The 57169-nt window shown below is 69.9% G+C and carries 55 protein-coding genes (1 of these 55 cut by a window edge); 39 read left to right on the top strand and 16 right to left on the bottom strand.

Features of this window, described 5'->3' with window-relative positions; genetic code table 11:
• The 7 genes in view from aroC to ACLJO0_RS14575 are tightly spaced (at most 60 nt apart) and all read left to right on the top strand, a layout consistent with a single transcriptional unit that may run on beyond the window.
• Nucleotides 1-287, top strand: partial view of a chorismate synthase gene (aroC, locus tag ACLJO0_RS14545; protein ID WP_125793765.1) — the 3' portion only. 901 nt of this gene lie to the left of the window's left edge; the window shows 287 of its 1188 coding nt (coding positions 902-1188); its start codon lies beyond the left edge, outside the window; its stop codon occupies nucleotides 285-287.
• Nucleotides 284-808: a shikimate kinase gene (locus ACLJO0_RS14550; RefSeq protein WP_125783615.1), complete on the top strand. Its 525-nt coding sequence runs from the start codon at nucleotides 284-286 to the stop codon at nucleotides 806-808. Before aroC ends, ACLJO0_RS14550 begins: the two co-directional genes overlap by 4 nt.
• Nucleotides 805-1218 carry a hypothetical protein gene (locus ACLJO0_RS14555; protein WP_410579077.1) on the top strand — a complete coding sequence of 138 codons (414 nt, stop codon included), beginning with the start codon at nucleotides 805-807 and terminating at the stop codon, nucleotides 1216-1218. The genes ACLJO0_RS14550 and ACLJO0_RS14555 overlap by 4 nt, the downstream gene beginning before the upstream one ends.
• Before the next feature lie 8 nt (nucleotides 1219-1226).
• On the top strand, nucleotides 1227-2336 hold the full coding sequence (gene aroB / locus ACLJO0_RS14560; protein ID WP_410579078.1) for a 3-dehydroquinate synthase: 1110 nt from the start codon (nucleotides 1227-1229) through the stop codon (nucleotides 2334-2336).
• The gene (gene aroQ / locus ACLJO0_RS14565; protein WP_125793769.1) at nucleotides 2333-2764 is read left to right on the top strand and encodes a type II 3-dehydroquinate dehydratase; all 432 of its coding nucleotides are present in this window, start codon (nucleotides 2333-2335) and stop codon (nucleotides 2762-2764) included. The genes aroB and aroQ overlap by 4 nt, the downstream gene beginning before the upstream one ends.
• On the top strand, nucleotides 2761-3687 hold the full coding sequence (locus tag ACLJO0_RS14570; protein ID WP_410579079.1) for a GNAT family N-acetyltransferase: 927 nt from the start codon (nucleotides 2761-2763) through the stop codon (nucleotides 3685-3687). The genes aroQ and ACLJO0_RS14570 overlap by 4 nt, the downstream gene beginning before the upstream one ends.
• A gap of 60 nt (nucleotides 3688-3747) precedes the next feature.
• Nucleotides 3748-5229: a beta-xylosidase gene (locus tag ACLJO0_RS14575; protein ID WP_410579305.1), complete on the top strand. Its 1482-nt coding sequence runs from the start codon at nucleotides 3748-3750 to the stop codon at nucleotides 5227-5229.
• Here the strand turns inward: ACLJO0_RS14575 and ACLJO0_RS14580 are convergent.
• Nucleotides 5184-5603, bottom strand: a complete 420-nt coding sequence (locus ACLJO0_RS14580; protein WP_410579306.1) for a B-4DMT family transporter — start codon at nucleotides 5601-5603, stop codon at nucleotides 5184-5186. The genes ACLJO0_RS14575 and ACLJO0_RS14580 overlap by 46 nt on opposite strands.
• A 228-nt stretch (nucleotides 5604-5831) precedes the next feature.
• On the opposite strand from ACLJO0_RS14580, the gene ACLJO0_RS14585 reads away from it, so the two are divergent.
• From ACLJO0_RS14585 to nusB, 3 genes are read left to right on the top strand one after another with little or no spacing between them, the layout of a single operon-like run.
• Complete coding sequence (locus ACLJO0_RS14585; protein WP_410579080.1) at nucleotides 5832-6923, top strand: M24 family metallopeptidase; 1092 nt, start codon at nucleotides 5832-5834, stop codon at nucleotides 6921-6923.
• A gap of 38 nt (nucleotides 6924-6961) precedes the next feature.
• Complete coding sequence (gene efp, locus ACLJO0_RS14590; protein ID WP_076163692.1) at nucleotides 6962-7525, top strand: elongation factor P; 564 nt, start codon at nucleotides 6962-6964, stop codon at nucleotides 7523-7525.
• Nucleotides 7525-7989, top strand: a complete 465-nt coding sequence (nusB, locus tag ACLJO0_RS14595; protein WP_125783628.1) for a transcription antitermination factor NusB — start codon at nucleotides 7525-7527, stop codon at nucleotides 7987-7989. The genes efp and nusB overlap by 1 nt, the downstream gene beginning before the upstream one ends.
• 109 nt (nucleotides 7990-8098) lie before the next feature.
• On the opposite strand, the gene ACLJO0_RS14600 is transcribed toward nusB, so the two are convergent.
• Nucleotides 8099-8587 (bottom strand): transcriptional regulator, encoded by a 489-nt coding sequence (locus tag ACLJO0_RS14600; protein ID WP_003096372.1) that lies wholly within the window; start codon nucleotides 8585-8587, stop codon nucleotides 8099-8101.
• Nucleotides 8588-8848: 261 nt separating this feature from the next.
• Here ACLJO0_RS14600 and pyrR point away from each other — a divergent pair, with 261 nt between their 5' ends.
• From pyrR to ACLJO0_RS14665, 13 genes are all read left to right on the top strand, one after another.
• Nucleotides 8849-9445, top strand: coding sequence for a bifunctional pyr operon transcriptional regulator/uracil phosphoribosyltransferase PyrR (gene pyrR / locus ACLJO0_RS14605; protein ID WP_016333099.1), 597 nt, complete (start codon nucleotides 8849-8851; stop codon nucleotides 9443-9445).
• A complete protein-coding gene (locus tag ACLJO0_RS14610) occupies nucleotides 9442-10374 on the top strand; it encodes an aspartate carbamoyltransferase catalytic subunit (RefSeq protein ID WP_410579081.1) in 933 nt (310 codons plus the stop codon). Before pyrR ends, ACLJO0_RS14610 begins: the two co-directional genes overlap by 4 nt.
• Complete coding sequence (locus ACLJO0_RS14615; protein ID WP_410579082.1) at nucleotides 10371-11663, top strand: dihydroorotase; 1293 nt, start codon at nucleotides 10371-10373, stop codon at nucleotides 11661-11663. The genes ACLJO0_RS14610 and ACLJO0_RS14615 overlap by 4 nt, the downstream gene beginning before the upstream one ends.
• Nucleotides 11660-12169, top strand: a complete 510-nt coding sequence (locus ACLJO0_RS14620) for a transporter (RefSeq protein WP_410579083.1) — start codon at nucleotides 11660-11662, stop codon at nucleotides 12167-12169. The genes ACLJO0_RS14615 and ACLJO0_RS14620 overlap by 4 nt, the downstream gene beginning before the upstream one ends.
• A complete protein-coding gene (gene carA, locus ACLJO0_RS14625; RefSeq protein WP_410579084.1) occupies nucleotides 12169-13302 on the top strand; it encodes a glutamine-hydrolyzing carbamoyl-phosphate synthase small subunit in 1134 nt (377 codons plus the stop codon). The genes ACLJO0_RS14620 and carA overlap by 1 nt, the downstream gene beginning before the upstream one ends.
• Nucleotides 13302-16616, top strand: coding sequence for a carbamoyl-phosphate synthase large subunit (carB, locus tag ACLJO0_RS14630; RefSeq protein ID WP_410579085.1), 3315 nt, complete (start codon nucleotides 13302-13304; stop codon nucleotides 16614-16616). Before carA ends, carB begins: the two co-directional genes overlap by 1 nt.
• On the top strand, nucleotides 16613-17452 hold the full coding sequence (gene pyrF / locus ACLJO0_RS14635; RefSeq protein WP_410579086.1) for an orotidine-5'-phosphate decarboxylase: 840 nt from the start codon (nucleotides 16613-16615) through the stop codon (nucleotides 17450-17452). Before carB ends, pyrF begins: the two co-directional genes overlap by 4 nt.
• 107 nt (nucleotides 17453-17559) lie before the next feature.
• The gene (gene mihF, locus ACLJO0_RS14640; protein WP_003096398.1) at nucleotides 17560-17877 is read left to right on the top strand and encodes an integration host factor, actinobacterial type; all 318 of its coding nucleotides are present in this window, start codon (nucleotides 17560-17562) and stop codon (nucleotides 17875-17877) included.
• Nucleotides 17874-18530, top strand: a complete 657-nt coding sequence (gene gmk / locus ACLJO0_RS14645) for a guanylate kinase (protein WP_410579087.1) — start codon at nucleotides 17874-17876, stop codon at nucleotides 18528-18530. The genes mihF and gmk overlap by 4 nt, the downstream gene beginning before the upstream one ends.
• The gene (rpoZ, locus tag ACLJO0_RS14650) at nucleotides 18527-18796 is read left to right on the top strand and encodes a DNA-directed RNA polymerase subunit omega (protein ID WP_005152353.1); all 270 of its coding nucleotides are present in this window, start codon (nucleotides 18527-18529) and stop codon (nucleotides 18794-18796) included. Before gmk ends, rpoZ begins: the two co-directional genes overlap by 4 nt.
• Nucleotides 18789-20009: a bifunctional phosphopantothenoylcysteine decarboxylase/phosphopantothenate--cysteine ligase CoaBC gene (gene coaBC, locus ACLJO0_RS14655; protein WP_410579088.1), complete on the top strand. Its 1221-nt coding sequence runs from the start codon at nucleotides 18789-18791 to the stop codon at nucleotides 20007-20009. Before rpoZ ends, coaBC begins: the two co-directional genes overlap by 8 nt.
• A gap of 84 nt (nucleotides 20010-20093) precedes the next feature.
• A complete protein-coding gene (metK, locus tag ACLJO0_RS14660) occupies nucleotides 20094-21308 on the top strand; it encodes a methionine adenosyltransferase (protein WP_370310842.1) in 1215 nt (404 codons plus the stop codon).
• A gap of 211 nt (nucleotides 21309-21519) precedes the next feature.
• Nucleotides 21520-23613, top strand: coding sequence for a primosomal protein N' (locus ACLJO0_RS14665; protein WP_410579089.1), 2094 nt, complete (start codon nucleotides 21520-21522; stop codon nucleotides 23611-23613).
• A gap of 72 nt (nucleotides 23614-23685) precedes the next feature.
• Here the strand turns inward: ACLJO0_RS14665 and ACLJO0_RS14670 are convergent, their stop codons facing one another.
• Complete coding sequence (locus ACLJO0_RS14670; protein ID WP_410579090.1) at nucleotides 23686-25065, bottom strand: hypothetical protein; 1380 nt, start codon at nucleotides 25063-25065, stop codon at nucleotides 23686-23688.
• Nucleotides 25066-25162: 97 nt separating this feature from the next.
• Here ACLJO0_RS14670 and ggt point away from each other — a divergent pair, with 97 nt between their 5' ends.
• From ggt to ACLJO0_RS14690, 4 genes are all read left to right on the top strand, one after another.
• Entirely contained in the window at nucleotides 25163-26974 is a 1812-nt protein-coding gene (gene ggt, locus ACLJO0_RS14675) for a gamma-glutamyltransferase (RefSeq protein WP_410579307.1), read from the top strand.
• 204 nt (nucleotides 26975-27178) lie between these two features.
• Nucleotides 27179-28105 carry a methionyl-tRNA formyltransferase gene (gene fmt, locus ACLJO0_RS14680; RefSeq protein ID WP_410579091.1) on the top strand — a complete coding sequence of 309 codons (927 nt, stop codon included), beginning with the start codon at nucleotides 27179-27181 and terminating at the stop codon, nucleotides 28103-28105.
• Nucleotides 28102-29538: an RsmB/NOP family class I SAM-dependent RNA methyltransferase gene (locus tag ACLJO0_RS14685; protein ID WP_410579092.1), complete on the top strand. Its 1437-nt coding sequence runs from the start codon at nucleotides 28102-28104 to the stop codon at nucleotides 29536-29538. The genes fmt and ACLJO0_RS14685 overlap by 4 nt, the downstream gene beginning before the upstream one ends.
• The gene (locus ACLJO0_RS14690; protein WP_410579093.1) at nucleotides 29535-30041 is read left to right on the top strand and encodes a flavoprotein; all 507 of its coding nucleotides are present in this window, start codon (nucleotides 29535-29537) and stop codon (nucleotides 30039-30041) included. Before ACLJO0_RS14685 ends, ACLJO0_RS14690 begins: the two co-directional genes overlap by 4 nt.
• Here ACLJO0_RS14690 and ACLJO0_RS14695 read toward each other — a convergent pair.
• From ACLJO0_RS14695 to ACLJO0_RS14705, 3 genes are all read right to left on the bottom strand, one after another.
• Complete coding sequence (locus tag ACLJO0_RS14695) at nucleotides 30038-31162, bottom strand: serine hydrolase domain-containing protein (protein WP_410579094.1); 1125 nt, start codon at nucleotides 31160-31162, stop codon at nucleotides 30038-30040. The two genes, ACLJO0_RS14690 and ACLJO0_RS14695, sit on opposite strands and share 4 nt — an antisense overlap.
• 75 nt (nucleotides 31163-31237) lie before the next feature.
• The gene (locus ACLJO0_RS14700; RefSeq protein ID WP_125793786.1) at nucleotides 31238-31897 is read right to left on the bottom strand and encodes a response regulator transcription factor; all 660 of its coding nucleotides are present in this window, start codon (nucleotides 31895-31897) and stop codon (nucleotides 31238-31240) included.
• A complete protein-coding gene (locus ACLJO0_RS14705; RefSeq protein WP_410579095.1) occupies nucleotides 31894-33129 on the bottom strand; it encodes a sensor histidine kinase in 1236 nt (411 codons plus the stop codon). Before ACLJO0_RS14705 ends, ACLJO0_RS14700 begins: the two co-directional genes overlap by 4 nt.
• A gap of 146 nt (nucleotides 33130-33275) precedes the next feature.
• Between ACLJO0_RS14705 and rpe the strand changes: the two genes are divergently transcribed.
• From rpe to ACLJO0_RS14730, 5 genes are all read left to right on the top strand, one after another.
• Complete coding sequence (gene rpe / locus ACLJO0_RS14710; RefSeq protein WP_125784002.1) at nucleotides 33276-33944, top strand: ribulose-phosphate 3-epimerase; 669 nt, start codon at nucleotides 33276-33278, stop codon at nucleotides 33942-33944.
• Nucleotides 33945-34056: 112 nt separating this feature from the next.
• A complete protein-coding gene (locus ACLJO0_RS14715; protein WP_125783662.1) occupies nucleotides 34057-34680 on the top strand; it encodes a riboflavin synthase in 624 nt (207 codons plus the stop codon).
• A gap of 53 nt (nucleotides 34681-34733) precedes the next feature.
• Nucleotides 34734-36008 (top strand): bifunctional 3,4-dihydroxy-2-butanone-4-phosphate synthase/GTP cyclohydrolase II, encoded by a 1275-nt coding sequence (locus ACLJO0_RS14720; protein WP_199748986.1) that lies wholly within the window; start codon nucleotides 34734-34736, stop codon nucleotides 36006-36008.
• On the top strand, nucleotides 36005-36511 hold the full coding sequence (gene ribH / locus ACLJO0_RS14725; protein WP_396566352.1) for a 6,7-dimethyl-8-ribityllumazine synthase: 507 nt from the start codon (nucleotides 36005-36007) through the stop codon (nucleotides 36509-36511). Before ACLJO0_RS14720 ends, ribH begins: the two co-directional genes overlap by 4 nt.
• 17 nt (nucleotides 36512-36528) lie before the next feature.
• On the top strand, nucleotides 36529-36972 hold the full coding sequence (locus ACLJO0_RS14730; protein ID WP_410579096.1) for a PH domain-containing protein: 444 nt from the start codon (nucleotides 36529-36531) through the stop codon (nucleotides 36970-36972).
• Nucleotides 36973-37133: 161 nt separating this feature from the next.
• Here the strand turns inward: ACLJO0_RS14730 and ACLJO0_RS14735 are convergent, their stop codons facing one another.
• Nucleotides 37134-37913, bottom strand: a complete 780-nt coding sequence (locus ACLJO0_RS14735) for an exodeoxyribonuclease III (protein ID WP_410579097.1) — start codon at nucleotides 37911-37913, stop codon at nucleotides 37134-37136.
• Between the two features lie 95 nt (nucleotides 37914-38008).
• The gene (locus ACLJO0_RS14740) at nucleotides 38009-38746 is read right to left on the bottom strand and encodes a S1 family peptidase (RefSeq protein ID WP_125793791.1); all 738 of its coding nucleotides are present in this window, start codon (nucleotides 38744-38746) and stop codon (nucleotides 38009-38011) included.
• Nucleotides 38747-38984: 238 nt separating this feature from the next.
• Between ACLJO0_RS14740 and uvrC the strand changes: the two genes are divergently transcribed.
• From uvrC to whiA, 4 genes are read left to right on the top strand one after another with little or no spacing between them, the layout of a single operon-like run.
• Complete coding sequence (uvrC, locus tag ACLJO0_RS14745) at nucleotides 38985-40943, top strand: excinuclease ABC subunit UvrC (RefSeq protein WP_410579098.1); 1959 nt, start codon at nucleotides 38985-38987, stop codon at nucleotides 40941-40943.
• Between the two features lie 50 nt (nucleotides 40944-40993).
• A complete protein-coding gene (rapZ, locus tag ACLJO0_RS14750) occupies nucleotides 40994-41851 on the top strand; it encodes an RNase adapter RapZ (RefSeq protein ID WP_034311885.1) in 858 nt (285 codons plus the stop codon).
• Nucleotides 41838-42839 carry a gluconeogenesis factor YvcK family protein gene (locus tag ACLJO0_RS14755; RefSeq protein WP_410579099.1) on the top strand — a complete coding sequence of 334 codons (1002 nt, stop codon included), beginning with the start codon at nucleotides 41838-41840 and terminating at the stop codon, nucleotides 42837-42839. Before rapZ ends, ACLJO0_RS14755 begins: the two co-directional genes overlap by 14 nt.
• On the top strand, nucleotides 42830-43819 hold the full coding sequence (gene whiA / locus ACLJO0_RS14760; protein ID WP_061980674.1) for a DNA-binding protein WhiA: 990 nt from the start codon (nucleotides 42830-42832) through the stop codon (nucleotides 43817-43819). Before ACLJO0_RS14755 ends, whiA begins: the two co-directional genes overlap by 10 nt.
• A 484-nt stretch (nucleotides 43820-44303) precedes the next feature.
• Here the strand turns inward: whiA and ACLJO0_RS14765 are convergent, their stop codons facing one another.
• From ACLJO0_RS14765 to ACLJO0_RS14785, 5 genes are all read right to left on the bottom strand, one after another.
• Nucleotides 44304-45260 carry a prenyltransferase/squalene oxidase repeat-containing protein gene (locus ACLJO0_RS14765; protein WP_410579100.1) on the bottom strand — a complete coding sequence of 319 codons (957 nt, stop codon included), beginning with the start codon at nucleotides 45258-45260 and terminating at the stop codon, nucleotides 44304-44306.
• Nucleotides 45257-45964 (bottom strand): class I SAM-dependent methyltransferase, encoded by a 708-nt coding sequence (locus ACLJO0_RS14770; RefSeq protein ID WP_410579101.1) that lies wholly within the window; start codon nucleotides 45962-45964, stop codon nucleotides 45257-45259. Before ACLJO0_RS14770 ends, ACLJO0_RS14765 begins: the two co-directional genes overlap by 4 nt.
• Entirely contained in the window at nucleotides 45958-47010 is a 1053-nt protein-coding gene (locus ACLJO0_RS14775; protein WP_410579102.1) for a glycosyltransferase family 4 protein, read from the bottom strand. Before ACLJO0_RS14775 ends, ACLJO0_RS14770 begins: the two co-directional genes overlap by 7 nt.
• Entirely contained in the window at nucleotides 47007-47171 is a 165-nt protein-coding gene (locus ACLJO0_RS14780; RefSeq protein ID WP_410579103.1) for a hypothetical protein, read from the bottom strand. The genes ACLJO0_RS14775 and ACLJO0_RS14780 overlap by 4 nt, the downstream gene beginning before the upstream one ends.
• Before the next feature lie 194 nt (nucleotides 47172-47365).
• Nucleotides 47366-50104, bottom strand: a complete 2739-nt coding sequence (locus ACLJO0_RS14785) for an FHA domain-containing protein (RefSeq protein WP_410579104.1) — start codon at nucleotides 50102-50104, stop codon at nucleotides 47366-47368.
• A gap of 50 nt (nucleotides 50105-50154) precedes the next feature.
• Here ACLJO0_RS14785 and ACLJO0_RS14790 point away from each other — a divergent pair, with 50 nt between their 5' ends.
• Both ACLJO0_RS14790 and ACLJO0_RS14795 read left to right on the top strand, forming a co-directional pair.
• Nucleotides 50155-51069 carry a hypothetical protein gene (locus ACLJO0_RS14790; protein WP_410579105.1) on the top strand — a complete coding sequence of 305 codons (915 nt, stop codon included), beginning with the start codon at nucleotides 50155-50157 and terminating at the stop codon, nucleotides 51067-51069.
• 104 nt (nucleotides 51070-51173) lie between these two features.
• Nucleotides 51174-52178, top strand: coding sequence for a glucosyl-3-phosphoglycerate synthase (locus ACLJO0_RS14795; RefSeq protein WP_410579106.1), 1005 nt, complete (start codon nucleotides 51174-51176; stop codon nucleotides 52176-52178).
• Between the two features lie 80 nt (nucleotides 52179-52258).
• On the opposite strand, the gene ACLJO0_RS14800 is transcribed toward ACLJO0_RS14795, so the two are convergent.
• Nucleotides 52259-53134: a sterol desaturase family protein gene (locus ACLJO0_RS14800; RefSeq protein WP_410579107.1), complete on the bottom strand. Its 876-nt coding sequence runs from the start codon at nucleotides 53132-53134 to the stop codon at nucleotides 52259-52261.
• An 84-nt stretch (nucleotides 53135-53218) separates the two neighbouring features.
• On the opposite strand from ACLJO0_RS14800, the gene ACLJO0_RS14805 reads away from it, so the two are divergent.
• Nucleotides 53219-53830, top strand: coding sequence for a TetR/AcrR family transcriptional regulator (locus tag ACLJO0_RS14805; RefSeq protein ID WP_396566372.1), 612 nt, complete (start codon nucleotides 53219-53221; stop codon nucleotides 53828-53830).
• On the opposite strand, the gene ACLJO0_RS14810 is transcribed toward ACLJO0_RS14805, so the two are convergent.
• Together ACLJO0_RS14810 and ACLJO0_RS14815 are read right to left on the bottom strand one after the other, a co-directional pair.
• Nucleotides 53805-54122 (bottom strand): NUDIX domain-containing protein, encoded by a 318-nt coding sequence (locus tag ACLJO0_RS14810; protein ID WP_410579108.1) that lies wholly within the window; start codon nucleotides 54120-54122, stop codon nucleotides 53805-53807. The two genes, ACLJO0_RS14805 and ACLJO0_RS14810, sit on opposite strands and share 26 nt — an antisense overlap.
• Before the next feature lie 72 nt (nucleotides 54123-54194).
• Entirely contained in the window at nucleotides 54195-56708 is a 2514-nt protein-coding gene (locus ACLJO0_RS14815; RefSeq protein ID WP_410579308.1) for a PQQ-dependent sugar dehydrogenase, read from the bottom strand.
• Nucleotides 56709-57169 lie beyond the last annotated feature (461 nt).

The raw sequence follows: 57169 nt of genomic DNA on the forward strand, positions 1-57169 counted from the left end.
AAGGCGGCATCACCAACGGTGAGCCGCTGCGCGTGCGCGTCGCCATGAAGCCGATTTCGACCGTCCCCAAAGCACTGTCCACTGTGGATGTCACCACCGGAGAACCCGCGGTGGCCATCCACCAGCGTTCCGACGTCTGCGCGGTACCCCGCGCCGGGGTCGTGCTGGAGTCGGTGGTCGCGCTGGTGCTCGCGGACGCCGCGCTGGAGAAGTTCGGCGGAGACTCGCTGGTCGAGGGCAAGCGCAACGCCGAGGCCTACCTGAAGGCGCTCGAGGAGCGCTGGTGACTCCTCGCGCGGTGATCATCGGGCCGCCGGGCTCCGGCAAGAGCACGGTGGGCCCGGCGCTCGCCGCCCGGCTCGGCCTCGCCTTCCGCGACACCGACGACGACATCGTCGCGAGCGCGGGCAAGCCCATCACCGACATCTTCACCGAGGAGGGCGAGCCCGCCTTCCGCGCGCTGGAGGAGGAGATGGTCGCGAAGGCGCTGGCCGAACACGACGGCGTCCTCTCGCTGGGCGGGGGAGCGCCGATCACCCCGGGCACGCGCGAGCGGCTCGCCAGGCACACCGTGGTCTTCCTCAACGTCGGGATGGCCGCGGGCGTCCAGCGTGCCGGGCTCTCGACCGCGCGTCCGCTGCTGGCCGGGGTGAACCCCCGGGCCACCTACAAGTCGCTCCTCGACGCGCGCCTGCCGGTGTACCGCGAGGTCGCCACGATCGAAATCGACACCGACCGCCTGACCGCCGACGAGGTCGTCGAGGCCGCCGTCATCGGGCTGCACGAGATCAGCAAGGAACGAGCATGAAGCGCACCACCACCGGCGTCCTCCTCGCCGTCGTGGCCATGACCCTGACGGCGTGCGGCGAGGAGAAGCAGCCCGCCGGCGCGGACGTCGTCCAGACTTCCGCCGCGCAGACCGGTTCCGCCGCTCCGGCGGAGGACGTCGCCGCCGACGTCAAGGTCACCAAATGCGACAGCGGCAGCTACACCCCGAAGATCACCATCGAGGTCACCAACAGCACGGGCGAGGACGCGCGCTACGCCGTCACCATCGCGATCAAGGACGCCGACGGTAAGGCCTCCGGTGAGGCGTTGTTCGCGAAGAACCGGATGTCGCCCGGCCAGAAGGTGACCGAAGAGATCCCGGGGGACACCCCGGTCAAGGGCAAGATCACCTGCGAGGTCGCGAGGGCAAAGCGGCTTCCGCCGAAGTGAGGGGAACGATGACCGAGCCGGTCCGCATCACCGTCAACACCGCCAAGCCGTACGACGTCGTCATCGGCCGCGGCCTGCTCGGCGAGCTCACCGAGCAGCTCTCCGACGCCTCCAAGGTCGCGCTGATCCACCCGCCGACGCTGACGACGACCGCGGAGGCCATCCGCGAGGAACTGGCCGAGGCCGGGATCGACGCGCACCGGGTCGAGATCCCCGACGCCGAGGACGGCAAGGCGCTCACCGTCGCCGGCTTCTGCTGGGAGGTCCTCGGCCGCATGGGCCTCGACCGCCAGGGCGTGGTCGTCGGGCTCGGCGGCGGCGCCGTGACCGACCTTGCCGGGTTCGTCGCCGCGACCTGGATGCGCGGCGTCCGCCTGGTCAACGTGCCCACCACGCTGCTGGGCATGGTCGACGCCTCCCTCGGCGGCAAGACCGGCATCAACACCGAGGCCGGCAAGAACCTGGTCGGCGTCTTCCACGAGCCGAGCGCGGTCTTCGTCGACCTCTCGACGCTGGAAACGTTGCCTCCCAACGAACTCGTCGCGGGAATGGCCGAGGTGGTCAAGGCCGGGTTCATCGCCGACCCGCGCATCGTCGAACTCGTCGAGCAGGATCCCGCCGCGGCGCTGGACACCACCGGCGAGGTCATCGGCGAACTGGTCCGCCGCTCGATCCAGGTCAAGGCCGACGTCGTCGCCACGGATCTGCGCGAGTCGGATCTGCGCGAGATCCTCAACTACGGCCACACACTCGCCCACGCCATCGAACGCCGCGAGCGGTACCGGTGGCGCCACGGTGCGGCGGTCAGCGTCGGCCTCGTGTTCGCCGCCGAACTCGCGCGGCTCGCGGGCCGTCTCGACGACGCCACCGCGGAGCGGCACACGTCGGTCCTCAAGATGCTGGGCCTGCCGACCACGTACGACCCGGACGCGCTCCCGCAGTTGCTGGAGACGATGAAGGGCGACAAGAAGACCCGGTCCGGCGTGCTGCGCTTCGTCGTCCTCGACGGCCTGGCCAAACCCGGCAGGCTGGAAGGCCCGGACCCGTCGCTGCTCGCCGCCGCGTACTCGGTGGTGGCGGGCGACGCCCCCAAGGCGGGCGGGAGCGTGCTGCTGTGAAGGTGCTCGTCCTCAACGGCCCCAATCTCGGCAGGCTCGGCCTGCGCGAACCCGGTATCTACGGTTCGGCCACGCACGCGGATCTCGTCTCCACCTGCGCCGAAGCAGGCAAAGAGCTGGGGATCGACGTCGAGGTCCGGCAGACCGACCACGAGGGCGAGATGGTCGGCTGGCTGCACGAAGCCGCCGACGCGGGCTGGCCGGTGGTGCTCAACGCGGCCGCGTGGACGCACTACTCGATCGCGGTCCGCGACGCCGCCGCCCAGCTCAAGGCACCGCTGATCGAGCTGCACATCTCCAACGTGCACAAACGCGAGCAGTTCCGGCACCACAGCGTGCTGTCGGACATCGCCACCGCGGTCATCGCCGGGCTCGGGGTCGACGGGTACCCGCTGGCCCTGCGCTGGATGGCCGCGAACGCGGCGTGAACAACCCTCCCGAGATCGAGACTCCGCGGCTGCGGCTGCGCGCGCTGACGGAGGCGGACACCGAGGCGATCGTCGCGCTCTTCGCCGACCCGGCGATGAGCGCGCATTTCGCGGACCGGCTGACCGAGCCGGACCTGGTCCGCGAAATGGTCGGCAGGCGGCTGGCGTACCGCGGCCCGGCCGGGATGGGGCACTGGGCGATCGAACGCGACGGCGAGGTGATCGGCCTCGCGCATCTGCGGCCGTCGCAGGAGCTGCCCGGCGACGTACCGGAGGTCGGCTACTACCTGGCGCGTGCGCACGGCGGGCAAGGCCTGGCGACCGAGGCCGCGAAGGCACTGCTGGACCACGGACTCGTCGGGCTAGGCCTGTCGTCGGTGTGGGCGCTGGTCGGCGAGTCCAATGTGGCCAGTCAGAACCTGGTGAAGCGCTTGGGTTTCCTCGACGTCGGCGGCGGCGACCACTACGGCGGCGGGCCGCACCGCGTCTTCGTCGCGCTGCCCTCGGACCACGGCCGCGCGCACCACATCGAACTGTGGGTCCCCGATCTCGCCCGCGCCGAGGAGAGCTGGGGCTGGCTGCTCGGCGAACTCGGCTGGCGTGAATTCCAGCGCTGGCCCGCCGGGGTCAGCTGGAAACACGGCGCGACCTATCTCGTCGTCGAGCGTTCTCCCGCGCTCAGCGGCGAAAAGCACGAGCGCACCGCGCCGGGCCTGAACCATCTCGCCCTGCACGTCGAGTCCCGCGAACGGGTGAACGAACTGGCTTCGAAGGCGCTCGAGCACGGCTGGTCGCCGATGTTCGCGGACAAGTTTCCGAATGCGGGCGGTGATCACCACTACGCCGCCTACCTCGAAAACGCCGACGGCTTCGAAGTCGAATTGGTCGCCCTACCGGGTACTGACGTCACCCGGCCGGGTTAAGCCTCGCTACACTCGGCCATCATGCGCCTTTTTCGTGGGGGTCGGCGACCCGCCCGTGCCGTGGTGGCTGTCCTCGCGGCAGGCGCGGCCCTCGTGGCGTGTAGTGACGGCAAGGTCCAGTCCCAGGCCGATGGCAAGGGCGGCGGGATCGGCGGAGCCCAGCTGCCCACGGAAAAGCCGCGGCCGATGGACGTCGAACTCGCGACGAGCGACCCCCGGGCCAGTGGCGGTGTGGTGGCCGCGGGCGATCAGGACGCGGTCTACAACTACGGCCCGACGGTGATGCGCGACGGCGGCAAGCTCCGGATGTGGTGGTGCAGCCAGTACGGCAGCGCGCAGCCGCCCGGTGACGACATCCTCTACGCGCAGTCGCCCTCGCTCGACGGTCCCTTCACCGGCCCGTCCGGTGGCGGCCCGGCGGCGGTGTTCTCCGGCGCGCCCGGCGGTTTCGACGGTATGCACACCTGCGACCCGTCGGTGATCAAGGTCGGCTCGATCTACTACATGTACTACACCGGCGCGGCGGGCGATCACGCGCTCGGCAACTCGATCGGGCTCGCGACCAGCCCCGACGGCCTCAACTGGACCCGTGCCGCGGGCGGGCAGCCGATCATCGGGCCCTCGCACGACGTGCATCGCGCCAATGTCTACGGCGCAGGCCAGCCCTCGGCGGTGTACCTCGACGGCTGGTTCTACGTGCTCTTCACCGACACCACGGCGAAGGGCGCCGGGTGGAACGGCGCCGGGCAATTCCTGCTCCGCGCCAAGGACGCTGCGTTCACCCGAGGCGTGGAGACGCTGGGGGAGCAGGGCTTCGTCCCCAAGCCGAGCACGATCTCGCCGCGCACCCGCTCACTGGTCGACGGGTTCAGCACGGATCTGATGTGGGTCGGCGCGCTCGACGCCTTCGTGATCGCGCACGAGACCGAAACCGGCACCACGCTCACCTTCTGGACCAGGGACTTCTCCGCGCAGCCGTACCGGACGGCGATCATCCCCGGCGCGTGGAAGGAAGGCCCCGGCCTGGTCCGGCGGCCCGACGGGCACGCGCCGCTCTCCTCGGGTGACGTCTGCGACCGGGTCCCGTTCGACGTCGTCCGGGCCACGATCGTCGGCGGCGCGGGGGCGCCGACCGACCTCAAACATTTCGGCCTGGACGTCCGCGGTTCGCGGGCCTGCGACGGCGACGTCCGCATCCGGACCTCGTTCGAAGGCGTCGCGATGCCGTCACCGCAGCGGACCATCGATCTGGTGGCCGACGGCACCCTGGTGCGGGTCGACCGGCGTTCCGTGGCGGCGACCCTCGCGAGCGAGATCCTGGACCAGCGGCTCAAGGTCGTCGACAAGTTCCCGCAGGCGGCGCGGCTGAGCGCCGGCGCGAGGATGGTGCGCGCCCCCGGTCGCGGGTTCGGCGTGGTGCTCGACGGCAAAATGTTCGCGGTGCCGGACGCCGGGACGGCGGCGCTGAACGACTCGGCCGTCGAGCAGATCAGCGATCAGGCCTGGGACGGTTTCCCCGCCGGTTTCCCGCTCGCGGGCTGATCTTCGTCGTCTTCGGTCCTGGTGATGCGGCCGCCGACGAACAGGCCGAGCCCGGCCGGGATGAGCACCAGCAGGGCCGAGAAGGCGGCGCCGCCGGTGAGCGCGCCGCCGAGCTCCGATACGCCGGTCTGATCGACGAACACCGCGCGGCCGATCACGTACAGCACCCCCGAGACCGGTCCGGCGATCAGCGCCGCGATGAACCAGTCCCTGCCGCGTTCGGGTTTGTCCCGCCAGGCGTCCACGGCGCTCCAGCCCGCCGCCGCGCCGACCAGGACGGCGAGGGCGAGGGAGGTGACGAGCGTCTTGTCTGTGGGGTTGAAGACCTCGTACTTGGCCAGCACGGTGACGGCCGCGCCGTGCAGCAGCGCCATCACGAGTCCACGAGTCAGCCACGGTGCCATTGGGTGAGTTTAACTCGCCAGTAGCGATGGTCACCCCTGCGCGGTCCTGGACCCTCGGTGGGCGAAGGTCCGTGAGGGCCTCCTTCCCTACTTTGAGGGTAGGGAAGGAGGCCCTCACGGACCACCGGGCGCCACAAGCGGCGCAAGAGGGCGGCGCATGCGGGCGAAATGAGCGGTCGGCCCCCTAAACTCCAAGGCGTGCGTGAATACTTCTCTCGCCGCCGCGCGGCGCTGCGTTCCCTGCTGGCCGATTCCGGGGTGGACGCGCTGCTGGTCACGGACCTGCTCAACATCAGGTACCTGACCGGCTTCACCGGGTCCAACGCCGCTCTCCTCGTCCACGGGGGCGGTGACGACAAGACGATCTTCTGCACCGACGGCCGCTACACGGTCCAGTCGGCGACGGAGGTACCCGACCTCGAACGGGTGCTGGACCGCGCGAGCGCGGCGAAGCTGGCCGACCTCGCGGCCGGGAAGAAGCTCGGCAAGACCGGCTTCGAGAGCCAGCACGTCAGTGTCGAGCAGCACGAGGATCTCAAGGTCCGCTTCGACCGCGTCGAGCTGGTCCGGACGCCCGGGCTCGTCGAGCAGCTGCGGCTGGTCAAGGACGAGCAGGAGATCGAGGCGCTGCGCCAGGCGTGCGCCGCGGCCGACAGGGCGCTGGAGGATCTGGTGTCCGCCGGCGGGCTCCGGCCGGGCCGGACCGAGCTGGACGTCGCCCGCGACCTCGAGAATCGCATGCTCGGTCACGGATCGACGGGGCCGTCGTTCGACACGATCGTCGCGGCGGGCGTCAACTCCGCGATCCCGCATCACCGGCCGACCTCGGCCGTGCTCGCGAACGGCGACTTCGTCAAGATCGACTTCGGCGCCACGGTCGACGGTTACCACTCCGACATGACCCGCACGTTCGTCCTCGGCAAGCCGGCGGCGTGGCAGGAGGAGATCTACGAGCTGGTCCAGCGTGCGCAGGCGGCGGGCTGCGACGCCGTCCTGCCCGGCGCCGAAGTGTCCGAAGTGGACAAAGCGGCGCGCGGGGTGATCGTCGACGCGGGGCGCGGCGACGAGTTCGGCCACGGTCTCGGCCACGGGGTCGGACTGCAGGTGCACGAGGCGCCCAGCCTGGCCGCCACCGGCGTCGGTACACTGTCCGCCGGTATGGCCGTCACCGTCGAACCTGGTGTGTATCTGCCCGGACGCGGAGGCGTGCGCATCGAGGACACGCTGGTCGTGCGGGAAGGTACGCCCGAACTCCTCACGCTGAGCACCAAGGAACTCGTGGTCGTCTGACGGCGGCCCGGAAGATCGACACAGGAGACTGCACACTCGTGGCCACCACCAACGACCTGAAGAACGGGCTCGTCCTCAACCTCGACGGCCAGCTCTGGACCGTCACCGCGTTCCAGCACGTCAAGCCGGGCAAGGGCGGCGCGTTCGTCCGCACGACGCTCAAGCACGTGCTGACCGGCAAGGTCGTCGACAAGACCTTCAATGCCGGGACGAAGGTCGACACGGCCACCGTCGACCGTCGCAACATGACCTACCTGTACAAGGACGGCGCGGACTTCGTGTTCATGGACGCGGAGACCTACGACCAGATCACCGTGCTGGCCGAGACCGTCGGCGACAACGCGAACTACCTGCTCGAGAACTTCGAGGTCCAGGTCGCGGTGCACGAGGGTGTCCCGCTGTACATCGAGCTGCCGACCTCGGTCGAGCTGATCGTCCAGCACACCGACCCCGGCCTGCAGGGCGACCGCTCCACCGGTGGCACCAAGCCGGCCACCCTGGAGACCGGCGCCGAGATCCAGGTGCCGCTGTTCCTCACCACCGGCGAGAAGATCAAGGTCGACACCCGTGACGGCCGCTACCTGGGCCGCGTCTCCAACTGATGGCCGGTTCAGACAAATCCGGCAAGTCGCCGAACCGCGGAGGGCCGATCAGCCGCCGCCAGGCACGCAAGCGTGCCGTCGAAGTGCTGTACGAAGCCGCCCAGCGCGGCGCCGACGCGGTGACGTTGCTGGCGGACAGGGTCGGTTCGGTCGAGGTCGATCCGATCGGGGACTACACGATCTCGCTGGTCGAGGGCGTGACCGGACGCAAGACGCAGATCGACGAGCTGCTTTCGGAGCACGCTCAGGGCTGGACGCTGGACCGGATGCCGCCGGTGGATCTCGCGGTGCTGCGGGTCGGCGTCTACGAGCTGCTGTGGGCGACGGACGTGCCGGATCCGGTCGCCATCGACGAGGCCGTCGGGCTGGCGAAGGAGCTGTCGACCGACGACTCGCCGCGTTTCGTGAACGGCGTGCTCGGCCGCATCGGCACCATCGCCGACCGCCTGCGCGCGGTTCTCTAGAAGACGTACTGCGACGGGCCGTGTCCTCTTCCGAGGGCACGGCCCGTTCTCGTGCTCGGTGGTGCCGGTTGGCGTTTCCGGTCCCCCCGGACCGAAAACGTCGCCATCTCTAGTCCTCTTTGGACGGTCGAGCCTCTGGCGGCAGCACACCCCAGTCGATCAGCTGCTCGGTGAGCTCGCCGGGGGTCATGTCGTAGATGATCGCCAGCGAACGCAGGTCTTCGGTGCGGATGGAGAGCACCTTGCCGTTGTAGTCGCCGCGCTGGCTCTGGATGGTGGCGGCGTAGCGGGCGAGCGGCCCGACCTTCTCCGCCGGGAGCTGTTGGAGACGCTCCAGGTTGATGACGATCTTCGTGGCGGGTTCGGCGCCCGACGGCACCCGGCCCTCCGGCAGCAGCTCGACCACCGGCACGCCGTAGAAATCGGCCAGTTCGGCGAGCTTCTGCACGGTGACGGCGCGGTCTCCGCGCTCGTACGAACCGACGACGACGGCCTTCCAGCGGCCTCCGGACTTCTGCTCGACCCCGTGCAGGGACAGGCCCTGCTGCTGGCGGATCCCGCGGAGCTTGGCCCCGAGCGCCTTGGCGTAATCGCCCATCTGGTGGTTCTCCGTTTCCTCACCCCCAACCGGTCGAGGGTGACCGATCCAGGGGACTCCTAGAGTCGAATACTCAGAGTAATGGTTACGCATAGTTGTCACCAGGTCAAGCGGGTGCTTTCGAGAGGCCTTCGTCACCTGGGGCGCGCCACCCGTAAGACTGAGGGCTCCTTCCTGCTAGTGTCGGTTCGATTTCCTCGCCAAGCAGGAAGTCGACGTCCTTTAAGGACCCGTCCAGAGAGGCGGGGAAGGAGGTCCGCCTTGTCGTCACGTCCGCGTGGCGCGGCGGAACCGGCGGGAGAGCGCGAGCTGCTCTCGTCCGGCGATGTCGCGCGCACGATCGCCCGAATGGCCCACCAGGTCATCGAGAAGACCGCTCTCGGTGCGGGTGGCTCGACTCCGCCCGTGTTGCTGGGCATCCCCACCCGGGGTACTCCGCTCGCCCTGCGGCTCGCGGACAAGATCGCCGAATTCTCCGGCATCCGTCCGCCGACCGGCGCGCTGGACATCACGCTCTACCGTGATGATCTCCGCCGCCGCCCGCCCCGCGCGCTCGAACATTCGCAGCTGCCGCCGACCGGTATCGACGACGCGGTGGTGATCCTGGTCGACGACGTGCTGTTCTCCGGCCGCACCATCCGCGCCGCCCTCGACGCCCTGCGCGACCACGGCCGCCCGCGCGCGGTCCAGCTGGCCGTGCTGGTCGACCGCGGCCACCGCGAACTGCCGATCCGCGCCGATTACGTGGGCAAGAACGTGCCCACCTCGCGTGCCGAAGGGATCGAGGTCCTACTGTCCGAAGTGGACGGACGGGACACGGTTCTGCTTCGCGCGCAACCAGAAGGAGATCGATCGTGAAGCACCTGCTCGCCACCGACGGGCTCGACCCGGCGCTCGCGACAGCCGTGCTGGACACCGCCGAAGAGCTCAAGCGCACCCTGCTGGGCCGCGAGGTCCGCAAACTGCCGACGTTGCGCGGCCGCACCGTGATCACGTTGTTCTACGAGAACTCGACCCGCACCCGCGTCTCGTTCGAGATCGCGGGAAAGTGGATGAGCGCCGACGTGATCAACGTCTCCGCCTCCAGTTCCTCGGTCAACAAGGGCGAATCGCTGCGGGACACCGCGCTGACGCTGGCCGCGGCCGGCGCCGACTGCGTGATCATCCGGCACCCCGCCTCCGGGGCGGCGCAGCGGCTTTCGGGCTGGCTCGCCGAAGCCGGGACGGCGGTCGTCAACGCGGGCGACGGGACGCACGAGCATCCGACGCAGGCACTGCTCGACGCGGCGACGCTGCGGGAGCGCCTCGGCTCGCTGGAGGGGCGCCGGATCGCGATCGTCGGCGACGTCCTGCACAGCCGGGTCGCGCGGTCGAACATCCACCTGCTGTCGGCGCTGGGCGCGGAAGTGGTGCTCGTCGCGCCGCCGACGTTGCTGCCGGCCGGGGTGGAGAGCCTGCCGGTCACGGTGTCGCACGAACTCGACGCCGAACTGCCCGCACTCGACGCGGTCATGATGCTGAGGGTCCAGGCGGAGCGGATGCACGGGGGCTTTTTTCCCAGTGCGCGTGAGTACTCGATCTCCTACGGCCTCAACGAACGACGGATGAAGCTCCTGCCGGAGCACGCCGTCGTCCTGCACCCCGGCCCGATGCTGCGCGGGATGGAGATCGCCTCGGCGGTCGCCGACTCCCCGGCCTCGGCCATCACCGAACAGGTCCGCAACGGCGTCCACGTGCGCATGGCGGTCCTGTATCACCTGCTCGCCAGCGAAGGAGCCACCGCGTGACCATCGTCCTGATCAAGGGCGCCCGACCCTACGGCGAGGGCGACCCGGTCGACGTACTCGTCGAGGACGGGGTCATCACCGACATCGGTTCGATCGACACCCCGGACAACGCCGAAGTGATCGAGGCGGGTGGCCAGGTGCTGCTCCCCGGTTTCGTCGATCTGCACACCCACCTGCGCGAACCCGGCCGCGAGGACACCGAGACCATCGCGACCGGTTCGGCCGCGGCCGCGCTCGGCGGCTACACCGCGGTGTTCGCCATGGCCAACACCGATCCGGTGGCCGACAACGCGGTGATCGTCGACCACGTGTGGCGGCGCGGCCAGGAGGCCGGGCTGGTCGACGTGCACCCGGTCGGCGCGGTCACCGTGGGCCTCAAGGGCGAGAAACTCGCCGAACTGGGCACCATGGCGAAGTCCGAGGCCAAGGTGAAGGTCTTCTCCGACGACGGTCTCTGCGTCGCGGACCCGCTGCTCATGCGCCGCGCGCTGGAGTACTCGACGGCGCTCGGCGTGGTCATCGCCCAGCACGCCGAGGAGCCGCGGCTGACCGTCGGCGCCCAGGCGCACGAAGGCGAGCAGGCCGCACGCCTGGGTTACACCGGTTGGCCCGCTTCGGCGGAAGAGTCGATCGTGGCCCGCGACTGCCTGCTGGCGGAGCACGCGAACGCGCGGCTGCATGTCTGCCACGTCTCGACCTCGGGCACGGCCGACATCCTGAAGTGGGCCAAGGAGCGCGGTACCAAGGTCTCGGCCGAGGTCACCCCGCACCACCTGCTGCTGACCGACGAGCGGCTCTCGACCTACGACCCGGTCAACAAGGTCAACCCGCCGCTGCGCACCGAATCCGACGCCGTGAAGCTGCGCGCCGCGCTTGCCGAGGGCGTCATCGACTGCGTCGCCACCGACCACGCGCCGCACGCCGTCCAGGACAAGGACTGCGAGTGGAACTCGGCCCGGCCCGGCATGCTCGGCCTCCAGACCGCGCTGTCGATCGTGGTCGAGACCATGGTTCGCACCGGCCTGCTGGACTGGCGGGGCGTCGCGCGGGTGATGAGCGAGCGGCCCGCCGAGATCGGCGACCTGACCGACCACGGCCGTCCGATCGAGGTCGGCGAACCGGCCAACCTGACGCTGGTGGACCCGGAAACCGAATGGACCGTACGAGGCGCCGAGTTCGCGAGTATCGCGGCGAACACCCCGTACGAAGGAATGCGGCTCCCCGGCGTGGTGACGGCGACGTTGCTGCGCGGGCGGATCACCGCGCGGGAAGGGAAGATCACGCAATGAGCGACCGGATTCTGCTGACCCTGGCGGTCTTCGCCTTCTTCCTGTTCTGCGTCTTCCTGATGTGGCGCGGCTGGCGGCGCAAGTCGCGCGCGCAGAGCGTCCAGGTGCCGCCGTTCGCCGAGATCCCCGCTGAGCCAGGTGAGGCTTCGCTCGAATCGACCGGCGTCTACATCAGCACCACGACGGCGGGGCACTGGCAGGAGCGTGTGGTCACCCGCGGCGCCGGCCTGCGCACCGGCGCGATCTGGCGGCTGCACGAAGACGGCGTCGCCATCGAACGCGGCGGCGCCCCGGACTTCTGGATCCCGCGCGCGTCCGTCACCGGCGTCCGCAAGGACAAGGGGATGGCCGGGAAGGTGATGGGCATCGACGCGCTGCTCGTCATCACCTGGCTGGCGGGCGACGTCGAACTGGACACCGGATTCCGCGGCGACGACGTCGACGACTATCCACAGTGGATCGAAGCTTTGCAAGACACTCGCAACGACATCAAGGGAGGTGCCTGATGAGCACCACGAACGGCATTAGGACCCCCGCGGCACTGGTCCTCGAAGACGGCCGCGTGTTCCGCGGCTCCGCGTACGGCGCCCGTGGCCGCAGCTTGGGCGAGGCGGTGTTCTGCACCGGCATGACCGGCTACCAGGAGACGCTGACCGACCCGTCCTACCACCGGCAGATCGTGGTCCAGACCGCGCCGCAGATCGGCAACACCGGCTGGAACGACGAGGACGACGAGTCCGCCCGCATCTGGGTTTCGGGCTACGTCGTCCGCGACCCGGCGCGCACCCCGTCGAACTGGCGCTCCAAGCGCACGCTGGACGAGGAACTGGAGCGCCAGGGCGTCGTCGGGATCTCCGAAGTGGACACCCGCACGCTGACCCGGCACCTGCGCGAGCAGGGCGCCATGCGCTCCGGCGTGTTCTCCGGTGACGCGCTGGGCACCGACGAGGAAATGCTCGCCGAGGTGAAGGCCAGCCCGCAGATGAAGGGCGCGGACCTCGCCGGCGAGGTCACTACGAAGCAGCCGTACGTGGTCAAGGCGCAGGGGGAGACCCGGTTCCGCGTGGCCGCGCTGGACTTGGGCATCAAGTCCAACACCCCGCGCATGATGGCCGCGCGCGGCATCGAGGTGCACGTCCTGCCCTCGTCGTCCACCGTGGATGAACTGCTCGCCGTCGAGGCGGACGGCGTCTTCCTGTCCAACGGTCCCGGCGACCCGGCGACCACCGCGCACGCGACCGAGCTGACGAAGTCCGTGCTGCAGCGGGAAATCCCGCTGTTCGGCATCTGCTTCGGCAATCAGATCCTCGGTCGCGCGCTGGGGCTGGGCACCTACAAGATGCGCTACGGCCACCGCGGGATCAACATCCCGGTGATCGACGTGGCCACCAAACGGGTCGCGATCACCGCGCAGAACCACGGTTTCGCCCTCGAAGGCGAGCCGGGGCAGCGCTTCGAGACGCCGTTCGGCGCCGCCCAGATCTCGCACTACTGCCCGAACGACGACACCGTCGAAGGTGTCCGCGCGTTCGACGTCCCCGCGTTCTCGGTGCAGTACCACCCCGAGGCCGCCGCCGGCCCGCACGACGCGGCCCCCCTGTTCGATGAGTTCGTGAGCTTGATGGAGAAGGCCAAGTAATGCCGAAGAGGACAGACATCCAGCACGTGCTGGTGATCGGCTCCGGGCCGATCGTGATCGGCCAGGCGGCGGAGTTCGACTACTCCGGCACCCAGGCCTGCCGCGTGCTCCGCGAAGAGGGACTGCGCGTCTCGCTGGTGAACTCGAACCCGGCGACCATCATGACCGACCCCGAGTTCGCCGACGCCACCTACATCGAGCCGGTCACCCCGGAGTTCGTCGAGAAGGTCATCGCCGTGGAGCGCCCCGACGCGATCCTCGCGACCCTCGGCGGGCAGACCGCGCTCAACTGCGCTGTCGCCCTGCACGAGCGCGGCGTCCTGGAGAAGTACGGCGTCGAGCTGATCGGCGCCGACATCGACGCCATCCAGCGCGGCGAGGACCGGCAGAAGTTCAAGGACATCGTCCGCACGATCGGCGCCGACGTGCCGCGTTCGCGGGTCTGTCACGACATGGCCGAGGTCCGCGAGACCGTCGCCGACGTCGGCCTCCCGGTGGTCATCCGGCCGTCGTTCACCATGGGCGGGCTCGGCTCGGGCATGGCGCACACCGACGCGGAGCTGGAACGCCTCGCCTCCACCGGCCTCACCGAATCGCCGGTCACCGAGGTGCTCATCGAAGAGAGCGTCCTCGGCTGGAAGGAGTTCGAACTCGAGCTCATGCGCGACCGGCACGACAACGTGGTGGTCGTCTGCTCGATCGAGAACATCGACGCGATGGGCGTGCACACCGGCGACTCGGTCACCGTCGCGCCCGCGATGACCCTGACCGACCGCGAGTACCAGCACATGCGCGACGTCGGCATCGCCGTGCTGCGCGAGGTCGGCGTCGACACCGGCGGCTGCAACATCCAGTTCGCGATCAACCCGGCCGACGGCCGCATGGTCGTCATCGAGATGAACCCGCGGGTGTCGCGGTCGAGCGCGCTGGCGTCGAAGGCGACCGGCTTCCCGATCGCCAAGATCGCCGCGAAGCTCGCCATCGGCTACACCCTCGACGAGATCCGCAACGACATCACCGGCGAGACCCCGGCGGCCTTCGAGCCGACGCTGGACTACGTCGTGGTGAAGGTGCCGCGGTTCGCCTTCGAGAAGTTCCCCGGCGCGGACCCCACGCTGACCACGACGATGAAGAGCGTCGGCGAGGCGATGTCGTTCGGCCGCAGCTTCCCCGAGGCGCTCGGCAAGGCACTGCGGTCCATCGACACCAAGGCCACCGGCTTCTGGACCCGCCCCGACCCCGAAGGCGCGACCAAGGAGTCCATCCTGGACGCCTTGCGCACGCCGCACGACGGGCGGATCTACGAGGTCGAGCGGGCGCTGCGGTTCGGCGCCACGGTCGAGGAGATCCACGAGGCGTCGGGTATCGACCCGTGGTTCATCGACCAGATCGCCCTCATCGGCGAGGTCGGCTCGGAGGTCCGTGACGCGCTGGTGCTGGACGAGCCGCTGCTGCGGCGTGCCAAGCGCACCGGTCTTTCGGATTGCCAGATCGCCGCGCTGCGGCCGGAACTGGCCGGTGAAGACGGCGTCCGCGCGCTGCGCCGCCGTCTCGGCGTGCGCCCGGTGTACAAGACCGTCGACACCTGCGCGGCCGAATTCGCGGCCAAGACGCCGTACCACTACTCGGCCTACGAGACCGATCCCGCGGCGCAGTCGGAGATCACCGCGCAGACCGGCAAGCCGAAGGTGCTGATCCTCGGCTCCGGGCCGAACCGCATCGGGCAGGGCATCGAGTTCGACTACTCGTGCGTGCACGCCGCGATCGCCTTGCGCGAGGCCGGTTTCGAGGCCGTCATGGTCAACTGCAACCCCGAGACCGTCTCCACCGACTACGACACCTCGGACAGGCTGTACTTCGAGCCGCTGTCGTTCGAGGACGTCCTCGAAGTGGTCAACGCCGAGCAGGAGTCGGGCACCGTCGCCGGTGTCATCGTGCAGCTGGGCGGCCAGACCCCGCTCTCGCTGGCGAAGCGCCTCGCCGACGCCGGTGTCCCGGTGATCGGCACCTCCCCGGACGCGATCCACCTCGCCGAGGACCGCGGCGCGTTCGGCGAGGTCCTCACCGACGCCGGGCTCCCCGCGCCGAAGTACGGCACGGCGACCTCGTTCGAAGGTGCGAAGCGGATCGCCGACAAGATCGGCTACCCGGTCCTGGTCCGGCCGTCGTACGTGCTCGGCGGACGCGGCATGGAGATCGTGTACGACGAGGAATCCCTCGCCGGCTACATCCACCGCGCCACCGAGGTCACCCCCGAGCACCCCGTGCTGGTGGACCGTTTCCTCGACGACGCCATCGAGATCGACGTCGACGCGCTCTTCGACGGCGACGAGCTGTTCCTCGGCGGCGTCATGGAGCACATCGAGGAGGCCGGGATCCACTCCGGTGACTCGTCGTGCGCGCTCCCGCCGATCACGCTGGGCCGGACCGACATCGAGACGGTGCGCCGCTCGACCGAGGCCATCGCGCGCGGCGTCGGCGTCCGCGGGCTGCTGAACGTCCAGTACGCGCTCAAGGACGACGTCCTGTACGTCCTGGAGGCCAACCCGCGCGCCTCGCGGACGGTGCCGTTCGTGTCGAAGGCGACCGCGGTGCCGCTGGCGAAGGCCGCGGCGCTGATCATGACCGGCTCGTCGATCAAGGAGCTGCGCGAGTCCGGCGTCCTCCCCGCCGAGGGTGACGGCGGCCACATGCCCGCCGATTCGCCGGTCGCGGTCAAGGAGGCGGTCCTGCCGTTCCACCGCTTCCGCACCCCCGAGGGCCACGGCGTCGACTCGCTGCTCGGCCCGGAGATGAAGTCCACCGGCGAGGTCATGGGCGTCGATGTCTCCTTCGGGAAGGCGTTCGCCAAGTCGCAGGCCGGTGCCTACGGTTCGCTGCCGACGTCGGGCAAGGTGTTCGTCTCCGTCGCCAACCGCGACAAGCGTTCGCTGGTGTTCCCGGTGAAGCGGCTGGCGGACCTCGGCTTCGAGATCCTCGCCACGTCGGGAACCGCGGAAGTGTTGCGGCGCAACGGAATCGCCTGCACCGTCGTGCGCAAGCACTACGAGGGTTCGGCCGAAGGGGAGCAGAACGTCGTGGACGTCATCCTCAGCGGCGAGGTGCAGATGGTGATCAACACGCCGTACGGAAACAGCGGTCCCCGCATCGACGGCTACGAGATCCGCACCGCCGCGGTGTCGCGGGACATCCCCTGCATCACCACGGTGCAGGGCGCCGCGGCGGCCGTGCACGGGATAGAGGCCGTCATCAAGGGCGACATCGGCGTCCGGTCGCTGCAGAGCCTCCAGGCGGCGTTGAAGGCCAAGGCATGAGCGAACGGTTCGGGGCGAGGCTGGCGCGGGCGGTCGCCGAGAAGGGACCGCTCTGCGCCGGGATCGACCCCCATCCCGGGCTGCTCCAGGCGTGGGGTCTCCCGGCGGACGCGGGTGGTCTGGAGAAGTTCGCCCTCACGGCCGCTGAGACGATCGCGCCCGAGGTCGCGGTGATCAAGCCCCAGTCGGCCTTTTTCGAGGCCTACGGGCCTCCTGGGGTCGCCGTTCTGGCCAAGACGATGAAGGTGTGCCGGGAGGCGGGCGCGCTCGTCCTGCTGGACGTCAAACGCGGCGACATCGGTTCGACGATGGCGGCGTACACGGCGGCGTTCCTGCCGGCCGGCGCGGAACTCGAGGCGGACGCCATCACCGTGTCGCCGTACCTCGGTTTCGGTTCGCTGGCCCCCGCGCTCGACGTTGCGCGGACGCAAGGCAAGGGGCTGTTCGTCCTCGCGCGCACCTCCAACCCGGAGGCGCAGGGATTGCAGAACGCCTTGCTGCCCAACGGAAAGACCGTCGCACAGGACATCGTCGACACGGCGGCCGCGTACAACGCGGGCGTCGGGCCCTTGGGTGACATCGGTGTCGTCGTCGGCGCCACCATCACGCCGGGAGAGCTCGATCTGAGCAAGCTGAACGGTCCCGTCCTGGCGCCCGGTTTCGGGGCACAGGGGGCCACTCCGGCCGATTTGCGGGCCCTTTTCGGGCCGGGACTGCCGGGTGTGCTCCCCGCGTCGTCCCGTGACGTCCTCAGGCACGGACCGGACCCCGAAGCGTTGCGTGCGGCCGTTCGGCGGACCCGGGATTCCCTCGGTCCCCTGGAAAAAGGCCAATAGCAGGCCCGGGAATCCGTCATGACCAGCCACCCCCGCATTGTGGGCCGAGGTAACGGGTGGGTACCGTCGCCACACCCACCCAGATTTGAGAACTACCGGAGGAAAACGTGGCACTTCCCCAGCTGACAGAGGAACAGCGCGCTGCGGCGCTGGAGAAGGCCGCCGCCGCCCGCCGCATCCGTGCTGAGCTGAAGGAGCGGCTGAAGCGGGGCGGTACCACTCTGGTCGACGTGTTGAAGCAGGCCGAGGAGAACGAAGTCCTCGGCAAGATGAAGGTCTCGGCTCTGCTCGAGGCTCTTCCGGGCGTCGGCAAGGTCCGTGCCCAGCAGACCATGGAACGACTGGAGATCGCACCCAGCCGTCGTCTTCGCGGCCTCGGCGACCGGCAGCGCAAGGCGCTGCTGGCCGAATTCAGCGGCGAGTGAGCGGCACCGGTCAGGACCACCCGGTGACCCCGGGCGCTGACCGCGGCGGTGAGCCGGTGGCGGGAGTTTCTTCCCGGCACCGGCTCACGGTCGTCTCAGGGCCTTCGGGGGTCGGGAAGTCGAGCGTGGCGAAGGAGCTGCGCAAGCTGGATCCGGAGATTTATTTCAGCGTCTCGGTGACCACCAGGAAGCCGAGGCCGGGTGAGGTCGACGGCGAGCACTACCACTTCGTCGACCGGCCCGAATTCGACCGCATGGTCGCCGTCGGCGAACTGCTCGAACACGCCGAGTTCGCGGGAAACTGCTACGGCACCCCGCGCGAGCCCGTCGAGCGGGCACTGGCCGCCGGGCGCAACGCCGTACTGGAGATCGAACTCCAGGGCGCGCGGCAGGTCCGCAAGGCGATGCCGGAAGCCCGGCTGGTGATGCTGATGCCGCCGTCGTGGGACGAACTGGTCGGCAGGCTGACCGGCCGCGGCACCGAGAACGAGGCCGCGGTGAAGGCCAGGCTGGCCGAGGCGGAGCGTGAACTCGCCGCCGCCGGGGAGTTCGACGAGCGCGTCGTCAACGCCGACGTGCGAGACGCCGCCGAGCAGTTGCTAAACTTGATAACCGGCGACCATTTGACCGAAGATTCGGAGCACCACGAGTGACGACTCAGGCCACGCTGCACGAAGAGCTCGAAGGCATCACCAACCCGCCCATCGACGACCTTCTCGAGAAGGTCAGCTCGAAGTACGCGCTGGTGATCTACTCGGCCAAGCGCGCTCGCCAGATCAACGACTACTACGCCCAGCTGGGCGAGGGCCTGCTGGAGTACGTCGGCCCGCTGGTCGAGCCGGGCCCGCGCGAGAAGCCGCTCTCCATCGCCCTGCGCGAGATCCACGGTGGCCTGCTCGAGCACACCGAGGGTGAGTAAGCCCCGGATCGTTCTGGGCGTGGGTGGCGGGATCGCCGCCTACAAGGCCTGTGAGGTCCTGCGCGGACTGACCGAATCCGGTCACGACGTCCGCGTGGTCCCCACCGAAGCCGCGCTGAACTTCGTCGGCGCGGCCACCTTCGAGGCACTCTCCGGGAACCCGGTGCACACCGGCGTGTTCACCGAAGTGCCCGAGGTCCAGCACGTCCGCGTCGGCAAGGAAGCCGACCTGGTGATCGTCGTGCCCGCCACGGCGAACCTGCTCGCCAAGGCCGCGCACGGCATCGCGGACGATCTGCTGACGAACACCCTGCTCACCGCCCGGTGCCCGGTCGCCTTCTTCCCGGCGATGCACACCGAGATGTGGGAGCACCCGGCCACCCGCGACAACGTGGCGCTGCTGCGCTCACGCGGCCTGGTCGTCGCCGAACCCGCCGCCGGCAGGCTCACCGGTACCGACACCGGCAAGGGACGGCTCGCCGACCCGGCCGAGATCGTCGACCTGGCCCGGCTCCTGCTCGCCGTGCCGAACGCCCTCCCGCGCGACCTCGAAGGCGTGCGCGTGGCGATTTCGGCCGGTGGCACCCGCGAGCCACTGGACCCGGTCCGGTACCTGGGCAACCGCTCGTCGGGCAAACAGGGTTACGCGCTGGCCCGTGTCGCCGCCCAGCGCGGCGCCGAGGTCACGTTGGTCGCCGCGCACACCGTCGCGCTGCCGGAACCCGCGGGCGCGAAGGTCGTCCACGTGTCGACCGCCGAGGAGATGCGCCAGGCCATGCACGCCGAGGCCGCCTCCGCCGACGTCCTCGTGATGGCCGCCGCCGTCGCCGACTTCCGGCCGTCGAACCGGGCCGATCACAAGATCAAGAAGTCCGACGACACACCGGATCCCGTCGTCGAACTCGCCCGCAACGCGGACATCCTGGCCGAGCTGGTCCGCAACCGGACCCAAGGTCAGGTGGTCGTCGGCTTCGCCGCCGAAACCGGGGACGACAAGGGCGGCGTCCTCGATCACGCCAGGGTCAAACTGAAGCGCAAGGGCGCGGACCTGCTGGTGGTGAACGCCGTCGGTGAGGGGAAGGCCTTCGGGACCGAGGACAACTCGGGCTGGCTGCTCGGGGCCGACGGCACCGAAATCCCGATCCCCCTCGGCGCCAAGGCTGAACTGGCGTCCACATTGTGGGATGCTGTTGTGACCTTGATGAAGCGTTGAGAGCCCCCAAAGCGATAGTCAGTAGGCTTGAGTTCAAGCTGAGGGGTGCCTAACTTTCTAGGCATCAGACGTCTAGGTGAGGGAGTGACGGGCACCGTGACCGCGTCCACGAGCAGACTGTTCACATCGGAATCGGTGACTGAAGGTCATCCCGACAAAATTTGCGATGCCATCAGCGACTCGATCCTGGACGGCCTGCTGGCCAAGGACCCGCGCAGCCGGGTGGCGGTCGAAACCCTCATCACGACCGGGCAGGTGCACGTCGCCGGCGAGGTGACCACCGAGGCCTACGCGGACATCCCGACCATCGTCCGCGACGTGATCCTGAAGATCGGCTACGACTCCTCGGCCAAGGGCTTCGACGGCAACTCCTGCGGCGTCAACGTCGCGATCGGCTCCCAGTCGCCGGACATCGCGCAGGGTGTCGACACCGCGTACGAGTCCCGCGTCGAGTCCGACGAGGACGAGATCAACCGCCAGGGCGCCGGCGACCAGGGCCTGATGTTCGGCTACGCCTGCTCGGACACCCCCGAGCTGATGCCGCTGCCGATCGCGCTGGCGCACCGGCTCTCGCAGCGGCTGACCCGGGTCCGCAAGGACGGCGTGCTGCCGTACCTGCGTCCGGACGGCAAGACCCAGGTCACCATCGAGTACGCCGGTGACCAGCCGGTGCGGCTCGACACGGTGGTCGTGTCCACCCAGCACGCGGACGGCATCGACCTGGAGCAGATGCTCGGCGTCGACGTCCGCGAGCACGTGGTCGCCCCGGAGATCGCCGAGCTCGGCCTCGACACCTCCAACGTGCGCCTGCTGGTCAACCCGACCGGCCGCTTCGTCATCGGCGGCCCGATGGGCGACGCGGGCCTGACCGGCCGCAAGATCATCGTCGACACCTACGGCGGCATGGCCCGCCACGGTGGCGGCGCGTTCTCCGGCAAGGACCCCTCCAAGGTGGACCGCTCGGCCGCGTACGCGATGCGCTGGGTGGCGAAGAACGTCATCGCCGCCGGGCTTGCTTCGCGCGCCGAGGTCCAGGTCGCCTACGCGATCGGCAAGGCGGCCCCGGTGGGCCTCTTCGTCGAGACCTTCGGCACCGAGACCGTCGACCCGTCGAAGATCCAGGCCGCCATCACGGAGATCTTCGACCTGCGTCCGGCCGCGATCATCCGCGATCTCGACCTGCTTCGCCCGATCTACGCGCCGACAGCCGCGTACGGCCACTTCGGCCGTCCCGAGCTGGATCTCCCGTGGGAGAGCACGGCGCGGGCCGCGGACCTGAAGTCGGCCGCCGGCGCCTGATCCGTTCCGTGAAGGCCTCCTTGCCTACCTTGAGGGTAGGGAAGGAGGCCTTCACTACGTTCCGGACCGATGCGGGGCCGCGGTACCGGAGGTACATGGGCCCTTCACGTCACTCCGCGGCGAGAGGCGCCCCAGCACCGCGTGCGATGAACGGACCGTTCATCGCACGCGGTGACTGGCAGTGGCGACAGAGTCTGGTAGAGATCACCGGGTGAGCAGCAGTCCCGAACCGACCCCGCTGTGGGACCTTCCGGAGCCTCCGAAAGCCGAGCCGGCGCGGAAGGCCAAACCGTCCCGCGCGAAAACCGCCAGCCGCCGCGGCGCGCAGAATCCCGCGCCCGAGAACCCGGTGGCGCGGATCGTCGTGGACATCCCGCTCACGCACCTCGACCGCACCTTCGACTACCGGATCCCCGAGAAACTGCACGAAGCCGCCGTGCCCGGCTGCCGGGTGCGCGTCCGGTTCGCGGGCCAGCTCGTCGACGGGTACCTCGTCGAGCGTGCCGACACCACGGAGTTCACCGGGAAGCTCGCGTACATCGACAGGGTGACCTCCAGCGAGCCGGTGCTGCCTCCGGCGCTGCACACGCTCTGCCGATCCGTCGCGGACCGGTACGGCGGCACGCTCAGCGACGTCCTGCGGCTCGCGATCCCGTCCCGGCACGCGAAAGTCGAGGCCGAGCCGCCCGCGGAGCCCGCGTCGACGCCGGAACCGCCCGAAACCACGGCTTGGGAGCGGTACCAAAACGGCCCCGCTTTCCTGGAGGCCGTCGCGGAACGGCGTCCGGCCAACGCCGTCTGGCAGGCCCTGCCGGGTGAGGATTGGCCGCGCCGCCTCGCCGAAGCGGCCACCGTCACGGCCGCAGCCGGACGCGGGGTCGTCATGGTCGTTCCCGACCACCGCGACCTCACTCGGCTGTACGACGCGTGCGCCGAACTGATGGGCGCCGATTCCGTGGTCGCGTTGATCGCCGGGCTGGGGCCGGCCGAGCGGTATCGCCGCTGGCTCGCGGTGCTGCGCGGCGCGGTGCGGGTCGTCGTAGGCACGCGCGCGGCGATGTTCGCGCCGGTCGCCGATCCCGGCCTGTTCGTGGTGTGGGACGACGGCGACGACGTCCACCTCGACCAGCACGCGCCGTATCCGCACGTCCGCGACGTGCTGATGGACCGCGCGCACGCCGCGAAGGGGTCCATGCTCGTCGCCGGTTTCGCGCGCACCGCGGAGGCGCAGTTCCTGGTGGAATCGGGCTGGGCGCAGCCTCTCGTGGCGGCCCGCCCCGAACTGCGGGCCGCGGCGCCGCGGGTCACCCCGGTCGGCGAGGACTTCGACGTCGCCCGGGACGAAGCGGCGAAGGCCGCGCGCCTCCCGTCGGTCGCTTTCGAGGCGGCCCGGCAGTCGTTGGCCGGTGGATTCCCTGTCCTCGTGCAGGTTCCGCGTCGCGGATACGTCCCGGGCCTCGCCTGCGGCAACTGCCGGACGTCGGCGCACTGCCGCCGGTGCGCCGGTCCGCTTTCCCTGCCAGGCGGGCTGATCGACGGCGCGCCGAGGCCGCCCGCCTGCCGCTGGTGCGGTGTCCCCGAGACGAACTTCCATTGCGCCGCTTGCGGTTCGGTGCGCTTGCGGGCGGTCGTCGTCGGCTCCAAGCGCACCGCGGAGGAACTGGGCCGCGCGTTCACCGGATTCCCCGTGCGGACCTCGGGCGCGTCGGAGGTTTTGGCTTCAGTGCCGGGGAAACCGGCGCTCGTGGTGTGCACGCCGGGAGCCGAGCCGGTCGCGGAAGGCGGCTACGGCGCGGCGTTGCTGCTGGACGGCTGGGCGTTGCTCGGACGGCAGGACCTGCGCGCGGGGGAGGAGACCTTGCGCCGGTGGATGGCGGCCGCGGCACTGGTGCGGCCGGGGACCGAAGGCGGCCGCGTGTTCGTCGGCGCGGAGGCGGGTCTCGCGGTCGTGCAGGCGCTGGTGCGGTGGGACCCGGGCTGGCACGCGAGCCAGGAGCTGGCCGAACGGCGCGAACTCGGCTTCCCGCCCGCGATGCGGATGGCGAGTGTCGAGGGCACCCCGGACGCGGTCGCCGGACTGCTCGACGACCTCGCGCTGCCGGAGACCGGCGAGGTGCTGGGCCCGGTGCCGCTCGGGGAGGTCGACGAGGACGGCAATGCCGAACGTGAGCGGGCACTGGTGCGCGTCGCGCGTCCGGACGGGAAGGCGCTCGCCGCCGCTATCCACGCGGCCGCCGCCCGCCGGGACGCGCGCAAGGCCTCCGAGCCCATCCGGATCCAGCTGGACCCGCTGGAGCTCATCTAGCCCCGCAATTCGGCACCTGGTTGCGATCCTTGCGCGTGCAACGATCGCAACCAGGTGCCGAATTGCGTGGGGTCAGAGGGTCGTGCCGGGGGTGGCGAGGACGTCGGCGCGGGGCGAAGCACCCGGAGCGGGCGTAGCCGCCTTCGCGGCGGAGCCGCCGAGAGCGGCGGTGAGCAGGGTGACGATCTGCGAGGAGATCGCCGCCCGCCGTGCCTCGAAGTCGGCGTCGGTCAGCGCCGAAGGATCGGCGGGCGTGCCGAGGACGGGCGTGTGCAGGTGCCCGCCCGCGATCCCGTCCAGGCCGAGTCCCGTCCGCAGCCGGTTGCTTCTGAACATCGATTCATTCGACAGATAATTTCCGCCGCCGCCGGAAGCGGCGATCTCGCCGGGCTTCGGCGCGTCCGTCCGGCAGACCGCCGTTCCCGTCCCCGGGTTGCCGCTGTCCGGCCAGACGCAGAACGCCTGGTTGTACAGCACCTGGTACGCCCCGGCGGGCGCGGCGAGCATCTTTTCGTACGGCAGCGTGGTTTCGATGAACTGGACGGCCGGCTGCGGCCAGCCGGCGGCGGGCGGGACCGGACCGCGGACGGGCTCGTCGAGGTTGTCCGGCGAGCCACCGCGCCACGCACCGGCCCAGCGTTCGATGTCGAAGCGGCCGGGACGCCCCTGGCTGATCGTCATGATCAGCTCCGGGCGGCGGAAGCGGTCCTTGAACGCCTGGCCGTAGGCCGCCTCGACGATGCCGGCGTCGAAGTAGCTCCACACCACCGGGAGCGACACGGCCTGCACCAGCGCGGGCCCGGTCGGCGTCTGGATCACCTTGCCGTCCAGGTGCAAAGCGGCCGCGCCCGACGGGTTCGCGATGCGGACGCCCGCGCCGTTGAGGGTGAACGGGTCGAACCCGCTCACCAGCACCCGGCGCAGTTTGGGGCCGGCCGGGAAACGGGAGTCGTCGAGGCCGCGGGCGCCGACGTCGAACGTCTTCAGCAGTTCGGCGCGGGTGGGCGCGGACAGCGGGAAGCGTGGCGTCCACTGGCGTAGTGCCTTGCTCATTTGCAGGCGTGCCCAGTAGAGGGGCCGGTCGTCGGCCTTGTCGATGCCGCCGAGATCGGGACGGCGGCCCTGCGCGCGGTCGACGGCGGTCCGCCAGAGCCCGTCACCGGCGGTCTCCGCGAGCTTCTCGGCGCGCAAAGCGGTCTTCGTCGCGCACAGGCGGGCCGTGAAGTCGGAGACGAGCTTGTCGAATCCGGCGAGCCGGACGAGTTCCGGGCCGACCGCCGGGCCACCGGACGGCATGGTCGCGGTGAGCCGCTTCTCCTCGACGGTGATCGCGGCGGAGTCGTCGAAGCAGGCACGCGCGCCTTCGGCTTGGGCGACGCCGGGGACCGCGAGGACGGGGAGGGCGATGAGCAGCGGAAGGAGCACGCCCCATCGCCTGCCGGGAGTCTTCATGGACCGCATTCTTCTCATCGAGGCCGGGCCGCACTACCGACGTTCGCAGGTCTGGCCGGGTCTTGTCCGGGGTGGACAGGCGGGGCAGACTCGCGCCATGGCCGCGCACAGAAGCACTCCGGTACGCATCACCGCAGTCACCGCGATCGCCGCCCTGGTCGGCACAGCCGCGCCGGGTATCGCGGCCGCCGCACCACCGACACCCAAGTCGCCGACCGCCGTCGGCTATCTGGGCGCGGTGTCGAGTATCGACGCGGACGCGACCGCGATCGGCACGAAGATCCTGCGTGAGGGCGGCAACGCCGTCGACGCGGCCGTCGCGACGGCCGCCGCGCTCGGCGTCACCGACCCGTTCTCCGCCGGGTTCGGCGGTGGCGGCTTCTTCGTCTACTACGACGCGCGCACCGGCAAGGTGAACACCCTCGACGGCCGCGAGACCGCGCCGTCGACGGCGAACGAGAACCTCTTCGTCGAGAACGGCAAGGCGATCCCGTTCCCCGAAGCCGTCACCAGCGGTTTGGGTGTCGGCGTGCCGGGCACTCCCGCCACCTGGGACGAAGCCCTGCGCAAGTGGGGGACCAGGTCGCTGGCGAAGGCGGTCAAGCCAGCCGAAGACCTCGCCCGCAAGGGTTTCACCGTCGACCAGACCTTCAACACCCAGATCTCGAACAACGCCGCCCGCTTCTCGGCGTTCCCGTCGACCCGGTCGCTGTACCTGCCAGGCGGGGCGCCGCCCGCGGTCGGCACGACGTTCAAGAACCCCGACCTCGCCGGCACGTACGCGCAACTCGCCGCGAAGGGCACTGACGTGCTCTACCGCGGCCCGATCGGCGCCGACGTCGTCGACACCGTGCGGAAGCCGCCGGTCGACCCCGCGTCGACGCTGAACGTGCGTCCCGGCGACATGACGGCGGCCGACCTCGCCAAGTACCGCGTCGTCGAGCGGAAGCCGACCAAGACCCGGTACCGCGGCCTCGACGTCTACGGCATGCCCGCGCCGTCTTCGGGCGGGCTGACCGTCGGCGAGGCGCTGAACATCCTCGAGAACACGAAGCTCTCGAAGCTGGAGAAGGCCGACTACCTGCACTACTTCCTGGAGTCGACCCGGTATGCCTTCGCCGACCGTAACCGGTGGATCGGCGACCCGGCCTTCGTCGACGTCCCGGCGAAGGAACTGATCAGCCAGAAGTTCGCCGACAGCCGCGCGTGCCTGATCGACCCCGCGAAGGCCGGGACGAGCCCGGTCGCGCCCGCCGACCCGCGTAAGCCGACGCCGTGTGTCGCGGGGACGAACGCCGCGCCGACGCCGTACGAGGGCGAGAACACCACGCACCTCACGGTCGCCGACCGGTGGGGCAACGTCGTCGCCTACACGCTGACCATCGAGCAGGAGGGCGGGAGCGGCATCGTCGTGCCGGGCCGCGGGTTCCTGCTCAACAACGAACTGACCGACTTCTCCTTCACCCCGGTGACGCCGGGCGTCCCCGACCCGAACCTGCCGGGCCCGGCGAAGCGGCCGCGTTCGTCGATGGCGCCGACCATCGTGCTCGACCACGGCAAACCGTTCCTCGCCGTCGGCTCGCCCGGTGGCGCGTCGATCATCACCACCGTGCTGCAGATTCTCACCGGCCGCATCGACCGCGGCCTGAACCTCGTCGACGCGATCGCCGAACCGCGCGCTTCGCAGCGGAACTCGGCGGCCGCGCAGGTCGAGCAGGCGTTCCTCGACCAGACCGAGGTGCTCAAGGCGCTGAAGGCCAAGGAGCAGGGCTTCTCGACGGCGCCCGCGGAGATCGGGGCGGCGACCGGTGTCGAGCGGCTGCGGGACGGCCGGTGGCTCGCCGCCGCCGAACCGACCCGGCGGGGTGGCGGCTCGGCGGCCGTGGTGCTGCCCTGGCCACCCAGGTAGGTCGTCGCTCGCGAAGGCCTCTTTCAGCTCTCTCGCGTGCTAGGAACGGTCCTTTCCTTGCAAATTTTGCAAGTAAAGGACCGTTCATGGCGCTCGCCGGAGCGCACGGGGACAGCGAGCGCGCCCCGGCGGCGGGGCCCTTCTAGACTGAGCGGCGATGTTCGCCCAGTCAGAGGTACCCGTCCCCCCGGCGGAGGTGCGTTGATGCGCCTGGTCTTCGCCGGCACCCCCGAACCCGCCGTCCCGTCGCTGCGGGCGCTTCTCGCGTCCGAACAGCACGAGGTCGTCGCCGTGGTGACCCGTCCGGACGCGCAGGCGGGCCGTGGCCGCCGCGTCGTCCGGTCCCCGATCGGCGCGCTGGCCGACGAGCACGGGATCGAGGTGCTGACCCCGCCGAAGGCGAGCGATCCCGCGTTCCTCGCCCGGCTCGCGGAGATCGCCCCCGACGCGTGCCCGGTGGTCGCGTACGGGGCACTGCTGCCCCAAGCCGCGCTGGACATCCCGGCGCACGGCTGGGTCAACCTGCACTTCTCGCTGCTGCCCGCGTGGCGCGGCGCCGCGCCGGTCCAGGCCGCGATCCGCGCCGGGGACGAGATCACCGGCGCCTCGACCTTCCGTATCGTCAAGGAACTCGACGCGGGACCGGTCTACGGCGTGATCACCGAGCAGATCACCGACGGCGACACCGCCGGGGAGCTGCTCGCCAGGCTGGCGGAGTCCGGGGCGAAGCTGCTCGTGTCCACGATGGACGGAATCGCCGACGGCACACTGCGCGCGGTCGAGCAGACCGGTGACGGCCTGAGCTACGCGCCCAAGGTGACCGTCGAGGACGCGCGCGTGTCGTTCGCCGACCCGGCCACCGCGGTCGACCGGCAGATCCGCGCGGTCACGCCGGAACCCGGCGCGTGGGCGGAGTTCCGGGGCGAGCGGCTGAAGCTCGGCCCGGTGACGGTCGTCGACGAGCCGGGGCCCCCGCCGGGCGAGCTGGTCGTGGAACGCAAGCGGGTCCTGGTCGGCACGGCGTCGAAGCCGGTGCGGCTGGGCGAAGTGCAGGCGCAGGGGAAGAAGCGGATGGCGGCCACCGATTGGGCGCGCGGTACGAGGATCGAACAAGGAGAGCGCCTGCAGTGAACGAGCGTAGGGAACGCCGGCCGTCGAGGCCGGAGCGAGGCCGCCCGGGCCCGCGTAAAGAGGGGCCCAGCCGCCCGCCGCAGATCGACCCGGCCCGGCAGGTCGCCTTCGACGTCCTGCGCGCGGTCCGTGAAGACGACGCGTACGCGAACTTGGTGCTGCCGCAGCTGCTGCGCAACCGCCGGATCTCCGGTCGTGACGCGGCGCTGGCCACCGAACTGACCTACGGCACCTGCCGCGCGGTCGGCATGCTGGACGCCGTCATCGAGGCCTGCCTCGACCGGCCACTGGCCAAAGTGGACGCCATCGTGCTGGACGGGCTGCGGCTCGGCGCATACCAGCTGCTGCGCACCCGTATCCCCGAGCACGCCGCCGTCGGGTCCACTGTGGACCTCGTCCGCGCCGAAGTCGGTTCCTGGATCGCGGGTTTCGTGAACGCCGTGCTGCGCTCGGTGTCCGAAAAGGACGAAGAGACCTGGCTGAACGAGCTGGCGCCGGACGAGGCCGTCGACCCGATCGGCGCCTACGCGCTGCGGACGGCACACCCGCGCTGGGTCGCGCGTTCGTTCGCGGAAGCCTTGGGGGACAAGGGTCCTGAGCTGAAGGCGGCCCTCGAGGCCGATGACGACCGTCCCGACGTCCACCTGGTCGCCCGGCCCGGCGAGATCAGCGCCGACGAACTGGCCGCGATCACCGGCGGCGACGTCGCCCCGTACTCGCCCTACGGTGTCCGGATGCCCGCGGGCTCCGGCGACCCCGGCGACATCGAGCCGATCAGGGAAAAGCTGGCCGCCGTGCAGGACGAGGGCAGCCAGCTGTGCGCCGTCGCCGTCACGAAGGTCCCGCTGACCGGCTCCGACGAGCGCTGGCTGGACCTGTGCGCCGGTCCGGGTGGCAAGGCCGCACTGCTGGGCGCGCTGGCGTCGATCAGCGGCGCGACCGTCGACGCGGTCGAGAAGGCGCCGCACCGCGCGAAGCTGATCGAGAACGCCGTCCAGGGCCTGCCGGTGACCATTCACGTCGCCGACGGCCGCGAGTCCGGTCTCGAACCGGGCTACGACCGCGTTCTGGTCGACGCGCCGTGCAGCGGGCTCGGCTCGCTGCGGCGTCGCCCGGAGGCACGCTGGCGCCGTCAGCCCGGTGACATCTCGGACCTGACGAAACTGCAGGGCCAGCTGATCACCGCGGCGCTGGACCTGGTCCGTCCCGGCGGTGTCGTCACCTACGTCGTCTGCTCGCCGCATCTGGCCGAGACCGAAGGCGTCGTGGGGGAGACCGCGCGCCGCGCCGGTGCCCAGATCGTCGACGCGCGGGAGTTCTTCCCGGATGTCCCGCAGCTCGGCGACGGCCCGTACGTCCAGCTGTGGCCGCATCGCCACGGCACGGACGCGATGTTCTGCGCCGTCCTGCGGAAGCCGGACTCCGCCGGGTGAGCAGGGTCCTCGGCCTGGTCGCGAGCTCGTGCGGCGGACTGGACACCCGGTTCGCCGCACAGCTCGCGAAACCGGCCGCGGACCGCGGCTGGGAGCTGGCGATCACGCTGACCCCCACCGCGGCCCGCTGGCTGGAAGAGACCGGCGGGCTCGGTGACCTGGAGAAGTGCACCGAGCTGCCGGTCCGCAGTACCTCCCGGCTGCCGGGCGAACCCCGCCCGCATCCGGATCCGGCAGTGTTCCTCTTCGCGCCCGCGTCCGCGAACTCCGTGGCGAAACTGGCGCTGGGTATCGCCGACAACCAGGCGCTGACCCTGCTCGGCGACGTCCTCGGCACGCCGGGCGTCACGATCGTGCTGGGCTACCAGATCCAGGACACGCGGATGCACCATCCGGCGTGGCAGCGCCATCTCGACACGCTCGCCACCGCCGGGGTCACCACCGCGAGGCTCAGCCCGGAGGCCTCGTGGACCTCCGTGCTGGACCTGCTGCCGTCGGTTTAGCGGGCGCAGAATCCGGTGTCCAGCGCCTTGGTGAGGTCGTCCGCAACCTTGGGCGGCGCGGGATTCAGGTTCACCACGACGTTCACCCGCCTGCCGTGCGGGACGGCGCCCGACAGGTTCGCGTAGCCGACGATGTTCCCGCCGTGTCCCCAGAACGTGCCGCCGCACGACAGCGGGACGGACGCGATGCCGAGACCGTACTGCGCGCCCGGGAGCCCGACGGGCGCCGGAATGGTGCGCTGCATCTCCGCCAGCTCCGCGCGCTGCAGGAGCCGGCCGTCGACGAGTGCGCCGTAGAACCGGTTGAGATCCGCACCGGTCGAAATGAGCCCGCCGGAGGCCCCGGCGGCCGACGGATCGAATTCGGTGTAGTCGATGTGGCCGGCGGGACCCGGCGCGTAGCCCCTGGCGTGCGGATACGGCAGGCCTTCGTCGCCGCGCGACGGCAGGTAGGTATCGCGCAGGCCGAGCGGCTTGGCGATCCGGCTCCGGATTTCGGTGGCGACGGAACGACCGGTGAGCTTCTCGATCAGCATCCCGGCGATGATGTAGTTCGTGTTGGAGTACGACCAGTTCGTGCCGGGTGCGAACAACGGCGGATGCGCGAGCCCGATCGCCACCAGCTCCTCGGGTTCGGCACCGCGGTGGCGCCACTCCTCGAGGTCGAGGTCGCGGAGGTAGTTGTAGATCCCGCTGGTGTGCTGGAGCAGCTGCCGGACGGTGATCTTGGTGCCGTCGTTGCCGTTTCCCTTGACGAGCCCGGGCAGGTACCGGTCGATCGGCGTGTCCAGCCCGACCTTCCCTTCGGCGACCAGTTGCAGCACCACGACGGCGACGAAGGTCTTGGTGATACTGGCCGCCCGGAACTTCGAACCGTGCGGGAACGGCGTCCCGGTCTCGACGTTCCCGACGCCTTCGCGCTCCGACCACGTGCGCCCGGACGGGCTCGTCACCGTCGCCTGAGCGCCGGGGACGCCATCCCGCACCAGCGTTTTCAGCGCTTGATCGACCTTGTCGTGTGGTCCGCTTGCGGCGAGCGCCGGGGTGGCGGTCGTCGCGGCGAGCAGCGCGACCAGCGAACCGACGGCGATGACCTTCTTGCCTGGCAAGGATTTTCGCATGGTTATCAAGCTAGGGACGGTCGGGTGCGGTAGCCATGGGGCAGACCCCACGCCGGACCGGGGGTCTGCCCCACCTCACCGCAGGCTGTGCCCCGGCGCGACGACGCCGGTCTCGTAGGCGAACACCACCGCCTGGCTGCGGTTCGCCGCGCCCAGTTTCCCGAAGATGTTGCCCACATGGGTCTTGACGGTTTCGAGGCTGATCACCAGCTCGGCCGCTATGTCCACATTGGACATCCCGGTGGCGATGAGCCGCAGCACCTCGGTCTCCCGTTTCGTCAGCGAGGACGGCCGGGGAGCGAGGCCGGACGGCGCCGGGCGCGCGGTGACCATCCGCCGGATCGCGTCGGGGAACAGCAGTGTCTCCCCGGCGGCGACGGTGCGGATGGCGTGCGCGAATTCCTCCTTGCGCGCCCGCTTCAGCAGGAACCCGCTCGCCCCGGCGAGTAGCGCGTCGTAGACGTAATCGTCGTTGTCGAACGTCGTGATCACGAGGACCTTCGGCGGTTCGGCTGTCCCGGCCAGCACCCGCCGGGTCGCCTCGATCCCGTCGACTCCCGGCATGCGCACGTCCATCAGGACGACGTCGGGACGCGTCCGCCGCACCAGGCCGACCACCTCGCCGCCGTCGCCCGCCTCGCCGACCACCGTCAGATCCGGCTGGTTGTCCAGCAGCGAGCGCAATCCGGCGCGCAGCAGGGGTTCGTCGTCGACGATCAGGACGCGCAGTGTCATGAGTGCGACCGTAGCGGGATCGTGGTCACCAGCCGCCACAGCGGTTCCCCGTCGACGGCGGGCCCCGCGACGAGCTCGCCGCGCAGCGCTTCGACACGTTCGGTGAGCCCCGGCAACCCGTTGCCGCCACGGCCGGAAACGGCCGCGTGCTCCACGAGCGGGTTCACGATCTCGATCCGCAGCGCGTCGGCGAGGACCGCGACCCGCACGGAAACCGGGCCGGGATGGGCGTGCCGCAACGCGTTCGTCAGTCCTTCTTGGACGATCCGGTACGCCTCCCGCGAAAGGGTCGCGGGCAGTTCCGCGGCGGGGCCGGTCAGCTCGTAGTCGATCACCGCTCCGCCGGATCGGGCGCGTTCGGCCAGCGTCGCGGCCTCGATGAGCCGCCGTTCGGGTTCGCGGGACGACCGGTCCTCCCGCAGCAGGCCGAGTACGTGGTCGAGGTCTTCGAGCGCCGCCCGTGAAGACTCCTCGATGGTGCCCAGAGCCTTCCGCACCAGCTGCGGTTCGGAGTCGACCAGTTCGGCGGCCGCGGCGGCCTGGATGGTCGACGTCGTCAGCGTGTGGCCGATGGAGTCGTGCAGTTCGCGCGCCAGCCTGTTGCGTTGCTCGAAGTGATTCGCCCGGACCTCGGCCGCGGCGACGCGTTCGGCGGCCGAGGGGCCCAGCAGCGCGACCGCGCTGTACTGGAACAGTTTGGTGAAGCCGGCGAGGACGTACGCGATCACCACGAGCGTGAAGAACCCGATCGGCAGTGTCCACGCTCCGGCGATGCCGGGTTCGATCGTCACCTCCTGGCCGAAGATCGCGATGGGGCTGCCGCCACCGCCCGCCCACACCAGGGTCAGGACGAATCCCAGGAACAGGAAGCAGCCGAGGCCGAACAGCACCCAGCCGAGCGCGGTGTGCACGACCAGCCATGCCGCCGAGCGCCGGCGCTCCGGCCAGGCGATCTTCGTATTCGGCAGTGGCTGCGCGATCCGGGTGCCCAGCATCTGGTTCGCGAACCAGATGCCGACGCGCCGCATCGGTCCCGGCAGCCCGGCCAGCGCGACCAGGACACCCATCGAGAGCATCCCGTAGACGAATTTCAGCCGTACGTCGCCGGGGATCAGCACGGCGGGGATGAGCGCGATCGGGAACGGGATCGCGGTGATCGCCATGCCGAGGAAACCGAACGGCACGCTCCGGTAGCTACCGATCCGCACCAGCGGTTTGAGGGGGTTGACCATGACTGGAACGCTATTCGCCCCGGCCGTGCGCGCACCTCCCACTGGGGTGCCATTTCCCGTCATCCTCAAGACCGGCGGGGCGGTCACAGCCGGTTAGCGGGCGTTAGCGGTGCCCTCCTACACTCGGGCGCGTGGCTCACCGACCTTTGATCGCACCCAGCATCCTCTCCGCGGACTTCGCCCGGCTCGGCGACGAGATCCGCGCCGTCGCGGGGGAGGGGGAAACCCGCGCGGACTGGGTCCATGTCGATGTCATGGACGCGCACTTCGTGCCGAACCTGACCCTGGGCCTGCCCGTGGTGAAGTCGCTGCTCAAGGCCACCGACGTGCCGATCGACTGCCACCTCATGATCGAGAACCCCGACAAGTGGGCCATCGGGTACGCCGAGGCGGGCGCGTACAACGTCACCGTGCACGTCGAGGCCGCGCACGACCCGATCGCGCTCGCGAAGAACCTGCGCGCCGCCGGGGCGAAGGCAGGCCTGTCGATCAAGCCGAACACGCCGATCGAGGACCACCTCGACACCCTCAAGCACTACGACACGCTCCTGGTGATGTCGGTCGAGCCCGGTTTCGGCGGCCAGTCGTTCATCGAGGGCGTCCTCGACAAGGTGCGCACGGCGCGGCGCCTGGTCGACACCGGTCACCTCAAGCTCGTCGTCGAGATCGACGGCGGGATCAACGCCGACACCATCGAGCAGGCCGCCGAGGCCGGTGTGGACTGCTTCGTCGCCGGTTCCGCGGTCTACGGCGCCGAAGACCCAGGTAAGGCGGTCGCGGCGCTGCGCGAGCAGGCGGCCCGCGCCCGCGGCTGAGCCCGCCTCTTGATCCGCCGTCGGGTCAGGAGAAGGAATCGGCCCCGATGGGTGTTGGATGAGGGGAGCACCGTTTCCAGCGGCGGTGCGAGCCAGGAGGAGGGCAGCAGGAGTGTTCACCGGCATTGTCGAGGAACTCGGCGAGGTCACCGCGGTCGAGCAGGTCCCGGACGCCGCGCGGTTGACCGTGCGGGGTCCGCTGGTGACCAGCGACGCCGGGCACGGGGACTCCATCGCGGTGAGTGGCGTGTGCCTCACCGTGGTCGCGGTGGCGGGCGGTGAGTTTACCGTCGACGTCGTGCACGAGACCCTGCAGCGCTCCAGCCTCGCGAAGGTCCACGTCGGCGACGTGGTCAACCTCGAACGCGCGACGCCGGCGGGCGGCAGGCTCGGCGGGCACATCATGCAGGGCCATGTCGACGGCACCGGCGTCTTCCTCAAACGGGACGAGCAGGGGCTCACCACGTTCGCGCTGCCCAAGAGGCTGTCGCGGTACGTGGTCGAGAAGGGGTCGATCGCGGTCGACGGCGTTTCCCTCACGGTCGCTTCGGTGACCGACGAGGAGTTCTCCGTCGCCCTGATCCCGACCACCCTCGAACTCACCACCCTCGGCCGGAACACCCCGGGTGACCTGGTGAACCTCGAGGTCGACGTGGTCGCCAAGTACGTCGAGAAGCTGGCCATGCCGCATCTGCGCGCGCAGGGGGACAATGGCGGTACGGAGGAGCGGGCGTGAGTGAGACGAGTGCGATTCCGGGGTCGGCTGATCTGACCCCCTGTGGAGGCGGGGTGGCCGTGAACGCCGATGCCATCGAGGCGGCGATCGCCGACATCAAGGCGGGCCGTCCGGTCGTCGTGGTGGACGACGAAGACCGCGAGAACGAAGGCGACCTGATCTTCGCGGCGGAGAAGGCCACGCCGGAACTGATGGCCTTCATGGTGCGCTACACCTCGGGTTACGTCTGCGTGGCGCTGACCGAGGCCGAGGCGGACCGGCTCGACCTGCCGCCGATGTACCACACGAACCAGGACCAGCGCGGCACCGCGTACAGCGTCACGGTCGACGCCGCCGAGGGCATCACCACCGGCATCTCCGCGGCCGACCGGTCGCATACCGTCCGGTTGCTCGCCGACCCGGCGTCCAAGGCGTCGGATTTCCGGCGGCCCGGCCACGTGGTCCCGCTGCGCGCCAAGCAGGGCGGCGTCCTGCGGCGTCCGGGGCACACCGAAGCGTCCGTCGATCTGGCCCGTCTCGCCGGGCTCTCGCCGTCCGGCGTGCTCTGCGAGATCGTGTCGCAGAAGGACGAGGGTGACATGGCCCGCCGCGACGAACTCGAGGTCTTCGCCGCGGACCACGACCTCAAGATGATCACCATCGCCGACCTGATCGCGTACCGGCGGCGTACCGAGAAGCAGGTCGAGCGGGTCGCCGAGGCGCGTATCCCGCTGGCGGCGGGCACGTTCCGCGCGGTCGGCTACGACAGCCTGCTCGACGGTATCGAGCACATCGCGTTCGTCTACGGCGAGATCGCCGACGGCGAGGACATCCTGGTCCGCGTGCACTCCGAATGCCTCACCGGAGACGTCTTCGGCTCGCTGCGCTGCGACTGCGGCCCGCAGCTGGAAGCGGCACTGGAAGCGGTGGCCAAGGAAGGCCGCGGCGTCGTGCTCTACATCCGCGGCCACGAGGGCCGCGGCATCGGGCTGCTGCACAAACTGCAGGCCTACCAGCTGCAGGACGCCGGCGCGGACACCGTCGACGCGAACCTGCAGCTCGGCGTCCCCGCCGACGCGCGGGACTACGGCACCGGCGCGCAGATCCTGTGCGACCTCGGCGTCCGCTCGATGCGGCTGCTGACGAACAACCCCGCCAAACGCGTCGGGCTGGAGGGCTACGGCCTGCGGGTCACCGGGCGGGTGTCGCTGCCGATCTCGCCGAACCCGGAGAACCTGCGCTACCTCAGGACCAAACGCGACCGGATGGGCCACGACCTGTCCCAGCTGGAGCATTTCGACCAGGTCGGCGCCGAGGTCGACCAGGGCAACGGAGGTGGCAAGCGGTGAGCGGCGAAGGCCGTCCGGACGTCGAACTCGACCTGTCCGACTGTAAGAACATCAGGCTCGGCATCGTGGCCACGCGCTGGCACACGAAGATCACGAGCGCGCTGCTGGACCGCGCCCTCGCCGCGGCCAAGGCGGCCGACCTGGAGGAAGAGCCGACGGTCGTGCGCGTCGCGGGCGCCGTCGAACTGCCCGTCGCCTCGCAGGCGCTGGCCCGCACCCACGACGCGGTCGTCGCGCTGGGCGTGGTCATCCGGGGCGGGACGCCGCACTTCGAGTACGTCTGCGACGCGGTCACCGCGGGCCTGACCAGGGTGGCGCTCGACGAGAGCACCCCGGTCGGCAACGGCGTGCTCACCTGCGACACCGAGCAGCAGGCCCTCGACCGGTCCGGGTTGCCCGGCTCCGTCGAGGACAAAGGCTACGAAGCGACGGTCGCCGCACTGGACGCCGCGCACGCGCTGCGGAACCTGCGCCAGCCGTGGACCGAGCGGGGCTTCGTGTGAGCGTCGAGGCGGATGTGATGACGAAGTCCGAGGTCGTGGTGCTGCGGCCCCGCCGTGCCCTGGTGATGTGCTCGGTGCTGGCGGTGATCCTGCTGGCGACGTTCGTGGTCGTCGCGGTGCTGCTGCGCGGCTCGGACACCGGCGTGATCTTCCAGCCGTCCGACCAGGCGGCGATGATCGGCATCGGCGTCCTGCTCGCCGCGGGCACGATGCTCTTCGCGACCGCGCGCGTGAAGGCCGACGCCGACGGCATCGAGGTCCGGAACGTGCTGATCACCAAGAAGTTCGCGTGGAGCGAGGTGCTTTCGGTGAGCTTCCCGGACGGTGCCTCGTGGGCGCGGCTGGAGCTGCCGGACGACGAGTACTACTCGGTCATGGCCGTGCAGGCGGTGGACCGGGACCGGGCGGTGGCCGCGGTGCGGGCGCTGCGGCGGCTGCACAAGGCGGCCTGGGAAGGCTGACGCACTCTCTCTAGCGTGCGGGTGGGGCTGTCACGTACCGCGGTCGGCCACGGACTCGGGTCAGCGTAACGCCGCGGGCGGCTGCCATGAAAGGTCCTTTCCTTGCGAAATTTGCAAGGAAAGGACCTTTCATGGCGTTCGGGGCAGGGTCCCGCAAGCGCTCAAAGCGAAAGATCCACCACGATCGGCGCGTGGTCCGAGGGTCCCTTCCCCTTCCGCGCGTCACGGTCCACATAGGAATCCGTCACCGCGCCCGCCACGACGGCGTCGGCGTACACGAGGTCGATCCGCATTCCCTTGTTGTTCGGGAAGTTCCCCGCCCGGTAATCCCAGTACGTGAACGGGTGGTCGTACTTCAGCGGCCGCGGGAAGACGTCCGACAGCCCGAGGTCGCGCAGCGCGGCGAGCGCCTTTCGCTCCGGCTCGGTCACGTGCGTCGATTCGGCGAACACGCCGATGTCCCATACGTCCGCGTCGGTCGGCGCGATGTTGAAGTCGCCGAGTACCGCGAACGGCAGTCCGCGCGCCTGCTCCTCCCGTACGGTCGCCTCCAGCGCCGAGAGCCAGGCCAGTTTGTAGCCGTAGTGCGGGTTCTCCAGGTCACGCCCGTTCGGCACGTACACCGACCACAGCCGCAGCCCGCCGCAGGTGGCGCCGATCGCCCGAGCATCGGCCTTGTCCTCGAAGGTGGGCTCGCCGGTCAGGCCGCGCGTCACGTCTTCCAGGCCGACGCGGGACACGATCGCGACGCCGTTCCAGCGCCCGATGCCGTACGCGGCCGTCTCGTAGCCCAGTTCCTTCACGGCGTCGACGGGGAAGGCGTCGGTGCCGCTCTTGAGTTCCTGCAGGCACAGCACATCCGGTTGCACCGAGCCGAGCCAGTCCACGACCCTCGGCAGCCGGGGCCCGATCGAGTTCACGTTCCACGTCGCGATCCGCATGCCCGCGAGCGTCCCACACCCCACCGACACGACCACGCGAAAGGGCCCCTGTCGCGACGGGTCACGTCGCGACAGGGGCCCGGCCGGGGTGGAGGTCAGACCCCGGTGGTCGAGCGGATCCAGGAGCGGGCCGAAGCGACGCTGCCGTAGTTGTTGGTGCCGCGGATGTTCGAGCCGCTCTGGTTCTGCACGGTCGAAGCGACACCGACCTGGACGCCGTTGTAGACCTGGGGGCCGCCCGAGTCGCCCTTCCACGCCGAACCGTTGATGCCGACGCTCTGGATGGCCGGGCCGCCGTAGGCGTCGCGCGAGCTGCCGGTGACGCGGACGTCTGCCACCTTCAGCGCCGAGGCGGGCGGGCCGGTCGGGGTCTCACGGCCCCAGCCGTAAAGCTTGTTGGTGCTGCCGACCGGCGGGTTCGAGCCGGTCAGGGAGATCGGCGTGACACCGGCGTCCGAGGCCAGGTGCAGCAGCGAGATGTCGGCGCCGTTCGGCGAGGACACCTTGCGGTCGACCGCGATTTCACGCCCACCCTGCAGCGCGTTGCTGCCGACGCGGACCCGCATGCCGCTGCCGTCGGAGTCGAGGCAGTGCTTGGCGGTCAGGACCCAGCGCTGGGCGATCACACTGCCGGAGCAGTTGAAGCCGTCCCACTGGCGGCCCGGGGTGTTGACGTAGATCTGGGCGCCCCAGCTCACGGTGGGGGCGGTGCCGCCGCCCACGATGTTCGGCTGGACACCGGTGGGGGTGCCCGCGGAGGCGACCGCGCCGGCGGTCATGGTGAGGGCTGCGGCGGCGAGGGTGGCGGCGCCCAGCGTGCGAAGACGGCTCACGGTGCAGGAGTCCTTTCGAGCGTCATCTGACGAAGAACCGAATGAAGTGGAACTGGGACGGAAAGTAATCACCCGGTTCACTCGCTAGGAACCAACGAACGTCTGATCCGGCCGAAGACCCGACTTAGGTCGGTATACGCAATGAAATACGGACCGCATCGTGGTAGTCGCCACCCGAATGAGGGTTAGGGCATGGGGGCTCGCAAGACTGTCGGTGGTGCCCCATAGGCTGGACGACGTGGCTGACCCGACCACCTACCGTCCCTCGCCGGGGAGCATCCCGGACGCCCCTGGCGTGTACAAATTTCGCGATGCCACGAAGAGGGTCGTCTACGTCGGCAAGGCGAAAAGCCTCCGCAGCAGGCTGAACTCGTACTTCGCCGACATCACGGGCCTGCACCCGCGCACCCGCCAGATGGTGACCACGGCGGCGAGCGTCGAGTGGACCGTGGTGAGCACCGAGGTCGAGGCGCTCCAGCTGGAGTACAACTGGATCAAGGAGTTCGACCCTCGGTTCAACGTCCGCTACCGCGACGACAAGAGCTATCCGGTCCTCGCCGTCACGATGAACGAGGAGTTCCCGCGCCTGCACGTCTATCGCGGCGCGCGCAAGAAGGGCGTGCGGTATTTCGGTCCGTACGCGCATGCCTGGGCCATCCGCGAAACGCTCGACCTGCTGCTCCGGGTCTTCCCGGCGCGCACCTGCTCGGCGGGCGTCTTCAAACGGCACGGCCAGATCGGCAGGCCCTGTCTCCTCGGCTACATCGGCAAATGTTCCGCGCCCTGCGTCGGCAAGGTCTCCGCCGACGAGCACCGCGCGATCGTCGAGGACTTCTGCGACTTCCTCGCCGGCCGCACCGACGCGCTGATCCGTCGCCTGGAACAGGAAATGGCGGCCGCGTCGGAGGAGCTGGAGTTCGAGCGCGCGGCCCGGCTGCGCGACGACCTCGGCGCGTTGCGGCGCGCGATGGAGAAGCAGGCGGTGGTGCTCGGCGACGGTACCGACGCGGACGTCGTCGCCTTCGCCCACGACGAACTCGAAGCCGCCGTCCAGGTCTTCCACGTGCGCGGCGGCCGGGTCCGCGGCCAGCGCGGCTGGGTGATCGACAAGGCCGAAGAGATGGACGTCAAAGACCTCGTCGACCATTTCCTCACGCAGTTCTACGGCGAGGAAGCCGAACGCGCGGACGACCCCGACCTCGGCTCGCCGGTGCCGCGCGAGGTCCTCGTCCCCGAGCTCCCCGCCGACGCGGAAGCGCTCGGCGAATGGCTTTCCGGGCTACGCGGTTCGAGGGTGAGCCTGCGGGTGCCGCAGCGCGGGGACAAGCGCGCGCTCGCGGAGACGGTGACACGCAACGCCGGTGAGGCGTTCACACAGCACAAACTGCGCCGCGCGGGCGATCTCACCGCGCGCTCGGCCGCGCTGGCGGAACTGCAGGACTACCTGGCGCTGGAAACCGCGCCGCTGCGCATCGAATGCGTCGACATCAGCCATATCCAGGGCACTGACGTGGTCGCCTCGCTCGTGGTCTTCGAGGACGGGATCCCGCGCAAGTCGGAGTACCGGCGTTTCGCCCTGCGCGAGGCCGCGGAGGAAGGCGACGTCGCGTCGATCGCCGAGGTCGTCCGCCGCCGTTTTTACCGCTACCTCAAGGAAACCGCCGAGGGTGTCGCGGTCGATCCGGATCGGCCGGGCATCGACCCGGAGACCGGTAAACCGCGCAAGTTCGCGTACGCGCCGAACCTGCTCGTAGTCGACGGCGCGGGCCCGCAGGCCACCGCCGCCGCGGACGTCCTCTCCGAACTGGGCGTCACCGACGTCGCCGTGGTCGGCCTGGCGAAGCGGCTGGAGGAGGTGTGGCTGCCGGGCGATCCCGATCCGGTGATCCTGCCGCGCACCTCCGACGCGCTGTATCTGTTGCAGCGGTTGCGTGACGAGGCGCACCGCTTCGCCATCCGGTACCACCGGGAGAAGCGGTCCAAGCGGATGCAGGTGTCCGCATTGGACGGTGTGCCCGGGCTGGGGCAGGCTCGTCGTACCGCGCTGATCAAGCATTTCGGCTCGGTGAAGAAACTCCGCGAAGCGCGGATAGAGGAGATCGAGGCGGTGCCCGGCTTCGGCAGGCGCACCGCGGAAGCGGTCGTCGCGGCACTCGCAGGGGAGAAAGCCGCGGCGGCGGGGGAGTCCGGTACGTGATCGGTGAAGGGACCATCGTGAGTGCGCAAGAAGAAGGCCGCGGTTCGGGGATGGAGGTCGCGGTCGTTTCCGGGCTGTCCGGAGCGGGCCGCAGCACCGCCGCGAAATGCCTGGAGGATCTGGGCTGGTTCGTGGTGGACAACCTGCCGCCCGAACTGATCGCCACCATGGTCGAGCTCGGCGCGCAGGCGCGGGGCGCGATCACCAAGGTCGCCGTGGTGATGGACGTGCGTTCGCGCGCGTTCACCGACGACCTGGCGTCGGTCATCAAGGATCTCGACGCCCGCGGGTACAAGCCGCGTGTCCTGTTCCTGGAGGCCACGGACGCGGTGCTGGTGCGCCGGTTCGAGGCCGTCCGCCGAGGCCACCCGATGCAGGGCGACGGCAGGCTCGCCGACGGCATCACCGCCGAGCGCACGCTCCTGGAGCCGCTGCGCGAAGAGGCGGACCTGGTGCTCGACACGTCGTCGCTTTCGGTGCACGACCTGCGCGCCAAGATCGAGGACGCCTTCGGTTCCGAGGCGAGCACGCAGACCCGCGTCACCGTGCTGTCGTTCGGCTACAAGTACGGCCTGCCGATGGACGCCGACCTGGTGATGGACGTCCGGTTCCTGCCGAACCCGTTCTGGATCCCGGAACTGCGCGACCACACCGGTCTCGAGGGCGAGGTCCGCAACTACGTGCTCAGTCAGGAAGGCGCGGACGAGTTCCTCGACCGCTACCACCAGCTGCTGCGCCTGATCGGCGCGGGCTACAAGCGCGAGGGCAAGCGGTACCTGACCTTGGCCGTCGGCTGCACGGGCGGAAAGCACCGCAGTGTCGCCATTTCCGAGGAGCTCGCCCAGCGTCTGTCCAATGAGGACGGGATGGCCGTGAAGGTGGTGCACCGCGACCTTGGCCGCGAGTGATCCGCGCGCGGTCGCTCTGGGTGGCGGGCACGGCCTGCACGCCACCCTCACCGCGTTGCGCCGGGTGACCTCGCAGGTCACCGCCGTGGTCACCGTCGCGGACGACGGGGGCTCGTCCGGCAGGCTGCGCCGGGAACTCGGGCTGCTGCCGCCGGGAGACCTGCGGCAGGCCTTCGCCGCGTTCGCCGCCGAAGACGGCGGGACCCTGTGGGCGGAGGTGTTCCAGCACCGCTTCGGCGGCGACGGGGCTCTTGCCGGGCACGCGGTCGGGAACCTGTTGCTGGCCGGCTTGTTCGAAGTGCTCGGGGATCCGGTCGCCGCGCTCGACGAGGCGAGCAGGCTCATGGGCATCTCCGGCCGAGTCCTGCCGATGTCACCCGAACCGCTGGAAATTCAAGGTGAGGTTTCGGGTCTCGACGCCGAGAATCCCGAGGCGCTCCGGCGGATTCGCGGTCAGGTGGCGGTGGCGACGACGCCGGGCCAGGTGCACCGGATCAGCCTGCACCCGACAGGCCAGGCCGACCGGCCGCCGCGCGGGTGTCCCGAGGCCATCGAGGCCGTGCTCGCCGCGGACGTGGTGTTCCTCGGTCCCGGGTCGTGGTTCACCAGCGTGCTGCCCCATCTGCTGGTGCCGGATCTGCACGACGCGTTGCTCCGAACGGACGCCACGAAGGTCGTCATCCTCAACTTGATCCCCCAACCGGGGGAGACGGCGGGATTCTCTCCGGAGAAGCATTTGGACGTACTGTTCGAACACGCCCCGGAATTGCGGGTGGACGCGGTCATCGCGGATCGCGACTCGGTGCCCTCACCAGCCCGGTTGCGGAACGCCGCCGAGAGACTGGGTGCGAGGGCGTTGCTGGGGGCGGTGGCTGACCCGGTCGTGACGGGGCGGCATGATCCTGATGCGCTCGCGGGCTGTATGCGAGACGCTCTCGGTCTCACCGGGGGAGGAGCTGAAGGTATGGAGGGGCAGCGATGGCGATGACCGCCGCCGTGAAGGACGAGCTGAGCCGGCTGGAGATCACCAAGATCGGGCCGCGCCGCGCGGAGGTCGCGTCGATGCTGCGATTCGCGGGCGGGCTGCACATCGTGGCCGGCCGCGTCGTGGTGGAGGCCGAACTCGACACCGGTTCGGTGGCGAGGCGGCTGCGCAAGGAGATCCACGAACTGTACGGACACCAGTCCGACGTCCACGTCATTTCCTCCAGCGGATTGCGCAAGGGCACGCGGTACGTCGTCCGGGTGGTCAAGGACGGCGAGGGACTCGCCCGGCAGACCGGCCTGATCGACCAGCGTGGCCGTCCGGTGCGCGGGCTGCCCGCCGCGGTGGTGTCCGGCGGCGTCGCCGACGCGGAAGCCGCCTGGCGCGGCGCGTTCCTGGCGCACGGTTCGCTCACCGAACCCGGCCGTTCGTCGTCACTCGAGGTGACCTGCCCCGGTCCGGAGGCCGCGCTGGCGCTCGTCGGCGCCGCCCGGCGGATGGGCATCCAGGCCAAGTCGCGCGAGGTCCGCGGCGCGGACCGGGTCGTGGTGCGCGACGGTGACGCCATCGGTGCCCTGCTGACCCGCCTCGGCGCGCACACGAGCGTGCTCGCCTGGGAAGAGCGGCGCATGCGTCGCGAGGTGCGCGCCACCGCGAACCGGCTCGCGAACTTCGACGACGCCAACCTGCGGCGCTCGGCCCGCGCGGCCGTCGCGGCGGCGGCCAGGGTGGAACGCGCGCTCGACATCCTCGGCGAATCCGCCCCGGACCACCTGCTCGCCGCGGGCAAACTGCGCCTGTCGAACCGGCAGGCCTCGCTCGAAGAACTGGGTCAGCTGTCCGATCCGCAGATGACCAAGGACGCCGTCGCCGGCCGGATCCGCCGCCTGCTGGCGATGGCCGACAAGAAGGCGAAGGAACAAGGCATTCCGGACACCGAATCCGCCGTCACCCCGGACATGCTCGAAGAAGACGAAGCCTGAGTGCTCCGCATTCAGTCATCTGGTTGCGGTCGTTGCGCGTGCATCGATCGCAACCAGATGACTAAATGCGGTAAGGCAAATGTGTCGTGTCTCGGGTGAGACAGCGGGCTGGGTGACGCGACACCGCGCTCGCCTGCTCAGACCCGGATCTCGCGTGTTCATAGACGGATCTCGCGTGTTCATAGACGGATCTCGCGTGTTCAGACTCCGCACTCCCGAGTGCGGCATCCAGGCACGCGAGTCACGCCTTACCGAAGTACATGAAGGCCCCCTTCCTTGCGCTAGTCGCAAGGAAGGGGGCCTTCATGTACTTCACGACCGGTCGCCGAGGTCACCGCCGTCCCACTGTCACCAGGGATCACATCTGACGGTAGCGAAAGCCTCCTTCGCTACCGTCAGAGTAGGCAAGGAGGCCCTCACTACCAGGAGAACGGCGTACACAGGAGCGACACTGGCCCCGCGCCACGACACTTTCGACTTTCGGCTACTGAATGTGGTGCTCGCCGAAGACTTCGCACGTGGCTGGGTCGCCATCGAGCGCGGCGGTGGCGAGGAGGACGGCACCCGAAGTCCACGTCGTGCGCTCGTCCGGCCAGAACTCGTCGTCCGCGTACTGATATCCGGTCCAGTACGAGCCGTCGTCGAGCCGAAGCCGGGCCACGCAAGCGAGGAGTTCGGCCGCGCGGGCCCGCTCGCCGCGGGTGGCGAGGGTCAGTGCCAGTTCGGCGGTTTCCCCGCCGGTGATCCACGGTTCGTGGTGCACGCAGCGCACTCCCAGGCCGGGTTCGACGAACCGGTCCCAACCCGCGGTGAGCCGCGTCGTGGCGTCGTCGCCGGTCACGACGGACCCCAGGATCGGGTAGTACCAATCCATCGCATGCGGTTTCGCGGCGAACAGGCGTGGCTCGCCGACCAGGGCCGCGCGGAGCCGACGCGCCGCGTCCCGCCATTGTGGACGGTCCAGCCCCATCGTGGACGCGAGTGCCAGCGCCTGCGTCAGCGCGTGGTGGATGCTGCCGCAGCCCGCGACCAACCGGATTTCGGGGTCGTCGCGCCAGGAGATGGCGCCCGACGGCTGCTGTCGCCGCAGGACGGCGTCGACGGCCCTGTCCACGACCGGCCACATCCGGTCCAGCCAGGCCCGGTCCCCGGTCAGCAGGAAATGGTGCCGCGTCCCGACCGCGACATAGGCGGTGAAGTTCGTGTCCATAGTGGACAAGTCGATCCCGCCGTCGCGATACCTGGCCGCCCAGGATCCGTCAGGACGCTGGTTCCGGAGCAGCCAGTCGTACGCGGCTTCGGCTTCGGCCTTCAGTCCGGCGACGTCCAGTCCCATGGCGGCTTCGAGGTGATTCCACGGATCGAGGTGTCCGCCGGTCTCCCAGGGGATCCCGCCGTCCGGCCGTTGCACGGCCGCGATCCCGGCGGCGGTGGCCTTCACGGCTTGCGGGCGTAGACGACGAGGCTCTTGCCGAGCACCGGGTTCAGCGCCCGCTCGGCGAACCGCACCGGCGGGGGATTCCGCATGATGTCCCAGACCAGGAACCGGTGGTACAGCGCACAGAGCCGGTGCTCCTCGTCCGGGCCGACAGCGCATTTCAGCCACCAGTACGGCGAGTGAAGCGCGTGCGCGTGGTGGCTTCCGGTCGGCCGCAGTCCGGCTTCCGTGAGTCTGCCGAGCAGTTCGCGGCGCCGGTAGATCCGGATGTGCCCGCCTTCGACCTCGTGGTACGCGTCCGAGAGCAGCCAGCAGATCCGTTCCGGCCACCAGCGCGGCACGGTCGCCACCAGCCTGCCGCCAGGCGCCAGCACGCGGCTCGCCTCCGCGAGCACGGTCCGGTCGGCGTGGATGTGTTCCAGTGTCTCGGCCACGATCACCCGGGTGAAGGAGCCTGCCGGGAACGGGAGCCGGAGGGCGTCCGTGCGGACCGCCATCGCCGAGGCCGTGGCGGGAGCCTCGCCCGCTTTCGCGAGGTTGGCGAACATGTCCCGCACGTACTTCAGCGCGGTGTCGTCGAGGTCGGCGGCGACCACGTCCGCGCCACGTTTGTACGCTTCATACGCGTGCCGCCCGTCCCCGCAGCCGAGGTCGAGCACCCGGTCCCCGGGGCCGACGGGGAACCGGTCGAAGTCGACGGTCAGCACCCCGCACGCTCCCGGCCGAGGACCCGCCGGTAGTGCGCGGCGGTCTCCTCGGCGGTGCGCCGCCAGCTCAGCGCCCCCGCCGTTTCCCGGCCGCGGGCCGCGAGGTCGGCGCGCAGGTGTTCGTCGCCGAGGACTTTGGTGAGCGCCTCCGCGAGCGCCGGTACGTCACCCGGCGGCACCAGGATCCCCGCGCCACCCACGACCTCGGGAAGTGCGCCGCCCGTGGTCGCGACGACCGGCGTTCCGCAGGCCATCGCCTCGGCCGCCGGCAGCGAGAACCCTTCGAACAGTGAAGGCACACAAGCGATTTCGGCCGAACAAAGCAGCCGTGCGAGTTCGTCGTCGGGCAGCCCGGTGACGAATCGGACGCCCGCGCCGGGGCCGAGCCGGGCGAGCGCTCGCGCCGCCGGGCCGTCCGGTTTCGGTTTGCCGACGATCACCAATTCGCCTTCGATCCGTTCCCACGCCGCCAGGAGGTGTTCGAGTCCCTTCAGCGGCTCGTCCGCGCTGGCGGTGGCCACGACCCGGCCCGGGATCCGGCGGATTTCGGGCCGGGGCCGGAAGATCCTGGTGTCGGCGGCGAGCGGGACGACCTGGATCCGGTCCTCCGGGACACCCATTTCCCGGCCGATGGCCGCGCGGGAAGCCAGGGACACCGTCAGTGTGGGCAGCCGCCGTGCGACGCGGTGCTGCATGTCGACGAACCCGTACCACCGCTTGACCCGCGCCGCGTCGCGTCCGGTGACGGTGGCGAGCTTCAAAGCCCGGTCCACGGCGATGGGATGGTGGATCGTGGCGACGGTCGGCAGTCCACAGTGGAGCATCCCGTAGCCGAGCCCTTGGTTGTCGTGGACGATGTCGAATTCGTTCCTGCGTTTCGCGAGATGGCGGGCGGCACGCAGGGAGAAGGCCAGGGGTTCGGGGAAGCCGCCGCGGCGCATGCCGAGGAACTCCACCCACGACGGCAGATCACGCAACTCCCGCGGCCGCGGTGTCCGGAAGGGATTCGGCTCCGCGAACAGGTCGAGCCCCGGGATCTTCGTCAACCGCACGCCGTCGTCGACCTCCGATAGGGCGGCCCGGACAGCACCTCGACGCGATGCCCCAGCGCGGCGAGTTCGCGGCTCAGATGCCGGACGTACACGCCTTGACCGCCGCTGCGCGGATTCCCGCGGTAGGTCAGGAGCGCGATCCGCAGTGCGCTCACCGCTCACTCCCGCGCGCTCCAGTACGCGAGCTGCTCGCGGATCTTCCGGGTCTCCCCGTGCCGTTCGCCGCGGACCTCGACGGAATCGCCGAGCAGCAAGGTCCAGGTCGACAACGCCTCGGTGACCTGCCCGGCCTTGGCAAGGGTGAGCGCGAGACCGTACCGAAGGTCGAGGACGTCGGGATGCCGGTCATTCAGCCGTCCCGTCGCTTCGTCGAGGAGCCGTCGGTAGTCCGAAACGACGGGGGGGGGTGCTCGATTTCGGCGCTCCAGAACGCGATGTTGTGCCGGACGTGGCTGACGATCTCGTCGTCGCCCAGTACCTGTTTCGCCCGCGGCAGCAGTTCCCTGGCGAGCCGGAGGGCTTCCTCCCCGTTCCCGGTCTTGCCGGTCGCGACCGCGAGGAAGTGCCGCGCGTGCAGTGTCTCGCGATGGTCGGCTCCGAGCGCGTGGGTGGCGTCGCGGACGAGGGCTTCGAACTCGGCCCGGGACTCCTCGAAGCGGCCGAGTTCGGCGAGCAGATGGCCGATGTTGTTGCGGATGCTCAAAACGTCTTCGTCGCCGCCGGACAGTGCGGCGGTGGCGATCGGCAGGAGTTCTTCGAAGCGGGTGAGTGCCCCGGTCGCGTCACCCGCCTTGCCGGTCCACGTCGCGTGCCGTGCCTTGCAGCGCAACGTGATCCGGTCGGTCTCGCCGAGCTCGTCGGCCGCGCGGTTCGCCCAGATCGCCCAGCGTTCCCGGTTCTCGACCGGAATAGGGGACGCCCGGCGTTCCAACGAGGCGAGGGCGTCTTCGCGGAGCCCGGCGAGCCAGAGGTGCTCGGCCTCGTTGGCCTCGGCATAACCCTGTTCGAGCGTCGGCTCGTCGTCTCCGGTCACGAGTGCCACCTCCGAGGTCGCCGACGCCAGCCAGGCGTGCAAACGGGTCTCCACATCAGGGAAGAGCTCGGGCGGCGCACCGGTCCACAGGACGGTTTCGTCGGCGAGGCCCGCTCGCGTCCGGCTGACCGCATCACCGAGTCCGGCCAGGACATCGCGGACGCGCACCCGCCGGTCCGGCCCGCCCGCCGCCGCGCTCGCCGCGGTGAGGATCGAGATCGGGATGGGCCCGCGTCCGGCGGCCAGCCCCAGCAGCTCCAGCAGGACCGCGTCACCGTGCCGCGGCGAGGCCACCGCGCCGGTGCTGTGCTCCTCGTCCCGGTCCGCCTGCGTGACGCTGATGAAGGTGACCGTCGAATCGCCGAGCCGGAGCACGTCCCGATGCGCCAACTCGGCGTTCAGCACCCGTTTCCCGTTGACGAAGGTGCCGTTGGCGGAGTCCCGGTCGGTCAGCCACGCCGTCGTGCCGTCCCAGCGGATCTCGCAGTGGAGCCGGGAAACACGCGAATCGCCGAGCCGGAGCGCGGCGTTCCTGCTGCGGCCGAGCGTCGTGAGCCCGAAGGACAGCTCGTGCCGCGCGGGCGGGAGGCCGGGGACGTCGATGATCAGGGTGGCGGGAGTGATCCTCGGCGAAGTGGGCGAGCCGGTGTCGTGTCCTGGAACGGGGTCGCCCACGTAGGCTTCCTCCGGTTCGAGGATCAGTCCGGGCACGCTGTCCCGCTGACCGAGCCGGATCACGAACGCCGACCCCAGGACGTCCGGTTTCCGGGTCGCCACCACCGTTTTGACCCACCCCAGCGCCGGGTCCAGTGACAGGTCGAGAAGAACCCCGCGCAGCCGCCGCCGGAGCCCGGGATCGAGGTCGTCGAATCCGTCGATCGCGATCCGCACCGGACCGCCGGTCCAGTGTGGAGCGAGACGGCGCAGCGGGCCGAGCAGTGCCAGCTCGAACGCGCTCGCGCCGGCGCGGCCGACGTCGTCGAGCCCGGCGCGATGGGTGTCTTCGGCGTCGGCGAATCCGGGGACGGTGCGCCGCAACTGCCTTGCCAGTTCACGGGCGATCTGTTCCGCGGTCTCACCTCGTCCGGTGAACAGCACGGCGTGCAGGAAGTCCGGCGGCACGTACGAACCGGCCACCGACGGCCGGGCCAGCGCGGCGAGCATGGCCGACTTCCCCGTGCCGGCCTCACCCGCGAGCACGACCAGGCGGGTTCCGGTGAGCAGGTGCCCGACGGTCTCACCGAGCTTCGGATCCGGCCGGTAGTCCGCGGTCAGCCGCTCGATCCGCGGCGCGGCCGGGTTGCCTGCCAGGGGCGAACGCCGCCAGGCGGGCGAGGAGTTCAGCGCGAGCCACAGTCCCTGGTCGGCTTCGGCCACCTCACGGGTGCCGTCGAAACCCAGATGGATGGCGGTCTGCGCCGGGCATAGGCCGGTGATCACCCGTTTGAGGTCCGCGCACCGGACGCGCTCGCCGAACTCGGCGTGCCCCGACCGGAGTACCGAGACCAGTGACCGGCTGAAGCAGCCGTTCGCCGCGACACGGTCGTCCGAGGCGGTGAGCAGGTCGAACCGTCTACCCGCCTCGCCGACGATCCGCAGCCAGCGTTGGCCCGCCTGCCTCGCCCCGATGCCGGCGTGGCAGGTGTCGAGCAGGATCACCAAACCGTCCAGCATCGAGTAGCGGCCGAGGAGCTCTTTGATGCGCTGGGCGAACAGGAACGACTTCCGGCTGTCCACCGGCAGGCCGGTGTCCTTGGTGAGGAAGTAGAAGTCGTCGTCGGCGTACTCGCCGTGCCCGACGAGCGAAAGGAACAGCGTCGCCTCGTCTTCCGAAGCACGCTCGAAGGCTTCCACCAGTGCGTCGTCCAGCTCGACCATCGTCGGGTCGACGAGCAGGCCGCGGCCGTCCTCGAGCGCGGGGACACAGCCGCCGATCTCTGGGTCGAGCAGGGCCGTCGAAACCTGGCGGCCCGCGTCGGGGAGGAACGAGAGAAGGTTCAGCGAGTCGCACTGCGACGCGACGACCAACGACCTCCGCTCTCCCACGGAGATCACTTTGTCTCATCGGACGGTCACCGGCAAGGGCGGCCGCGATACTGTGCGCCATGGCTCGGATCGTTCTGGTGCACGGCATCGCCCAGGAACAGAAGTCCGCGGACACCCTCGAGGCGGAATGGCTGCCGAGTCTGGCGGGCGGTGTCCGGCTCGCCGGTGACGCCGGACTGGCCGACGCCCTGTGGCGCGACGCCCGGCCCGGTGACGCGCGGATGGCCTTCTACGGTGACCTTTTCCTCAAGGACGGCCAGCAAGGCGGCACCGACGAACTCACCGCAGACGAGTGGGAACTCGCCGAGGCGCTGGCGGGGGAGTGGCTCCGGAACGCGGCCGTGTCGGCGTCCCGCGAGACGGATCGCGAGCGGGCGAGTGCCGAACTGGCCCGGCTCGGCGGTACGGACGGGGAAACCCAGGGCGTGCGCGCGGCCGCCCGCCCGGTGCTGAACGCGCTGATGCGGCTGAAGCCGTTCGCGAGGCTCGGGGTGGCGTTCGCCGAACGCGTGGTGGTCAAGGCACTCAAACAGGTGACGCTGTACCTCACCGACGAGACGATCCGGAAACGCGTGCAGGACCGCGTCGCCGAACACATCGGCCCGGAGACCGAGGCGATCATCGGGCATTCGCTCGGTTCCGTCGTCGCCTACGAAGCCGCCCATCTGCACGGCCGCCCGCTGCCGTTGCTGCTCACCCTCGGCTCGCCGCTGGGCCTGCGCACGGTGGTCTACGAACGGACCCGCCCGCAGCCACCGTCCGTCCCGCCCGGCGTCGCGAGCTGGGTGAACCTGGCCGACCGCGACGATCTCGTCGCCGCCAGGCCGGACCTCAGCAGGCTGTTCCCCGGCGCCGACGGCGTCCTGGACAGCGGCTACACCGTCGACAACGGGGCGAAACCGCACGAGGCGGCGTTCTACCTCGCCAAACGCCGCACCGGTGAGGCCCTCTCCGCCGCACTGTCCGGCCGTTAACCTGCGGCGGGCAGGCGTAACGCGGCGGTTTCCGTGGTGACGACGGATGGAAACAGCTTCCCTCGAAGCTTCCCGGTGAGGTGATCTTCGAGGAAGGGGCAGCCATGCGGGTATCGGCGGAGGTCGGCACGTGGCTCGCCCGGCGCAGCAGCCGGGCGGGTGACTGGTGGGCGGGCGAACTCGTCGCAGCCAAACGCGGGACGCGGGTTTCGGTGGTGATCCCGGCCCGCGACGAAGCGGAGACGGTCGGCGCGATCGTCGGCACCATCCGGCGTGAACTCGTCGAACGCTTTCCCCTGGTGGACGAAATCCTGGTGGTGGACAGCCATTCCACCGACGCCACCGCCGAGGTCGCCCGCGCCGCCGGTGCGGACGTCGTCGCGCAGGACGCCGTGTTCCCGGCTCTGGAAAGCCTGCCGGGCAAGGGAGAAGCGCTCTGGAAGGGCGTCGCCGAAACCACCGGTGATCTCGTCGTCTTCGTCGACGGCGATCTGCGCGACTTCACCGCCGACTACGTGACCGGCCTGCTGGGACCACTGCTGACCGACCCGGGAATCGCCTACGTCAAAGGGTTCTACCACCGTCCGCTCGCTGGCGCGGCGGGTGTCGAACCCGACGGCGGCGGCCGGGTCACCGAACTCGTCGCCCGTCCACTGCTCAACATGTACTGGCCGGAACTGGCCGGTTTCGTCCAGCCGCTCGCCGGTGAGTACGCGGGGCGGCGCGAAGTGCTCGAAGGCATCCCGTTCGTCACGCATTACGGCGTCGAGGTCGGCCACCTGATCGACCTGCTCGAACTGCACGGGCTCGACGCGCTCGCGCAGGTCGACCTCGGCCACCGGACCCACCGCCACCAGGGCACCCAGGCGCTCGGCAGGATGGCCGCGCAGATCATGCTGACCCTGATGGACCGGCTGGAGCGGGGCGGCCGCGTGATCTCCGCGGCGCCACCGTCGACGTCGCTCGCCCAATTCCGGCGTGGCGCGGGGGAGGGCGTCGAGCGGGAACTCGTGCTCACCGACGTGGCCCTCACCCAGCGGCCGCCGCTGGAGAGCCTCCCGCCGGAGATCCGGCCGGAGAATTCACCCGCGTTGCGCAGGAGCGCTTAGGCCGTGTTCTGCAAGGACGCCCGGTGACCGTCCCGGAGGCGATAGCAAAGGTCCCTTGCTCCCCCGCCGCAAGTCAGCACTCACACGACGCGGCCTGGGCTCAGCGCCTCCTTGGGCTGCCAGCCCGGCGGGCCGAACACGTACCCGAGTTTGTCCCGCCAAGACCCGGCGGCGCGGACGTCTCGCAGGATCGAGCCGTATTCGTGGAAGCCGACCTTGAGCAGGTTGTGGGACTCGACGTTCTTGGTCAGCCCGTAGGTCGGCCGCTTGCCCTCGGGTACGAAACTGCCGAACAGCCGGTCCCAGATGATCAGGATGCCGCCGTAGTTCGCGTCGAGGTACTCCTGGTCGCTGCCGTGATGCACACGGTGGTGTGAAGGCGTGTTGAACACGTACTCGAACCAGCGCGGCAGCTTCCGGATCTTCTCGGTGTGCACGAAGAACTGGTAGACGAGGTCGATCGACAGTCCGGTGAGGATCATCCACGGCGGGATTCCGGCGAGGGCGAGGATCGACCAGAACGGCAGCTGGAAGTACGGGGTCCACTTCTGCCGCAACGCCGTCGAGAAGTTGTAGTGCTCGCTCGAGTGGTGCACCTGGTGGCCGGCCCACATGATCCGGACGCGGTGACTGGCCCGGTGGTAGGCGTAGAAGACGATCTCCTGCCCCAGCAGCATCAGCACCCAGGTCCACCAGTCGTGCGGGTTGAACTTCACCGGCGCCAGTTCGTAGAGCGCGGCGAACACGAACAACATGGCGATGCGGAAGACACCGTTGATCACCACCGCCACCGCGCCCATGGACATGCTGGTGCGGGTGTCCTTGACGCTGTAGCCGATGACGTTGTCGTCGTGGCCCAGCACATGCAGCGCGAGGATCTCGATCGCGACGAACAGCAGGAACACGGGCGTCGCCAGCAGCACCGGGTCACTCAAATGGGCAAGAAACTCCGCCATCGCACCTCTCCCTGTCCCACCCTCGTGATCTGACCTTGAGGTAACTTACCTTTGGGTCATTTACCTCAGGGTAAGATAACCGCCGTGACAGAAGCAAGGGCCGTCGGCACGAAGGGGGTGCCCCGTGAGGAACGGGAGACCCAGATCGTGCGCGCCGGGACGGAGGAGTTCGGCAAGAACGGGTACGCCGGGGCGTCGATGGTGGAGATCGCCCGCCGGGTCGGCGTCACGAAACCCTTGCTGTACCAGTACTTCGGCTCGAAAGACGGGCTGTACCTCGCCTGCCTGCACCGGGCGGGGGACAGGCTGACCGAAGGGGTCGCCGAGACGATGGCGGAGAAGGGCGAGCCGCCGGAACGCATGCCGCTCGCGGTGCTCTCGGCCATTTTCGAGACGTTCGACAACGACCGGTACGCGTGGAAGCTGCTCCGCGACCCGACGGTGCCGTCGACCGGCGAGATCGCCGGCGTCGCGGTCGACTATCGCCATCGGCTCGACGGATTCGCGCTGATCGGCGCCGCGCAGCTGATGCACTCGCGCGGGCTGGACGATGATCGCGACATCGAGGCGATCGCCCAGGTGTGGACCGGAGTGGTCGATTCGCTGATCAGCTGGTGGATCGACCAGCCGGATCAGGACGCCGCGGCGATGACCGAGCGCTGTTCGCGGATCATGCGGAACCTGTTCGGCTGGTGAGTGCCGCCGAGGCCGCGACGGCGGCCTCGCAGTCGGCGAAGGCGAGCGGCGGGCGATCGTCCAGCGGGAACCAGGCGTACTCGGAATTCTCTTCCGACAGCACGATTTCCACGTCCGGCGGGAGTTCGCAGCCGATTTCCTCAAGCTCTTCGCGGACGAGGTTATCCTCGGCGGTCTCCGCGCCGGAGAGGAACCCTCCGACGGTGTCCCAGCTGCCCTTCCGCGGCTCGTGTTCCCGGCGCGGCAACAGGATCCGGTCGCCGCAGCGAGGGCAGAACTTCCAGTCCTTCACCGTGGGGAGCTTAGGCGTTTCCGTGGAAACGGCCGGGGTGCCCGGCGCCGCTCCGGACACCCCGACCGCGACTCAGGACGCGGCGCTGGATTTGCCGCGCAGTTTGACGTTGGCCGTCGAGGCGTTCTTGATCGCCGTCTCGATCTGGGCCATCGTCGAGGATGAGGACAAGCCCGGCACCGTCGCCGATTTCAGGGCGTAGAGCGTGAACGTGTAGGGATGGCTGGAGCCGCCGGGGCAGGGGCCGAAGTACTTCTGCGAGTTCGCCCCGCTGCCCATGGCCTTCTGCTTGGCACCGTTCTGGTTCGGGACCGTGTAGCCCGCTCCGAGGCCTTCGGGCAGCGACACTGTGGACCCCGAGGACGCCGGGATGTCCCAGATCGCCCAGTGCAGTTTGTTGCCGTTGTTGGCCACGTCGGCGAAGACGACCGCGTATCCCTTGGCGCCGGTGGTCCCGGCACTCCACGCCAGCGGCGGAGAGGTGTCCTGGCCCGCGGTGCCGTCACCGGCACAGGTGAACTTGTCCGGGATCGACGCGTTGTCGGCGAACGCGGAACTGGTCAGCTTGAACGCTCCCGGCTGCCCGCCACCGGGGAACTTCAACCGTGCCACCACGTTGTCGATCCCGCTCGGCGTGCCACCGTTCTTGTCCGCGTTGGTCGAGGTGACCCACAGGCCGCCGTCCGGTGTCTTGGTGACCGAGCGGAGCCTGCCCCAGCGGCCGGAGAACAGCGACTGCACCGAACCGACACCGTTGCCCGCCGCGTTGATCTGGGTGGCGAAGAGCTGCTCGCTGGTGACCGCCGCGACGTAGATCCAGTCGTTGACGATCTCGATCCCGCTCGGCCCGCCGGAGCTGGTCGACCAAGTCTTCTTCGGCGCGACAGTGCCACCGCAGGAGCCCTCGGTGCCTTCGCACTGGGGCCAGCCGAAGTTGCCGCCCTTCTGGATCAGGTTGAGCTCGTCGAGCTTGCCGTCGCCGAACTCCGAGGCCCACAGCTGGCCACGGGAATCCCACGCCAGGCCTTGCGGGTTACGGTGCCCGAAGCTCCACACGTAGCGGGCGCTGCCGCCGGTGGAGAAGAACGGGTTGTCGCTCGGCGCCGAGCCGTCGGGGTTGACCCGCAGGATCTTGCCGTTGAGCGATCCCTTGTTCTGCGCGGTGTCCTTGTTCTGCCCGTCGCCGGCGGTGGCGTAGAGCTTTCCGTCCGGGCCGAAGCGCAGCCTTCCGCCGTTGTGGTAGCGGTTCTTGGCGATCCCGGTGAGTACCGGCGTCGACGTCGAGGACAGCTTTCCGTTGTCGTAGGTCATCTTCACGATCCGGTTGTCCCCGGATGCCGTGTGGTACAGGTAGATCGCGTGATCGGTGGCGTAGTTCGGCGAGATCGCGATGCCGAGCAGGCCGCCTTCGCCGTTGGTGCCGACCGCGCCGGGGACCTTGCCGACCGTGGTCTTCTCACCCGACGGCGTGATCCGCAGGATCTCGAACCGGTCCCGTTCGGTCGCCAGCGCCGTGCCGTCCGGCAGGAAGTCGACCGACCAGGCGAGGTCCACCTTGGTGATTTCCTTGTCGTACTCGGGGATTCCGCCGCCCGCGTTCCCGCTCGTCTTCGCGGTCAGTGCGGCGCTCGCGGCCGAGGCGTTGCCGTCGAGGTCACGCGCCTTCACCGTGAAGGTGTACGACGTGTTCGCCGTCAGTCCGGTGATCGTGGCTTCGAGCGACGGTGTCGTCGCGACCTTCGTGGTGCCCTGGTAGACGTCGTAGCCGGCGATGGCGCCGCTGTTGTCCGTGGAAGCGTTCCACGCCAGGGAGACACTGTTCGCGGTCACCGACGTCGAACGCAGGTTCCCCGGCACCGTCGGCGGCGTGGTGTCCCCGCTGGGCGGCGTGATGAACTGGACGACATTGCTTTGCTGCGAAGGATTTCCGGCCGCGTCGAAGGCGCCGACCGAGATGTCGTAGGCCGTGTTCGGCTGCAGGTTGTCGACGGTCGCGGTGAGCGTGTTCCCGTCGACGGTCTTGAGGACGTTGCCGCCGCGCATGACGTCGTAGCGGACCACGCCGACGTTGTCCGTCGAGGCTTCCCAGGTGAAGGTGGCGCTGCGGGCCTTGATGTCCTTGGCGGCCAGGTTCTTCGGTGGGGTCGGCGCCTCCGCGTCGGCCACCCCGCTCACGGTGAGCTTGTCCGCGTTGGGACCGCCGTTCGCGGTCGTCGCGGTGGTGCGGATCTTGTTCGCCCCGGCGGCCAAGGCGACGTCCTTGGTGACGGTCTTCCAGGTGGTCCACGCGCCGGTCCCGGGGAAGGACAGCGTGCCGGCGGCGATTCCGTTGACACTCAAGGAAACCGGCCGGTCGATCGTGGTTCCGTTGGCGTAGCGGAAAGTCAGCGTCTGGGTGCCGGCCTGCGCGGCGTTCACCGTGTACTCGACGTAGCTGCCGGCGACGTTGTCGAAGTTCACGAACCCGGTGCCGGAATAGCCGGCGTGGTTCTTTTCGACGGCGCCTTGGGAGATCGTCGCGGCTTCGGATTCATGGTCGGTCGGTGCCGCGCCGGCGGGCAGAGCAGGCAGGACGGCGAGGGTCATCGCCGTCGCGGCGGCACACGTGAGCAACGCGCGCCACGGGGGTCGGGGTGCCACTGGAGCCTCCATGCGTGAAGTTCGGGGTCGGGAGGTGCAACGGCGGACCGGGCGAGCCCGGCGGGGGAGGGAGTTTTAGTTAGGAAACTTTCCTATCTATGGTTCAGATCACACACCAGAGGGTGCTTCGTGTCAATACTTGACCAACATCAACACGGAGGGTCATACGAAACGGGCTGCCCGGGTGTCGCGACCAGTGGGACGCGGCTTCAGCGGGCAGGTTGTGAAGGTGGCTTCCGCAACCTCGCGTGGGAGCGGTGACGTGGTCGCTCGCTCCCCGCGTACCGACTCCGAGCGTCGCGAAAGCCACTTTCGCGACGCCCAGCGTCCCGAAAGTGGCTTTCGCGACCCCCAAGCCCAGCACCCCGTGCCGACTCAGGAACACGCCCGGTGCGCGTGAAGGCCCC

This window comes from Amycolatopsis sp. lyj-108 (genome assembly GCF_046549005.1).
Taxonomy (GTDB): Bacteria; Actinomycetota; Actinomycetes; order Mycobacteriales; family Pseudonocardiaceae; genus Amycolatopsis.

What these genes read in the sequence shown, in the direction of transcription:
- ACLJO0_RS14555 (WP_410579077.1), top strand. Translation starts at nt 805, where the DNA reads ATGAAGCGCACCACCACCGGCGTCCTCCTCGCCGTCGTGGCCATGACC.
- aroB (WP_410579078.1), top strand. Translation starts at nt 1,227, where the DNA reads ATGACCGAGCCGGTCCGCATCACCGTCAACACCGCCAAGCCGTACGAC.
- ACLJO0_RS14580 (WP_410579306.1), bottom strand. Translation starts at nt 5,603, where the DNA reads ATGGCGCTGCTGCACGGCGCGGCCGTCACCGTGCTGGCCAAGTACGAG.
- nusB (WP_125783628.1), top strand. Translation starts at nt 7,525, where the DNA reads ATGGCCGGTTCAGACAAATCCGGCAAGTCGCCGAACCGCGGAGGGCCG.
- ACLJO0_RS14600 (WP_003096372.1), bottom strand. Translation starts at nt 8,587, where the DNA reads ATGGGCGATTACGCCAAGGCGCTCGGGGCCAAGCTCCGCGGGATCCGC.
- ACLJO0_RS14620 (WP_410579083.1), top strand. Translation starts at nt 11,660, where the DNA reads ATGAGCGACCGGATTCTGCTGACCCTGGCGGTCTTCGCCTTCTTCCTG.
- carA (WP_410579084.1), top strand. Translation starts at nt 12,169, where the DNA reads ATGAGCACCACGAACGGCATTAGGACCCCCGCGGCACTGGTCCTCGAA.
- carB (WP_410579085.1), top strand. Translation starts at nt 13,302, where the DNA reads ATGCCGAAGAGGACAGACATCCAGCACGTGCTGGTGATCGGCTCCGGG.
- pyrF (WP_410579086.1), top strand. Translation starts at nt 16,613, where the DNA reads ATGAGCGAACGGTTCGGGGCGAGGCTGGCGCGGGCGGTCGCCGAGAAG.
- ACLJO0_RS14670 (WP_410579090.1), bottom strand. Translation starts at nt 25,065, where the DNA reads ATGAAGACTCCCGGCAGGCGATGGGGCGTGCTCCTTCCGCTGCTCATC.
- ggt (WP_410579307.1), top strand. Translation starts at nt 25,163, where the DNA reads ATGGCCGCGCACAGAAGCACTCCGGTACGCATCACCGCAGTCACCGCG.
- fmt (WP_410579091.1), top strand. Translation starts at nt 27,179, where the DNA reads ATGCGCCTGGTCTTCGCCGGCACCCCCGAACCCGCCGTCCCGTCGCTG.
- ACLJO0_RS14695 (WP_410579094.1), bottom strand. Translation starts at nt 31,162, where the DNA reads ATGCGAAAATCCTTGCCAGGCAAGAAGGTCATCGCCGTCGGTTCGCTG.
- ACLJO0_RS14700 (WP_125793786.1), bottom strand. Translation starts at nt 31,897, where the DNA reads ATGACACTGCGCGTCCTGATCGTCGACGACGAACCCCTGCTGCGCGCC.
- ACLJO0_RS14705 (WP_410579095.1), bottom strand. Translation starts at nt 33,129, where the DNA reads ATGGTCAACCCCCTCAAACCGCTGGTGCGGATCGGTAGCTACCGGAGC.
- ACLJO0_RS14730 (WP_410579096.1), top strand. Translation starts at nt 36,529, where the DNA reads ATGACGAAGTCCGAGGTCGTGGTGCTGCGGCCCCGCCGTGCCCTGGTG.
- ACLJO0_RS14735 (WP_410579097.1), bottom strand. Translation starts at nt 37,913, where the DNA reads ATGCGGATCGCGACGTGGAACGTGAACTCGATCGGGCCCCGGCTGCCG.
- rapZ (WP_034311885.1), top strand. Translation starts at nt 40,994, where the DNA reads ATGGAGGTCGCGGTCGTTTCCGGGCTGTCCGGAGCGGGCCGCAGCACC.
- whiA (WP_061980674.1), top strand. Translation starts at nt 42,830, where the DNA reads ATGGCGATGACCGCCGCCGTGAAGGACGAGCTGAGCCGGCTGGAGATC.
- ACLJO0_RS14790 (WP_410579105.1), top strand. Translation starts at nt 50,155, where the DNA reads ATGGCTCGGATCGTTCTGGTGCACGGCATCGCCCAGGAACAGAAGTCC.
- ACLJO0_RS14795 (WP_410579106.1), top strand. Translation starts at nt 51,174, where the DNA reads ATGCGGGTATCGGCGGAGGTCGGCACGTGGCTCGCCCGGCGCAGCAGC.
- ACLJO0_RS14800 (WP_410579107.1), bottom strand. Translation starts at nt 53,134, where the DNA reads ATGGCGGAGTTTCTTGCCCATTTGAGTGACCCGGTGCTGCTGGCGACG.
- ACLJO0_RS14815 (WP_410579308.1), bottom strand. Translation starts at nt 56,708, where the DNA reads ATGACCCTCGCCGTCCTGCCTGCTCTGCCCGCCGGCGCGGCACCGACC.